This is a genomic window from Pseudomonas sp. TE50-2, from assembly GCF_040813665.1.
Taxonomy (GTDB): domain Bacteria; phylum Pseudomonadota; class Gammaproteobacteria; order Pseudomonadales; family Pseudomonadaceae; genus Aquipseudomonas; species Aquipseudomonas soli.
Window position 1 is genome coordinate 4,007,586 of the sequence record NZ_JBFNXN010000001.1, and the last position, 57,671, is coordinate 4,065,256.

Below are 57,671 nucleotides of genomic sequence, written 5' to 3' on the forward strand. Positions count from 1 at the left end.
ATCCGGCGCCACGCGGCCCAGAGGATCAAGCATGAGTCGCACCTGTCGAATGTCGTTCGAACTGCTGGCCACCGACGGCAAGGCCCGTCGCGGCCGGCTGACCTTCCCCCGTGGCACGGTCGAGACCCCGGCCTTCATGCCGGTGGGCACCTATGGCACGGTCAAGGGCATGCTGCCGCGTGACATCGAGGCCATCGGCGCCGAGATCATCCTCGGCAACACCTTCCACCTGTGGCTGCGCCCAGGTACCGAAGTCATCAAGAAACACAACGGCCTGCACGATTTCATGCAATGGAAAGGCCCTATCCTCACTGATTCCGGTGGTTTCCAGGTGTTCAGCCTGGGCGCCATGCGCAAGATCAAGGAGGAAGGCGTGACCTTCGCATCGCCAGTGGACGGATCCAAGGTGTTCATGGGGCCGGAAGAGTCCATGCAGGTCCAGCGCGACCTGGGCTCGGACATCGTGATGATCTTCGACGAGTGCACGCCGTACCCGGCCGAGCACGACGTGGCGCGCACCTCGATGGAGCTGTCGCTGCGCTGGGCACAGCGCTCGAAGAACGCCCACGGCGACAACACCGCGGCGCTGTTCGGTATCGTCCAGGGCGGCATGTACCAGGACCTGCGCATGCGCTCGCTGGAAGCGCTGGTCAACATCGACTTCGACGGCCTGGCCATCGGCGGCCTGTCGGTGGGCGAACCCAAGCACGAGATGATCAAGGTGCTGGACTACCTGCCCGCGCAGATGCCGGCTGACAAACCTCGTTACCTTATGGGGGTAGGCAAGCCGGAAGATCTTGTAGAGGGTGTGCGCCGCGGCGTCGACATGTTCGACTGCGTGATGCCCACGCGCAACGCGCGCAACGGCCATCTGTTCGTCGATACCGGGGTGATCAAGATCCGCAACGCGTTCCATCGCCACGATGAATCGCCGCTGGATCCGACCTGTGATTGCTACACCTGCACCAACTTCTCCCGCGCCTACCTGCACCACCTGGACAAGTGCGGCGAAATGTTGAGCAGCATGCTGAATACCATCCACAACTTGCGCCATTACCAGCGCTTGATGGCCGGTTTACGCGAGGCTATTCAACAGGGTAAATTGGCCGCCTTTGTCGACGCCTTCTACGCCAAGCGCGGGCTTCCCGTTCCGCCTTTGGACTGACTGTTCGCAATCATTATTAGAAAATTCCATTAGGAGAGCCCAATGAGCTTCTTTATCCCCGCCGCCTACGCGGACGCAGCAGCCCCCGCCGCCGGCCCAGCCGGTACCGGCTTCGAGTGGATCTTCCTGGTCGGCTTCCTGGTCATCTTCTACCTGATGATCTGGCGCCCGCAGGCCAAGCGTGCCAAAGAGCAGAAGAACCTGCTGAGCAACTTGCAAAAAGGTGACGAAGTTGTCACCAACGGCGGCATCGCCGGCAAGATCGTCAAGGTTGCCGATGACTTCGTGGTCCTGGAAGTGTCCGACAACGTCGAGCTGAAGTTCCAGAAGGGCGCCATTGCCGCGACCCTGCCAAAAGGTACGCTCAAGGCTATCTGAGTTACCGGTTTCATTTTTCCAGTCGGGGCGCGCAAAGCGCCCCGCGTCTTGAACGGGCGGCGTGATGCTGAACAAATACCCTCTGTGGAAATACCTGCTGATCGTGGTGGTACTGGCGGTCGGCTTCATTTATTCCGCACCCAACCTCTATCCGGATGATCCGGCGGTGCAGATCAGCGGCGCCAGTTCCGCCCTGCATGTCAGCCAGGCCGACCTCGATCGCGTCACCAGGGCGCTGACCGATGCCGGCATCACCGTCAAAGGCGGCAGCCTGGGCGAGAAGGGCAGCGCGCTGGTGCGCCTGACCAACCAGGAAGACCAGTTGCCGGCCAAGGATGTGGCGCGCAAGGCCCTCGGTGACGACTATGTCGTGGCCCTGAACCTGGCCCAGACCACCCCGCAGTGGCTGCGCAACCTGGGTGCCAGCCCGATGAAGCTCGGCCTGGACCTGTCCGGTGGTGTGCACTTCCTGCTGGAAGTGGACATGGACAAGGCCATGACCGCGCGCATGAAAGTCTACGAAGGCGAGGTCAAGACCTTGCTGCGCAAAGAGCGCATCCGCTACCGCAGCCTGCCGCAGCAGGACGGCGGGATCATGCTGGGCTTCGCCGACGATGCCACCCGCGAACAGGCTCGCAGCCTGATCCGCAAGAATTTCAGTGATTTCGACCTGACCACCACCGAGCGCAACGAGCTCGCCGTGCTGCGCCTGGCACTGACCCAGGCCAAGGTCGCCGAGATCCGCGAATACTCCATCAAGCAGAACCTGACCACCGTTCGCAACCGTGTGAACGAGCTGGGCGTGGCCGAGCCGCTGGTGCAGCGCCAGGGCGCCAACCGCATCGTGGTCGAGCTGCCGGGCGTGCAGGACACTGCCGAAGCCAAGCGTATCCTCGGCAAGACCGCCAACCTGGAGTTCCGCTTCGGTGCCGAGCCGGGCGCTTCCAAGGCCACCACCGAGGTGTTCGAGTTCCGCGAAGGTGGCCGCTCCGCTCCGGTCGAGCGCGGCCTGATCATCACCGGTGACCAGGTTACCGACGCCCAGGCCAGCTTCGACGAGCACGGTCGCCCGCAGGTGAACATTCGCCTCGACGGCCATGGTGGCGAGCTGATGAGCCGCGCCACGCGCACCAACGTCGGGCGCAGCATGGCGGTGATCTTCATCGAGCAGAAGCCGATCACCCGCTACGAGAAGCAGACCGTCGATGGCGTCGAGAAGGACGTTGCCGTACAGAGCTTCAAGGAAGAGAAGAAGATCATCAGCCTGGCGACCATCCAGTCGCCGTTGGGCAGCCAGTTCCGCATCACCGGCCTGAACGGCCAGGGCGAATCGTCCGAGCTGGCCCTGCTGCTGCGTGCCGGTGGTCTGGCCGCGCCTATGTACTTCGCCGAAGAACGTACCATTGGCCCGAGCCTGGGTGCCGACAACATCACCAAGGGTATCGACGCGTCCCTGTGGGGCATGCTGTTCGTCTCGCTGTTCATCATCGCCATCTACCGTGGCTTCGGCGTGATCGCCACCGTGGCCCTGGCGGGCAACATGGTCCTGCTGCTGGCGCTGATGTCGCTGCTGGGGGCCACGCTGACCCTGCCGGGTATCGCCGGTATCGTGCTGACCATGGGTATGGCGGTGGACGCCAACGTGCTGATCTTCTCGCGTATCCGCGAGGAGCTCAAAGCCGGCATGTCGGTGCAGCGCGCCATCCACGAAGGCTTCAACCGTGCGTACACCGCGATTATCGACGCCAACCTGACCAGCCTGCTGGTCGGCGGCATCCTGTTCGCCATGGGTACCGGCCCGGTCAAAGGCTTCGCGGTCACCATGTCCCTCGGGATTTTCACCTCGATGTTCACCGCCGTCATGGTGACCCGTGCCATGGTCAACCTGACCTGCGGCGGGCGTGACATCAAGAAGCTGTGGGTTTGAGGGAGCTGCGATGAAAACCATCAACTTCATGGGCGTGCGCAATGTCGCGTTCGCCATTACCGTGCTCCTCACCGTGCTGGCGCTGTTCAGCTGGTGGCAGAAGGGCCTGAACTTCGGCCTGGACTTCACTGGCGGCACGCTGATCGAGCTGACCTACGAGCGCCCGGCGGATCTGAAGGCCGTGCGTGCCGAGCTGGTCGATTCCGGCTTCCACGAGGCCGTGGTGCAGAGCTTCGGCGCTACCACCGACCTGCTGGTGCGCATGCCGGGCGACGACCCGCAACTGGGCAACAAGGTGGCCGCGGCGCTGCAGAAGGCCGGTGGCGACAACCCGGCCACGGTCAAGCGTGTCGAGTTCGTCGGCCCGCAGGTCGGTGAAGAACTGCGCGACCAGGGCGGCATGGGCATGCTCCTGGCCCTGGGCGGCATCCTCATCTACCTGGCCTTCCGCTTCCAGTGGAAGTTCGCCGTCGGTGCGATCATCTCGCTGGTCCACGACGTGGTGGTGACCCTGGGTATCCTGTCGTTCTTCCAGATCACCTTCGACCTGACGGTGCTGGCGGCGGTGCTGGCGATCATCGGTTACTCGCTCAACGACACCATCGTCGTATTCGACCGGGTGCGCGAGAACTTCCGGGTGATGCGCAAGGCCTCGCTGATCGAGAACATCAACGTCTCGACCACCCAGACCCTGCTGCGCACCATCGCCACTTCGGTATCGACCCTGCTGGCCATCGCCGCGCTGCTGTTCTTCGGCGGCGACAACCTGTTCGGCTTCTCCCTGGCGCTGTTCATCGGTGTCATGGCGGGTACCTACTCGTCGATCTACATCGCCAACGTGGTGCTGATCTGGCTGAACCTGAGCAGCGAAGACCTGATCCCGCCGGTCAAGACCGAGGGTGTGGACGAGCGCCCGTAAGGCTTCGTCCTGCGCCGTCTGGCGTAAAGAAAGGCGCGAGTGTTGAACTCGCGCCTTTTTTTTTGCTCCAAGGCTGGGAGAAGGCGGGCCATATGCCCGCGGGTACGATCAGGAGGTTCACGTGAACAAATCAATGCTGGTGGGTGCGGTTCTGGGTGCTGTCGGTGTGACTGCCGGAGGTGCTGTGGCGACCTACAGCTTGGTGAACAAGGGGCCTGAGTACGCCCAGGTCACCGACGTGCAGCCGATCAAGCAGCAGGTGAAGACGCCGCGCGAGGTCTGCAAGGATGTCACCGTGACGCGCCAGGCGCCGGTCAAGGACCAGCACCAGATCGCCGGTACGGTGGTCGGTGCCATCGCCGGTGGTCTGCTGGGTAACCAGATTGGCGGCGGTACCGGCAAGAAGATTGCCACCGTGGCCGGTGCGGTCGGTGGTGGCTATGCCGGCAACAAGGTGCAGGAAGGCATGCAGGAGCGTGACACCTACACCACCACGCAAACCCGGTGCAACACGGTCAATGACATCAGTGACAAGGTCGTGGGCTACAACGTGACCTATTCCATTGGTGATCAGGTCGGCAAGGTGAAGATGGATCACGAGCCGGGCTCGACCATCCCGCTGGACAAGAACGGCAAGCTGGTCCTGACTCAGAATCAGCCGGGGCAGTGAAGCTGCTTCAGTGCCAAAACGAAAAAAGCACCTCGAGAGGTGCTTTTTTTGTGCTCGCAATCGGCGCTTAGCGCTTCATGTGTTCCGGCAGGTGCGGCTGGATGGCAGTCAGCACGGCCTTGAAGCACTTGATGTTGCCCGCGACGATGTGGCCTTTCTCGAGGAATTCGTGGCCACCGTTGAAGTCGCTGACCAGGCCGCCCGCTTCCTGGATCAGCAGCACGCCCGCGGCCATGTCCCACTCGGACAGGCCCGACTCCCAGAAGGCGTCGAATCGGCCGGCGGCGACATAGGCCAGGTCCAGGCTGGCGGAGCCGGCGCGGCGGATGCCGGCGGTCTGGCCGGTCAGGGCGCGGAACATGCCCAGGTAGTTGTCCAGGTCGGCCATCTGGCTGTCACGGAACGGGAAGCCGGTACCCAGCAGGGCGCCTTCCAGGCTGGTGCGCGAGCTGACGCGCAGGCGACGGCCATTGATCTGGGCGCCACGGCCACGGCTGGCGGTGAATTCTTCCTGGCGAACCGGGTCGACGATCACGGCGTGCTCGAGGCGGCCACGGTATTTGCAGGCGATGCTGACAGCGAAGTGCGGCACGCCACGCAGGAAGTTGGTGGTGCCGTCCAGTGGGTCGATGATCCACAGGTAGTCCTTGCCTTCTTCGCCGGTGCCGGCGTGCAGGCCAGTTTCTTCGCCCTGGATGGAATGGTTCGGGTAGGCCTTGCGCAGGGCCTCGACGATGACCTTCTCGGCGGCGCGATCAACCTCGGACACGTAGTCCTTGGCCTGCTTTTCGTCGACTTTGATGCTGTCCAGGCGTTCGATGGAGCGGAAAATCAGTTCACTGGCGCTGCGAGCGGCGCGCAGGGCGATATTCAGCATAGGCTGCATGGGAAGGTCACCTGGAGATGTTAAAGAGGAAAGCCGGCCATTCTAGCAGAAATCTTTGACGACAGAAGTGTCACATTTGCTTTCATGGCGTTACGCTGGTCGGTTCTGTAAGATCGAACCCTCCTTTTTCTGCATCCGAGAGCACGACACCTTGCTGCAAAATATTCGTGTTGTCCTGGTCAATACCAGCCACCCCGGCAACATCGGCGGCGCTGCGCGTGCCATGAAGAACATGGGCTTGTCGCGCCTGGTGCTGGTGCAACCGAAAGAATTCCCGGCCGCCGATGCCTCGGCGCGCGCCTCGGGTGCCGACGATGTGCTGGCCGGCGCCCAGGTGGTCGACAGCCTCGAGCAGGCGCTGGTCGGCTGCAGCCTGGTCATGGGCACCAGCGCCCGCGAGCGCAGCATCCCCTGGCCGCTGATCGGCCCCCGTGAGTGCGGCACCAAGGCGGTGGAGCACGCCCTGGGCGGTGAGGAAATCGCCCTGGTGTTCGGTCGCGAGCACGCCGGCCTGACCAACGAAGAACTGCAGCGATGTCACTTCCACGTGCACATTCCCTCCAATCCCGACTTCAGCTCGCTGAATCTGGCCGCCGCGGTCCAGGTGCTTGCCTACGAGGTGCGCATGGCCTCGTTGGCGGTGCAGGACACGGCGCCAAAGGTCGAGAAGGCGGACGCCAATGAGCTGGCGACCATGGACGAAATGGAGCTGTTCTATGACCACCTGGAAAAGACCCTGGTGGACATCGGCTTCCTCGACCCTGCCAAGCCCAAGCACCTGATGCCGCGCATGCGCCGGCTGTACGGGCGCAGCTCGGTCGAGCGTACGGAAATGAGCATTTTGCGCGGCATCCTCACCGAGACCCAGAAAGTCGTCCGGGGCGAGCCGCATAAACGGAAGGACTGAACGATGTTCGAGCGTCTGCGTGAAGATATTCAAAGTGTTTTCCATCGTGACCCGGCGGCGCGCAACGCCTTCGAGGTGCTGACCTGCTACCCGGGCATGCACGCCATCTGGCTGCACCGCCTGGGCAATGCCCTGTGGAAGCGCGATTTCAAATGGCTGGCGCGCCTGGTGTCGAACTTCGGTCGCTGGATGACCGGCATCGAGATCCACCCGGGCGCGACCATCGGCCGGCGCTTCTTCATCGATCACGGCATGGGCATCGTCATTGGCGAAACCGCCGAGATCGGCGACGACGTGACCCTCTACCAGGGTGTCACCCTTGGTGGTACCAGCTGGAACAAGGGCAAGCGTCACCCGACCCTGGAAAACGGCGTCGTGGTTGGTGCCGGGGCCAAGGTTCTGGGCCCGTTCACCGTGGGGGCCGGGGCCAAGATCGGCTCCAACGCCGTGGTCACCAAGGCGGTGCCGGCCGGCGCCACGGCGGTGGGCATCCCGGGGCGGATCATCGTCAAGACCGAGGATGATGCCGTCGAGGCCAAGCGCAAGGCCATGGCCGAGAAGATCGGCTTCGACGCCTATGGCGTCAGTGGCGACATGCCAGACCCGGTGGCGCGCGCCATCGGCCAGATGCTCGACCACCTGCAGGCCGTCGACGAGCGCCTGGAGGGCATGTGTGGCGCGCTGACCCGGATGGGCAGTGACTACTGCGCCAAGGAACTGCCGGCGCTGCCCGACGACGACTTCGCCGAAGCCTGCGTCGAGCTGAAGCAGGGCGACACTCGGTCGCATTGATTGCGCCGGCCCGATACAAGGGGCGTGTGCTCGCGCCCCTTGTCTGCTACACTCGCGGCCGCCTCCCGCATGCATACCCGACTAAAGCACTAGGTCTTATAGTTGACTTAAATGCTCGGGAATCGCATACTCGCACACATCCTGTAACTCCCGTGGTACCCATACGCCATGCGACTGACTACCAAAGGCCGATACGCCGTGACCGCCATGCTTGACCTGGCGTTGCACGCGCAGCAGGGGCCGGTGTCTTTGGCCGATATTTCCGAGCGCCAGGGCATTTCCCTCTCTTATCTGGAACAGCTGTTCGCCAAGCTGCGCCGCAGCAGCCTGGTATCCAGCGTTCGCGGCCCAGGCGGCGGCTACCAGCTGTCGCGAGGCATGGAAACCATCCAGGTGGCCCAGGTCATCGACGCGGTCAACGAATCGGTCGATGCCACCCGTTGCCAGGGCCTGGGGGATTGCCACGCCGGTGATACCTGCCTGACTCACCACCTGTGGTGCGACCTGAGCCAGCAGATCCATGAATTCCTCAGTGGCATCAGCCTGGCCGACCTCGTCATGCGCCGCGAGGTGCAGGAAGTCGCCCAGCGCCAGGACCTGCGCCGCGTCGCAGGCCGAACCGCCCAGCTGGACAAGATTGAGACGTCCGCCGTCGACTGAAACTGCAGCGACGAGCGACGCCACCGCCTGATAGGAGATACTCAATGAAGTTGCCGATCTACCTCGATTACTCCGCGACCACGCCGGTCGATCCCCGTGTCGCCCAGAAGATGGCCGAGTGCCTGCTGGTTGACGGGAACTTCGGTAACCCGGCCTCGCGCTCCCACGTGTTCGGCTGGAAAGCCGAGGAAGCAGTCGAGAACGGCCGCCGCCAGGTCGCCGAGCTGATCAACGCCGATCCGCGCGAGATCGTCTGGACCAGCGGTGCCACCGAGTCCGACAACCTCGCCCTCAAAGGCGTGGCGCACTTCTATCAGACCAAGGGCAAGCACATCATCACCTCCAAGATCGAGCACAAGGCGGTCCTGGATACCGCTCGCCAGCTCGAGCGTGAAGGTTTCGAGGTCACCTACCTCGAGCCAGGTGAAGACGGCATCGTCACCCCGGCGATGGTCGAAGCCGTCCTGCGCGACGACACCATCCTGGTCTCGCTGATGCACGTGAACAACGAAGTCGGCTCGATCAACGACATCGCCGCCATCGGTGAACTGACCCGTTCGCGCGGCGTGTTGTTCCACGTCGACGCCGCCCAGTCGGCCGGCCGGGTCGAGATCGACCTGCAAAAGCTTAAAGTCGACCTGATGTCGTTCTCGGCGCACAAGGTCTACGGCCCCAAAGGCATCGGCGCGCTGTACGTCAGCCGCAAGCCGCGTGTGCGCCTGGAAGCCATCATCCACGGTGGTGGCCATGAGCGCGGCATGCGTTCGGGCACCCTGCCGACCCACCAGATCGTCGGCATGGGCGAAGCCTTCGCCATCGCCAAGCAGGAAATGGCGGCTGAAAACGTGCGCATCAAGGCCCTGAGCGACCGCTTCTTCAAGCAGGTCTCGGACCTCGAAGAGCTGTACGTCAACGGCAGCCAGACCCAGCGCGTGCCGCACAACCTGAACCTGAGCTTCAACTACGTCGAAGGCGAGTCGCTGCTGATGTCGCTCAAGGACATCGCTGTTTCGTCCGGTTCGGCCTGCACCTCCGCTTCGCTCGAGCCGTCCTACGTCCTGCGCGCCCTGGGCCGCAACGACGAGCTGGCGCACAGCTCGATCCGCTTCTCCTTCGGTCGCTTCACCACCGAGGAAGAAGTCGACTACGCCGCGCAGAAAGTCTGCGAGGCCGTGAACAAGCTGCGCGAATTGTCGCCGCTGTGGGACATGTACAAAGACGGCGTCGACATCTCCAAGATCGAGTGGGCCGCCCACTAAGCAGTCGCCGGCAAGAGCGGCTCCCTGATGAGGAAGGAATTGCACCATGGCATACAGTGAAAAGGTCATCGACCACTACGAAAACCCGCGCAACGTCGGCAAGATGAACGCCGACGATCCGGACGTCGGTACCGGCATGGTCGGCGCCCCGGCCTGCGGTGACGTGATGCGCCTGCAGATCAAGGTCAACGAGCAGGGCGTCATCGAAGACGCCAAGTTCAAGACCTACGGTTGCGGTTCGGCCATCGCCTCCAGCTCCCTCGCCACCGAGTGGATGAAGGGCAAGACCCTGGACGAGGCCGAGACCATCAAGAACACCCAGCTGGCTGAAGAGCTGGCATTGCCGCCGGTCAAGATCCACTGCTCCGTGCTCGCCGAAGATGCCATCAAGGCCGCTGTTCGCGACTACAAGCAGAAGAAAGGCTTGGTCTGAGTCGACTGCGAGGTAAGGAGTTCCGATGGCTATCAGCATGACAGAAGCCGCCGCCAACCACATTCGCCGCTCCCTTGACGGGCGCGGCAAGGGTGAGGGCATTCGCCTGGGCGTGCGCACCACCGGCTGCTCGGGCCTGGCCTACGTGCTGGAGTTCGTCGACGAGCTCGCCGCCGAAGACCAGGTGTTCGAGAACCACGGCGTGAAGGTCATCATCGACCCGAAAAGCCTGGTGTACCTCGACGGCACCGAGCTGGACTTCGTCAAGGAAGGGTTGAACGAAGGTTTCAAGTTCAACAACCCCAACGTGCGCGGTGAGTGTGGCTGCGGCGAAAGCTTCAACGTTTGAGGCTGGCCGTGGGTACTCTTTGCCATTTCGCCCTGTTCGACCTGCAACCGGCTTTCCGCCTGGACCTCGACAAACTGGCCGTTCGCTATCGCGAGTTGGCCCGTGAGGTCCACCCCGACCGCTTCGCCGACGCTTCCGAGCGTGAGCAGCGTGTCGCCCTGGAAAAGTCTGCGGCGCTGAACGACGCCTACCAGACCTTGCGCAGCGCGCCGCGTCGCGCCCGTTACCTGCTGGCCATCGGTGGCCACGAAGTGCCCCAGGAAGTCACGGTGCATGATCCGGACTTCCTGCTGCAGCAGATGCAGTGGCGCGAAGAGCTCGAAGAGTTGCAGGACGAAGCCGACCTTGACGGTGTCGGTGTGTTCAAGAAGCGCCTCAAGGGTGCCCAGGACGCACTGAACAATGACTTCGCCGACTGTTGGGACGATGCAATCCAGCGCGACAAGGCCGAGCGCCTGATGCGCCGCATGCAGTTCCTCGACAAGCTCGCCCAAGAAGTGCGCCAACTCGAAGAGCGCCTCGACGATTAACCCCGGCGTCGCCCGTGATGACGCCTAAGGTACTCAGATAAGCATGGCCCTACTGCAGATCGCCGAACCCGGTCAGAGCCCTCAACCGCACCAGCGCCGCCTGGCGGTGGGTATCGACCTGGGCACCACCAATTCTCTCGTCGCCGCCGTGCGCAGCGGGCGCAGCGAGCCGCTGCCCGACGACCAGGGCCAGGTGATCCTGCCCTCGGCCGTGCGTTATCTCGAAGGTCGCAGCGAAGTGGGCCAGGTCGCCCGTGATGCCGCCTCCAGCGACCCGTTGAACACCATCCTGTCGGTCAAGCGCCTGATGGGGCGCGGTCTGGCCGACGTCAAGCAATTGGGCGAGCAACTGCCGTACCGCTTCGTCGGTGGCGAGTCGCACATGCCGTTCATCGACACCGTCCAGGGCCCGAAGAGCCCGGTGGAAGTGTCGGCCGATATCCTCAAGGTACTGCGCCATCGCGCTGAGCAAACCCTCGGCGGCGAGCTGGTGGGTGCGGTGATCACCGTGCCGGCATACTTCGACGATGCCCAGCGCCAGGCAACCAAGGACGCCGCCAAACTGGCCGGTCTCAACGTCCTGCGCCTGCTCAACGAGCCTACCGCGGCGGCCGTGGCCTATGGCCTGGACCAGAATGCCGAAGGCCTGGTGGCGATCTACGACCTGGGCGGCGGTACCTTCGATATTTCCATCTTGCGCCTGACCGGCGGTGTCTTCGAGGTGCTGGCCACCGGTGGCGATACCGCCCTGGGCGGCGATGATTTCGACCACGCCATCGCTGGCTGGATCATCGAGCAGGCGGGGCTTTCCTCCGACCTCGACCCAGCCACCCAGCGCCAGCTGCTGCAGGCTGCCTGCGCGGCCAAGGAAGCCCTGACCGACGCCGACGTGGTCGGTGTCAGCCACGGCGCCTGGCAGGGCGAGCTGAGCCGGGTGGCGTTCGACGCCATGATCGAGCCATTGGTCGCCCGCAGCCTCAAGGCTTGCCGTCGTGCCGTGCGTGACAGCGGCGTCGAGCTCGAAGAAGTCGGCGCGGTGGTCATGGTCGGCGGTTCGACCCGCGTGCCGCGCGTACGCGAGACGGTCGGCGCACTGTTTGGCCGTACCCCGCTGACCTCGATCGACCCCGACCAGGTGGTGGCCATCGGTGCCGCGATCCAGGCCGACACCCTGGCTGGCAATCGTCGCGAAGGCGGCGAGCTGTTGCTGCTGGACGTCATCCCGCTGTCGCTCGGCCTCGAGACCATGGGCGGGCTGATGGAGAAGGTGATCCCGCGCAACACCACCATCCCGGTGGCCCGCGCCCAGGAGTTCACCACTTACAAGGATGGCCAGTCGGCCATGATGATCCACGTCCTGCAGGGTGAGCGCGAGCTGATCAGCGATTGCCGCTCGCTGGCACGCTTCGAGCTGCGCGGCATCCCAGCGATGGTGGCCGGTGCGGCGAAGATCCGCGTGACCTTCCAGGTCGACGCCGATGGCCTGCTCAGCGTCGCGGCCCGCGAGCTGGGTTCGGGCGTGGAATCGAGCATCCAGGTCAAGCCATCCTATGGCCTGACCGATGGCGAGATCGCCCGCATGCTCAAGGATTCGTTCGAGCATGCCGGCTCCGACAAGCACGCGCGCCAGTTGCGCGAGCACCAGGTCGACGCCGAGCGCCTGCTCGAAGCGGTGCAGGGCGCCCTGGACGCCGATGGCGAACGCCTGCTCAGCAGTGACGAGCGCGACGCGATCGAATTCCAGATGCAGGAACTACGTGATTTGCTGAGCGGCACCGATGGCGCCGCCATCGAGCAACAGACCAAGCGTCTGTCGCAAGTGACCGATGCATTTGCCGCCCGTCGCCTTGATTCGACGGTCAAAGCCGCACTGGCCGGGCGCAACCTGAATGAGATCGAGGAGTAATCGATGCCGCTGGTGACATTCCTGCCGCATGAGAAGTTCTGCCCCGAAGGGCTGACCGTGGAAGTGCCGTCCGGGACCAATATCCTGGAGCTGGCCCACGACCATCACATCGAGATGGAAAGCGCCTGCGGCGGCGTCAAGGCCTGCACCACCTGCCACTGCATCATCCGCAAGGGCTTCGACTCCCTTGAGGAGGCCGATGAGCTGGAGGAAGACATGCTGGACAAGGCCTGGGGCCTGGAGGCGCAGTCGCGCCTGGGTTGCCAGGTGGTCGTCGGCGATGAGGACCTCACCATCGAGATCCCCAAATACTCGCTCAACCACGCCGCCGAAGCGCCGCACTGAGGTTTTGTACATGAGTCTGAAATGGGTTGATGTACTTGAGATCGCCATCCAGCTTGCGGAAAGCAAGCCTGAGGTCGATCCTCATTACGTGAATTTCGTCGATCTGCGCGCCTGGGTGATGGCGCTGCCTGAATTCGATGACGATCCGTCGCGTTGCGGTGAGAAGGTTCTCGAGGCCATCCAGGCGGCCTGGATCGACGAAGCCGACTGAACGCACGCTGCAGGTTAGGCAATCCCCCGGAACCCGCGTATAATTCGCGGGTTTAATTTTTCGCAACACTCATATTTCTGGAGTTTTCCATGGCTGTTCAACGTACTTTCTCCATCATCAAGCCTGACGCCGTTGCCAAAAACGTCATCGGCAAGATCACCACTCGCTTCGAAGAAGCCGGCCTGAAAATCGTCGCTTCGAAAATCAAGCAACTGTCCAAGGCAGAAGCCGAAGGCTTCTACGCCGAGCACAGCGCTCGTGGCTTCTTCGGTGACCTGGTTGCCTTCATGACTTCCGGCCCGGTCGTTGTTCAGGTTCTGGAAGGCGAGAACGCCATCGCTCTGAACCGTGAGCTGATGGGCGCCACCAACCCTAAAGAAGCTGCTGCCGGCACCATCCGCGCCGACTTCGCCGAGTCGATCGACGCCAACGCCGTTCACGGTTCGGACTCCGAAGCCGCTGCCGCTCGCGAAATCGCTTACTTCTTCGCTGCTACCGAGGTAACCACTCGCTAAGCGAAGGCTTACGAGTGAGGGTGAATCCATGACGACATCGACTGACAAGATCAACCTGCTGGGGCTTACCCTGGCGGAAATGGAACAGTTCTTCGACTCAATCGGGGAGAAGCGCTTCCGTGCCGGTCAGGTGATGAAATGGATTCACCACTTTGGCGTCGATGATTTCGCCGCCATGACGAACGTCGGCAAGGTCTTGCGCGAAAAGCTCGAGGCCGTTGCCGAAATTCGGGGCCCGGAAGTGGTCAGCGAAGACATTTCCGCCGACGGCACCCGCAAGTGGGTGGTCCGCGTTGCCTCCGGCAGCTGCGTCGAGACCGTCTACATCCCCACCGACGATCGCGGCACCCTGTGCGTGTCGTCGCAAGCCGGCTGCGCCCTGGACTGCAGTTTCTGCTCCACTGGCAAGCAAGGCTTCAACAGCAACCTCACCGCCGCCGAAGTGATCGGCCAGGTGTGGCTTGCCAACAAATCCTTCGGGACCGTCCCGGCCAAGATCGACCGCGCGATTACCAACGTGGTCATGATGGGCATGGGCGAGCCCTTGCTGAATTTCGACAATGTCATCGCCGCCATGAAGATCATGATGGAAGATCTGGGCTATGGCATTTCCAAGCGTCGCGTGACCCTGTCCACCTCGGGCGTGGTGCCGATGATCGACGAGCTGGCCAAGCACATCGACGTGTCCCTGGCCCTGTCGCTGCACGCGCCGAACGACGAGCTGCGCAACAAGCTGGTGCCGATCAACAAGAAGTACCCGTTGAAGATGCTGCTGGAGTCGTGCATGGGCTATATGTCCACCCTCGGCGGCAAGCGTGTGCTGACCATCGAGTACACCCTGCTCAAGGACGTCAACGACCAGCCCGAGCACGCCGCGCAGATGATCGAGCTGCTGCGTGATGTGCCGTGCAAGATCAACCTGATCCCGTTCAACCCGTTCCCGCACTCCGGCTACGAGCGGCCGAGCAACAATGCCATCCGCCGCTTCCAGGACCTGCTGCACCACGGCGGCTTCAACGTGACCACGCGCACCACCCGTGGTGACGACATCGACGCCGCCTGCGGTCAGCTGGTAGGCCAGGTCAATGACCGCACCCGCCGCAGCGAGCGCTACATCGCCGTGCGTCAGCTGGCCGCCGACGAGCCGCAAGACAGCGCCGCGCGCCCCTGACGAGCACCTGCCCCATGAGCCTGCGCACCGCGCTGTCGATCCTGACGCTTTCGCTGCTGGCCGGCTGCGTGTCCGGCGGCGCGGGTGACCCCCTGGCCAACCGCCAGGGGCGTGAGGCGGCGGGGCAGGCCTATGTGCAGTTGGGGCTGGGGTATTTGCAACAAGGTTTGACCGAGCGCGCCAAGGCCCCTCTGGCCAAAGCGCTCGCCCTCGACGCCCGCGACGCCGATGCCCACGCGGCGCTCGCCCTGGTGTTCCAGGCCGAGGATGAGCCCGCCCTGGCTGGCGAGCATTTCGACAAAGCCCTGGCCATCCGCCCGGATGACACGCGAATCCGTAACAACTACGGCAGTTTCCTATATGCTCAGGGCCGTTTCGACGAAGCCCACGCGATGTTCCTCCAGGCCGCCGCCGATACCCTGTATCCTGAGCGTTCGCGCGTCCACGAGAACCTCGGGCTCACCGCCTTGAAGCGGGGGCAGGGCGCTCAGGCCCGCGAATATCTGGAAAAGGCCCTTCGGCTCAATCAGCGGCAACCGAAGGCTTTGCTCGAAATGGCTGAGTTGTCCTACGAAAACAGGCATTATGTGCCGGCCCGGGATTACTACGATCGTTTCAGCCAGCTGAGCGACCAGAATGCCCGCAGCCTGCTGCTGGGCCATCGCCTGGCACTTGCCCTTGACGAGCAGGGCACCGCGGCCCGCTTGGGCCAGCAATTACAACGACTTTATCCCGGTACGCCGGAATATCAGCAATACCTGTCGGAGCAACGATGAAAGCCGCGCACACTGAAGTAGCAGCAGCGACTCGCCAGAACCCCGGTGACGTCTTGCGCCAGGCCCGCGAAAAACGCGAATGGAGCCAGGCCGAGGTCGCTCGCAAGCTCAACCTCACGGTATCTTCGCTGAACAACCTGGAAAACGGCACCTTCGACAAGCTGCCCGGGCATACCTTCGCCCGTGGCTACATCCGCGCCTACGCCAAGCTGATGGACATGGACCAGGCGCCCCTGGTCGAGGCCTTCGACCAGATCACCGGGACCCACGCCAAAGGCAGTGAGGTGCACGCGCTGGGCCGCATCGAAGAGCCGGTGCGCCTGTCGCACAACATCCTGCGCGTGGTCAGCCTGTTGCTGCTGGTCGCCGTGGTCGGTGGCGGCTTCTTCTGGTGGCAGGACCAGAGCAGCCTGCGCGGCAAGGACCTGGCCAAGATCGCCCTGGAGCACGTCGAGGTCGAGAGCGCCGACGGCACCACGCAGATTCACCCGCTGGACGAACCGGAAGACCAGGCTGTGAGCGAGGGCCAGCAGGCCGAAGGCCAGGCCCTGCCGCTGGAACCGAGCAGTGCCGAGCAGGCGCCGGTCGCTGAGGCCCAGGCGCCAGTCGTCTCCGTTGCGCCTGCCACGCCAGCCACCAGCGCCGCGCCGACTGCCGCCGCGCCTGTGGCACCGGTTGTCGCGCCAACCGCGCCTGCCGTGGTCACCCCCGCCGTGCCTGCCGCCACCGCGCCAGCCGCAGCCGTCGCGGCCACCGCTGCGGTCGCACCGACTGCGCCCGCTGAAGCTGCACCGGCCCCGGCCGGCAGCGCCAAGGTTCATATCCAATTCACCGCCGATTGCTGGACCCAGGTCTCTGACGGCAACGGCAAGGTGCTGTTCAGCGCCATCAAGCGCAAGGGCGACAGCCTGGAACTGACCGGCAAGCCACCGTTCGCGGTGCGCCTGGGCTTCGCCCGCGGCGCCCAGGTGAGCTACAACGGCCAGGCGGTCGATGTCGCCCCGTTCACCAGTGGCGAAACCGCTCGCCTGAAGTTGGGACAGTAAGTCATGCACGGCGAATCTCCGATCAAACGTCGCGAATCCCGCAAGATCTGGGTCGGCAATGTGCCGGTGGGTGGTGATGCGCCCATCGCGGTGCAGAGCATGACCAACACCGACACCAACGACGTCGCCGCCACCGTGGCGCAGATCCAGCGCCTGGTCGATGCCGGCGTGGACATCGTCCGTGTCTCGGTACCGGACATGGACGCCGCCGAGGCGTTCGGCAAAATCAAGAAACTGGTCAGCGTGCCGCTGGTCGCCGACATCCACTTCGACTACAAGATCGCCCTGCGCGTGGCCGAGCTGGGTGTCGACTGCCTGCGCATCAACCCGGGCAACATCGGCCGTGAAGACCGTGTGCGCGCCGTGGTCGATGCCGCCCGCGACCGTGGTATCCCGATCCGCATCGGCGTCAACGCAGGCTCCCTGGAAAAGGACCTGCAGAAGAAGTACGGCGAGCCGACCCCGGCGGCGCTGGTCGAATCGGCCCTGCGCCATGTCGAGCACCTCGACCGCCTGGATTTCCAGGACTTCAAGGTCAGCGTCAAGGCCTCAGACGTGTTCATGGCCGTCGAAGCCTACCGCCTGCTGGCCAAACAGATCATCCAGCCGCTGCACTTGGGCATCACCGAAGCCGGTGGCCTGCGCTCGGGGACGGTGAAATCCGCCGTCGGCCTAGGTATGCTGCTGGCCGAAGGCATCGGTGACACCATTCGCATTTCCCTGGCCGCCGATCCGGTCGAGGAAGTGAAGGTCGGCTACGACATCCTCAAGTCGCTGCACCTGCGTTCCCGTGGCATCAACTTCATCGCCTGCCCGAGCTGCTCGCGGCAGAATTTCGATGTGGTCAAGACCATGAACGAACTGGAAGGGCGCCTGGAGGACCTGCTGGTGCCGCTGGACGTGGCGGTGATCGGTTGCGTGGTCAACGGCCCTGGCGAAGCCAAGGAGTCGCATGTGGGCCTGACCGGCGGCACGCCGAACCTGGTGTACATCGACGGCAAGCCATCGCAGAAGCTGAACAACGACAACCTGGTCGACGAGCTGGAAAAGCTCATCCGCCAGAAAGCGGCCGAGAAGGCCGAGGCCGACGCGGCGCTGATCGCCCGCGGCTGAGACACAGATTCGTAAGGACTATTCGTGAGCAAATCGCTGCAAGCCATCCGTGGCATGAACGACATCCTGCCCGACCAGTCGCCGCTGTGGCGCTACTTCGAGGGCACCGTGGCCGGCTTGCTGGACAGCTACGGCTACAGCCAGATCCGCACGCCGATCGTCGAGTTCACCGAGCTGTTCAAGCGCTCGATCGGTGAAGTCACCGATATCGTCGAGAAGGAGATGTACACCTTCCAGGACAACAAGGACTCGCTTACCTTGCGCCCGGAAGGCACCGCCGCTTGCGTGCGCGCAGTGCTCGAGCACGGCATCATCGGTAATGGCCAGGTGCAGAAGCTCTGGTACGTGGGCCCGATGTTCCGCCACGAGCGCCCGCAACTGGGACGCTACCGGCAGTTCCACCAGATCGGTGTCGAGGTGTTCAACCTGGCCGGCCCGGATATCGACGCCGAACTGATCATGCTCACCTGGCGCCTCTGGGCGTTGCTGGGTATCCAGGACGCAGTGACCCTGGAGCTCAACAGCCTTGGCACCAGCGAAGCCCGCGCGCGCTATCGCGATGCACTGGTGGAGTTCCTGTCCCAGCGCATCGATCAGCTGGACGAAGACAGCCAGCGCCGCCTGAAGAGCAATCCGCTGCGTATCCTCGACAGCAAGAACGCAGGCACCCAGGCCGCCCTGGTGGGCGCGCCGAAGCTCGAAGAGTACCTGGACGAAGAGTCCCGCGTGCATTTCGAGGGTGTGAAGGCGCGTCTTGACGCTGCTGGCATCCCGTTCGTGATCAACACCAAGCTGGTACGCGGCCTGGATTATTACAGCAAGACCGTGTTCGAGTGGGTCACCGACAAACTCGGAGCCCAGGGCACGGTCTGCGCCGGTGGGCGCTACGACGGCCTGGTCGAGCAGATGGGCGGCAAGCCGACCGCTGGCGTTGGCTTTGCCATGGGTATCGAGCGCCTGCTGCTGCTGATCGAAACCCTCGGCCAGGTGCCAGAGTCGATCAGCCGTACCATCGACGTCTACCTGTGCGCCTTTGGTGAGCAGGCCGAGCTTGCCGGCCTGAAGATCAGCGAGCAACTGCGTGATCGTCTGCCGAACCTGCGCCTGGCGGTCAACGCCGGTGGCGGCAACTTCAAGAACCAGTTCAAGAAGGCCGACAAGAGCGGCGCGCTGTTCGCCCTGATCCTCGGCGACGACGAGCTGGCCAAGCAAGAGATAGGCGTGAAGCCCCTGCGCGGCCAGGGCGAACAACAGAACATTGCCTGGGATGCGCTTGCTGCGCACCTGGAAACCGCGATCGCCCAGGCGTGATGCGGTCCGACAACGAATAGGCGAATAGGAGTATTGGGGTGTCGAGTACCGATGATGAAGGCCTGGCAGCGGCCAAGGACTGGTGGAACCGCAACGGCAAGCCACTGCTGACCGGCGCCCTGCTGGCCGGTGTGGTGGTGATGGGCTGGCAGACCTGGCACAAGTACCAGGCCAACCAGTCGCAAGGCGCTTCGGCGCTGTACCAGGCCCTGCTGGAAACCTCGCTGACGCCGGATGGCAAGCCTGACGCGAGCAAGGTGGCGGAGCTTTCCGGCAAGCTCAAGAGCGAGTTCGGCGGCACCGCCTACGCCCAGTACGGCAGCCTGTTCGTCGCCAAGGTGGCGGTCGAGAGCGGCAAGCTGGACGACGCGGCGAGCGAACTCAAAAGCGTGATGGACAAGCCGGCCGACGCCACCCTGAGCGAGATTTCGCGCCAGCGCCTGGCACGCGTGCTCGCGGCCCAGGACAAGGCCGAGGACGCCCTCAAGCTGCTCGACGGCGACACCGACAAGGCCTTCCTGGCCAGCCGTGAAGAACTCAAGGGCGACCTGCTGGTGCAGCTGGGCCGTGCCGACGACGCCCACGGCGCCTACGAAAAAGCCAAGGCCGCGCTGTCCGACGACGCCGCGATCGGTGGCCTGCAACTGAAGCTGGATGACCTGGCCAAAGGGGACGCCTGAAGTGAAGGGTTGGAAACAAGCAGCAGTGCTCACCCTCGCCGTCCTGGCGGCGGGTTGCAGCAGCAACAGCAAGAAGGAACTGCCCCCGGCCGAGCTGACCAAGTTCACCGAGGAAGTGGTGCTGAAGAAGCAGTGGAGCCGTTCGATCGGTGACGGCCAGGGTGAGACCTACAACACCCTGGTGCCGGCCATCGAGAACGACCGCATCTACGCTTCCGACGTCAACGGCGAGGTCTTCGCGCTGAACCGCATCACCGGTGACGTGGTGTGGAAGAAGGACCTCGAGCTGCCGGTTTCCGGTGCCGTGGGCGTGGGTTATGGCCTGGTCATGCTGGGGACCCTGAAGGGCGAGGTCATTGCCCTGGACTCCAGCACCGGCGAGGAGCGCTGGCGCTCCCGCGTCTCCAGTGAAGTGCTTGCACCGCCCGCCAACAATGGCGACGTGGTGGTGGTGCAGACCCAGGACGACCGCCTGGTCGGCTTCGACGCCGCCACGGGTGACCGTCGCTGGATCTACGAGAACAGCCCGGCCGTGCTGACCCTGCGTGGTACCGGTGCGCCGGTGGTGACCAACCGCCTGGCCGTTGCCGGCCTGTCCACCGGCAAGGTGGTGGCGGTCGACATCAGCAACGGCGTGCCAGTGTGGGAAAGCCGCGTGGCCGTTCCACAGGGCCGCTCCGAGCTGGACCGCGTGGTGGACATCGACGGCGGCCTGCTGCTGTCCGGTGGCACCCTGTACGTCAGCACCTACCAGGGCCGCGTCGCCGGCCTGGACCTGGAAAGCGGCCGCGTGCAGTGGCAGCGTGATGCCTCCAGCTACGTGGGTGTCGCCCAGGGCTTCGGCAACGTCTATGTCAGCGAAGCGTCGGGTACCGTGCAGAGCGTCGACGAGCGTTCTTCCAGCTCGCTGTGGAGCAACGACTCCATGGCCCGCCGTCAGCTGTCGGCGCCGGAAGTGTTCTCCAGCTATGTGGCGGTGGGTGACTTCGAGGGTTACCTGCACCTGCTCAGCCAGGTCGATGGCCGCTTCGTCGGCCGTGAGCGTATCGACAGCGATGGCCTGCGCGCCCGCCCACTTGTGGTCGGCGACACCATCTACGTCTTCGGCAACAGCGGCAAGCTCGAGGCACTGACCATCCGCTGAAGCTATGCTTGGGCCCGTTCGCGGGCTCAGGTTGCGGCGTAGGAAACGCCGCCCGAACTCCGGCCGCTGCCTTGCAGCGGCCTTTGCATTTTCAAGAATTCAAGAGTGGAGAGCCGCATGGTTCCCGTAATCGCCCTGGTGGGCCGCCCCAACGTCGGCAAATCCACCATGTTCAACCGCCTGACCAAGACCCGCGATGCCATCGTCGGTGACCTGTCGGGCCTGACCCGTGACCGCCAGTATGGTGATGCCAGCTGGCAGGGTCGCTCGTTCATCCTGATCGACACCGGTGGTATCACCGGCGACGAAGTAGGCATGGACGAGAAGATGGCCGAGCAGTCGCTGATGGCCATCGAGGAAGCCGACTACGTATTGTTTCTGGTCGACGCCCGTGCCGGCATGACCGCCGCCGACCAGATGATCGCCGACCACCTGCGCAAGCGGAACAAGTCGGCCATCCTGGTGGCCAACAAGATCGACAACATCGACCCCGATATCGCCCGCGCCGAGTTCTCGCCGCTGGGCATGGGCAACGCGATTCCGGTGGCCGGCTCCCAGGGCCGTGGCATCAACGCCCTGATGGAATCGGTGCTCGGCCACATTCCGCGTGACGCCGAAGAAGAAGCCCTCGATCTGGAAGTCGCCGAAGGCGAAGAGGCCGTGCGCATCCCCGGCCCGAGCGAAAAGGACGGCATCAAGATCGCCATCATCGGCCGCCCGAACGTGGGCAAGTCGACGCTGGTCAACCGCATGCTCGGTGAAGAGCGGGTGGTGGTGTACGACGAGCCCGGCACTACCCGCGACAGTATCTACATCCCGTTCGAGCGCGATGGCGAGAAGTACACCTTCATCGACACCGCCGGCGTGCGCAAGCGCGGCAAGATCCACGAGGAAGTCGAAAAGTTCTCGGTGGTGAAGACCCTGCAGGCGATCAAGGACGCCAACGTGGTGATCTTCGTCATGGACGCCCGTGAAGGCGTGGTCGACCACGACCTCAACCTGCTGGGCTTCGCCCTCGACGCTGGCCGGGCGATCGTCATCGCACTGAACAAGTGGGACGGCATGGAGCCGGGCGAGCGCGACTATGTGAAGACTGAGCTCGAGCGCCGGCTGTTCTTCGTCGACTTCTGCGACATCCACTTCATCTCTGCCTTGCACGGTACCGGCGTTGGCCACCTGTACAAGTCGGTGCAGGCCGCGTTCAAGTCGGCGGTCACTCGCTGGCCGACCAGCCGCCTGACGCAGATCCTCGAAGACGCCATCAGCGAGCACCAACCACCGCTGGTCAACGGCCGTCGCATCAAGCTGCGCTATGCCCACCTCGGTGGCGCCAACCCGCCGCTGATCGTGATCCACGGCAACCAGACCGAGAAGGTGCCCAAGTCCTACTCGCGTTATCTGGAGAACACCTACCGCCGCGTGCTCAAGCTGGTCGGCACGCCGATCCGCATCGAGTACAAGGGCGGTGAGAACCCGTACGAGGGCAACAAGAACACCCTCACCGACCGTCAGGTCAACAAGAAGCGCCGCCTGATGTCGCACCACAAGAAGGCCGAGAAGAAGCGCCGCGACAAGCGCTGATTCCGTGCTGGCTTCATCGCCGGCTAGCCGGCTCCCACAGCGTATGCGCAAGCGACAATACCTGTGGGAGCCGGCTTGCCGGCGATAGGGCCCTTTGATCCACCGCAATCCCCCTATTGTTTCAACCTTTTTCCTGACCGCTCGTTCCGCTATGCTCGGATCCACCCCCGTGCCGGACAAACCCCAGGAAAGAGGGCTCCATGATCCGCAGCAAACTGCCGAACGTCGGCACGACCATCTTTACCACCATGTCGCAACTGGCCATGCAGACCGGTGCGCTCAACCTGTCCCAGGGCTTCCCTGACTTCAACGGCCCCCAGGCCCTGCTCGATGCCGTTGGCCGCCATGTGGCCGCCGGGCATAACCAGTATTCGCCGATGACCGGCCTGCCAGCCCTGCGCCAGCAGGTTGCGGCCAAGATCGCCCGGCTGTATGGCGTGGCGGTGGATGCCGACCAGGAAGTAACCATCACCCCGGGCGCCACCGAGGCGATCTTCTGCGCCATCCAGGCGGTGATCCACCCCGGTGACGAGGTGATCGTCTTCGACCCCAGCTACGACAGCTACGAGCCGTCGGTGGAACTGGCCGGTGGCCGCTGCGTGCATGTGCCGCTGCGCGATGGCAGCTTCAGCATCGACTGGCAGAAGTTCAGCGACGCCCTGAGCCCGCGCACGCGCATGGTCATCCTCAATTCGCCGCACAACCCCAGCGGCGCCTTGATCAGCCGCGACGACCTGGACCAGCTGGCCGCGTTGATCGGCAACCGCGATATCTACCTGGTCAGCGACGAAGTCTACGAGCACCTGATCTACGACGGTGTGCGCCACGCCAGCGTGCTGGCCCACGCGCAGCTGTACAGCAAAGCCTTCGTCATCAGCTCGTTCGGCAAGACCTATCACGTCACCGGCTGGAAAACCGGCTACGTGGTCGCGCCACCGGCCCTCAGTGCCGAATTGCGCAAGGTGCACCAGTACGTCAACTTCTGCGGCGTCACGCCCTTGCAGTGCGCCCTGGCCGACTTCATGGCCGAGCACCCTGAGCACATCGACGAGCTGCCGGCCTTCTACCAAGCCAAGCGTGACCTGTTCTGCGACCTGCTGCAGGCCTCGCGTTTCACCTTCACCCGCACCCCGGGCACCTATTTCCAACTGGTGGACTATTCGCAGATCCGCCCCGACCTGAACGATGTCGACATGGCCCTGTGGCTGACCCGTGAGCATGGCGTGGCCAGCATCCCGGTGTCGGTGTTCTACCAGCAACCCATCCCCGAGCAACGCCTGGTACGCCTGTGCTTTGCCAAACGCGAGGAGACGCTGCGCCAGGCAGCGGAGAGACTATGCGCGATCTGAGCCAACTGCCGAACCTGAAAATCGCCCTGGTGCAGACCACCCTGGCCTGGCACGACCGCGAGGCGAACTACGCGCACTTCGAGGAACTGATCACCCAGGCCGGTGAAGTGGACCTGGTGGTCCTGCCGGAAATGTTCACCACCGGGTTTTCGATGGAGTCCGAAAGCCTGGCCGAGCCGGAAAACGGCCCGACCTACAAATGGCTCAAGGCCCAGGCGAAGAAAGCCAACGCCGTGATCACCGGCAGCGTGATCATCCAGGCCGCCGATGGCAGCCATCGCAACCGGCTGCTGTGGGCGCGGCCCGATGGCGAGATTCTGCACTACGACAAGCGCCACCTGTTCCGCATGGCCGGCGAGCACAAGCACTACACCCCGGGCGAGCGCCAGGTGCAGTTCGAACTCAAGGGCTGGCGGATTCGTCCGCTGATCTGCTACGACCTGCGTTTCCCGGTGTGGAGCCGCGATGCCCAGGACACCGACCTGCTGCTGTACACCGCCAACTGGCCGGCGGCGCGGCGCCTGCACTGGAACCGGTTGCTGCCGGCACGGGGCATCGAGAACCTGTGCTTTGTGGCGGCGGTGAACCGGGTGGGGACCGATGGCAAGGGTTTCGCCTATTCCGGCGACAGCCAGGTGCTGGACTTCCAGGGTGAGAGCCTGCTCAGCGCGGGCGAGGCCGACGGGGTGTTCACTGTGGTGCTGCGGGCGGCGGAGTTGGCCGCGTACCGGGCGCGGTTCCCGGCCAATATGGATGCCGATACCTTCGAATTGCATTGACTCCATCGCGGGGCAAGCCGGGACACCGCTCCGACTTGCCCCGCGATGCTTTATCAGTCAGTACACATCCCGCCGATAGCGCCCATCCTCGATCAGCTGCTGCACCCGCGCCTCACCGAGCATGCCCTGCAGCGCCGCATCAACGCCGGCAGCCATGCCGTGCAAACTACCGCAGACATACACGCAAGCTCCTTCATCGACCCAGCGCTTGAACTCGTCGGCCTGCTGCAACAGCACATCCTGCACGTAGATCTTCTCTGCCTGGTCCCGTGAGAAAGCCAGGTCCAGCCGTTGCAGGTCGCCGCTTGCCACCCAACCCTGTAGTTCCTCACCGCACAGCAGGTCGTGCGCCCGGTTGCGCTCACCGAACAGCAGCCAGTTGCGCTGCTCGCCCGCCGCGATGCGCGCCTTGAGCAGGCTGCGCAGGCCAGCCAGGCCGGTGCCGTTACCGATCAGCACCAGAGGGACCGATCCGCCGGGCAGGTGGAAGCCGCTGTTGCGACGCAGGCGTGCGCTGACGCTGCCATCGAGTGGCAGATACTCGGTCAGCCAGCCGGAACCGAGGCCCAGGCTGCCATCGGCGTGGCGCTCCTGGCGCACGATCAGCTCCAGCGCGCCGTCGCTGGCGATGGATGCAATCGAGTACTCGCGGGCGGCCAGCGGGATCAGGGCATCGACCAGCGCCTGTGCATGCAGGCCCACCAGGTGTTCGCGGCCGACCGGCAACTGGCGGCTGGCCAGGGCCTGCGCCAGGTTTTCCTGCAGGCCGTCGAGTTGCACCGGGCAACGAGGATCGAGGCCCAGGCCTGCCAGGAAGGCATCGACACGAGGCTGGCCATTGCGCGGCACGATCTCGATCAGGTCGCCTGCTTCCCAGGTCGCGGGCATTTGCGCCTGCAGGCCCAGCAGGTAGACCGGCGCGCCCTGGCTGCCCGGGTTGAGCAGTTCACGGCGCAGCAGATGCCAGTTGCCGAAGCTCGGTGCTTGCCAGGCGGCGACCGGACGAGCGCCGGTCAGTTGCGTCAGTTCCTGTTGCCACAGCGCAAGCGCGGCGGGGTCGGCATTGTCCACTTCCACCGGGCTGAAGGCGCAGGTGGCGCCGCGCTCGCCGAGCCAGGCCTGGAGGCGGCGGGCGAAGCCGCAGAAGTGCGGGTACTGGCGGTCACCCAGGGCGAGCAGGGCGTAGTCCAGGTGCTCCAGCGCCCACGGCTGGCCGAGCACCTTGCGTTCGAAGCCGCGGGCACTGTCCGGGGCTTCGCCGTCGCCGAAGGTGCTGACCACGAACAGTGCGCGGTTGGCATTGCGTAACTGGGCTTCGCCCAGCTCGGCCAGCGGACGGACCTGCACCGGCAAGCCGGCAGCCTGCAACTGGCCGGCGCTCTGCCAGGCCAGCTGTTCGGCGAAACCGCTCTGGCTGGCGAAACCGATCAGCCAGCTGTCGCCGGCGTTGCCCTGATCACCCACCGCGCCACGGGCGACACGTACCTGGCGTTTCTTGCGGCGGCGGTCGAGGTACAGCAACCAGCCGGTGACGAAGAACAGCGGCATGGTCAGGCTGGCGAGGGTGACGATGATGCGCCCGGGCAGGCCGAAGTACTCGCCGACGTGCAGGGCATAGACGCTTTGCAGCAGTTGCGCCTTGAACGACTTGTCGGCATAGCGTTCGTGACGCTTGACCTGGCCGCTGGCCGGGTCGAGGGTGAGGGTGTTGAAGGCCCGCTCGTGCTCGGCGCCCTGTAGCAGGTAGAACAGTGTCGCGGGCTGGCCGCCGGCCGGCGGCAGGCGCAGGTTGTAGGTGGCCAGGTCCGGGCCTGCGGCTGCCTTGAGGTTGGCCCAGATGGCGTCATAGTCCACCACCCGTGGCGGGGCATTCTTGTCCACTTTGGACGGACCATGACGACCGCCACGGCCTTCGCCGCGTTTCTGCTCGCCCGCCGCGGGCTGGTCGGCCAGCAGGCGGTTGAGGCCCTCGCGGTACCACTCGTAGGACCAGAACAGCCCGGTCAGGGCGAACAGCAGATAGAACAACAGGCACCAGGTGCCGAACACCGCGTGCAGGTCCCAGTTGAAGGCGCGGCCTTTCTTAGCCCAGTCCAGCGTCAGCCAGGTGCGCCAGTTCAGGGCCTTGCGCGGCCAGCGCAGGTACAGCCCGGAGAGGCAGAAGAAGATCAGCATCAGGGTGCAGGCGCCAGTGATCTGCCGGCCGGTGTCGCCCATGGCCAGGAACCGGTGCAGGTTGAGCATGAGGTTGAAGAAGCCAAGGCCTGCGACTTCACCCTTGAGCTCGCCGGTGTACGGGTCGGCGTAGCGCAGCGCACCGCGGCGCTCGCCGGGGGCCGGGGTGAAGAAGATCCGCGCCGCGTTGCCGTCGCGGGTATCGACCCAGAGCATGGAGACCTGGTCGCCTTGCGCGGCTTCGACCCGGCGCACCAGCTCGGCCGGCGGCAGCACGCCTTCCTGGCGTACCTCGACCTTAAGCACCTCGGCGTTGAACGCGCGCAGCAGTTCCTCCTGGAACGACCAGATCGCGCCGGTGATGCCCATCAGCGCCAGCACCAGGCCGGCGGTGATGCCAAAGAACCAGTGCAATTGGAACAGCGTCTTCTTCACCACATCGATCACCTTGTCTTGCCGCCAGCAACTGCGCGGCGTGCATTATGCCTTGATACGCAAAAGCCCCGTTCAATCGATTGAACGGGGCCTGGAGTGCGGCTTTTAGAAGTGGACGCTGGTGGTCAGCAATGCCGTGCGTCCCGCTGCCTGGTTGGCGAAGTGGGTGGAGTAGGCCTTGTCGTAGTAGACCTCGTTGGTGAGGTTCTGCACGTTCAACTGCAGGTCGATGTTCTTGGTCAGCTTGTAGGCCGCCATGGCGTCGTAGCGCACGTAGCTGTCGACCATGGTGGTGTTGGCCACGCTGCCGTAGACGTCGTCGACATAGAAGGCGCCGCCACCGACCGTCAACTTCGGCGTCAGCTGGTAGGTGGTCCACAGGCTGGCGCTGTTGTTCGGCGTGTTGGGCAACTGGTTGCCGTCGTTGGCCTTGCCCAGCGGGCCACCGTCGATCTGGCGGGCCTGCATGTAGGTGTAGCCGGCGAACACCTGCCACTTGTCGGTCAGCTTGCCGCTGGCCGACAGCTCGATGCCTTGCACACGGGTTTCGCCGACGTTCTCGTAGGTGTTGGTATTGACCTGGACCCGCGCGTTTTCCTTCTCGGTGCGGAACAGCGCCGCTGCCAGGGACAGGCGCTGGTCGAGCAGGTCCCACTTGGTGCCGAGCTCGTAGTTGGTGGTTTCTTCCGGCTCCATGTCACTGTTGAGCAGGTTGCCGGAGCGGTCGGTGGCATTGCCCAGAGGGTTGCCTTCGGTACCCTCGCCGAGCATGGCGCCAGGCGGCGTGGCGGAAGTGGCGTAGGACACATAGATGCTGCCGTTGTCGGCCGGCTTCCACACCAGGCCCAGCTGGCCGGTGATGAACTCGCTGGTGTCCTGGCCCTTGGCGGGTACGCCCTTGGCGCTCACCGCAGTGCTGCCATTGGCATTGTAGCCACGGTAGTCGGTGTCGAAGTGGTCATAGCGCAGGCCCATGTTGAGCAGCCACTGCGGGGTCAGCTCCAGGGTGTCGAACACGTAGAGTGCGCGGGTCTTGCTGCTGGTCTTGGTGCCGGCGTAGTTGCGCGCGACGGTGCCGACCCAGGCATCGTCCGGGTTCGGGTTGTCCAGCGAGGTGCAGCTGCCGCCGCTGCCAGGCCCGGTGCAGGTGAGCTTGCTGTTGGGGGTGACGGTGTAGCTCTGGCGGTCGGACTCTTCCTTGGTGAACTCGACGCCGGTGGAGAAGCTGTTCTTCAGGCCGCCCAGGTAGAACTCGCCGAACAGGTCGGTCTGGTTGGTGGTGGTGGCGGTGTTGCCCACACGGGTGTTGGCGCGACGCCAGACGCCGTTGTTGTTGACGTTGCCGGCGCTGTCGTCAGGCTGGGTCAGCACGTAGTCCTGCATGCTGTTGCCGTGGCGCAGGGTGTTCTTGATGGTCAGCGTGTCGGACAGGTCGTGCTCGATGGCGAAGGTCGCGATATCGACACGGGTCTTGCGGAAGTCGCGGCCGGTCAGGCCGTAGAAGTTGTCGCTGTCGCCGCCGTCCACCGGTTTGTCCGGATGGGCAGAGGTGCGTGCGGTGCTGCCAGCCCGTGGCACGCTGTAGGGAATGCCGGAGTCCGGCAGGTCGTCGCTTTCCAGGTGGTAGTAGTCGAGGTTGACGCGGGTCGGCGTGCCCAGGCCGAACGCCAGCGACGGGGCGATGCCCCAGCGGTCGTAGTTGACCTTGTCGCGGCCGGCGACGTTGCTCTCGTGGGTCATCAGGTTCAGGCGCCCGGCGACGCTGTCGCTGAACTGGTAGTTGCCGTCGAAGGTGTAACGCTGGGTCTGGTCGCTGCCCCAGGTCCAGGCGCCATCCAGCGAGTTGCCCAGGTGTGCGCGCTTGCTCACCAGGTTGATGGTGCCGCCAGCGGCACCACGGCCACCAATGGCCGAGTTCGGCCCCTTGGCCACTTCGACAGACTCGATGGCGAAGATTTCGCGGGTCTGGGCGCCGGTGTCCCGCACGCCGTCCAGGTAGGTGTCGCCCTGGGCGTCGAAGCCACGGATGAAGGGGCGGTCGCCCTGCGGGTTGCCGCCTTCGCCGGCGCCGAAGGTGATCCCGGGCACGGTGCGCAGGGCGTCCTGCAGGGACATGGCGTTGGTGTCCTTGATCACCTGCTGGGGAATCACCGTGATCGAGCGCGGCGTGTCCACCAATGGCGCGGTGTACTTCTGCGACGAGGCCTTGTCGACCTTGTACTCGGTGCTTGCCTGTTCGGCCTTGCCATTGACGCTGGTGGCGTCGAGGGTGATGGCGTTGCTGGCGGCCGGGTCGGCGGCATAGGCCGAGGTGGCGGTGATCGCCATGCCGATGGCGGAGGCGAGCAGACGTGGTGAACTCACAGCAGATGGCACGTGACGCATTGTTGTAGACCTTCCCCAAGGTATGAAGGCCGCGGATGTTAATGTAAGCGAATGTAAGGAACAATTGAGAAGCGTTACCATTCGCCAGGAATTTACATTCTTTACAATTTGGCCTTACGGTTTTAACGGTCTCGTGCGTCTTGCCGTGGTGAAAGGGACTTGTGGTGAGTAAAAGGTAATCAATATCATTGACGCCCCTATCGCTCTCGGTGCCGTCGCCATGCTGCTTCACATCCCAGGCCTGTTCGAGGCCGACGAAATCCTGCGCATTCGCGAGGCCCTGGAGCAGGCCGACTGGGCCGACGGCAAGATCACCGCCGGATACCAGTCGGCCAAGGCCAAGCACAACCTGCAGTTGCCCGAGGGCCATGCGCTGGCCAAGGAAATCGGCAGTGCGTTGATCGAGCGGCTGTGGCGCAACCCGTTGTTCATGTCGGCGGCGCTGCCACACAAGGTGTTCCCGCCGCTGATCAACTGCTATCGCGAGGGCGGCAGTTTCGATTTCCATATCGACAATGCCCTGCGCCAGCCCAAGGGCAGCCCGGAGCGCGTGCGTACCGACCTGTCCTCGACGCTGTTTCTCAGCGACCCGGACAGCTACGACGGCGGCGAACTGGTGATCCAGGACACCTATGGCGTGCGGCAGGTCAAGCTGGCCGCCGGCGACCTGGTGCTGTACCCCGGCACCAGCCTGCACAAGGTCAACCCGGTCACCCGCGGGGCGCGCTATGCGGCGTTCTTCTGGACGCAGAGCCTGGTGCGCGAGGACAGCCAGCGCACCTTGCTGTTCGAGATGGACAATGCCATCCGCCAGCTCGGCGCAGATGTGCCAGAGCACCCGTCGCTGCTGCAACTGACGGGCACCTACCACAACCTGCTGCGCCGCTGGGCCGAGGTCTGAGCCGTGTCTTATCAATTGCGTCGTGAGGAAGTGGTGGATGTGGCCGGGCTGAAGGCGATGCTCGAGCACAGCCCGGGGCAGGCCGCGCAGGCGATCCTCACGGCGGCGGGGCAGGGGGCGGTCGAGGCGCAGCTGTTGCTCGGGCAGATCCTGCTCGATGGGCGCGGTATCGAAGAGGATGCCACCGTAGCCCGCCGTTGGTTCGCCATTGCCGCCCAGGGCGGCAGCGCCATGGCCCACAACATGCTTGGCCGTTGCCTCGAGCACGGCTGGGGTGGCGAGGTGGATCTCGCCCAGGCCGCCATTCACTATGCCCGTGCGGCCGACGCCGGGCTGGACTGGGGGATGTACAACCTGGCCAATCTGCTGGCCACCGGTCGTGGGGTGGCGGCCAACCAGTCCCAGGCGTTGATGTGCTACGAGAAAGCCGCGCAGTTGGGGCATGCCAAGTCGATGAACCTGTATGGGCGGTATCTGGAGCAGGGCATTGCCACCGCCGCGAGCCCGGTGCGGGCCATGCGCTGGTACCGGCGTTCGGCCGAGGCGGGGGATTTCCGCGGGATGTTCAGCCTGGCGCTGGTGCTGGTCGAGCGAGGGCAGATAGCCGAGGCCGGGCCGTGGCTGGACCGGGCCAGGGTCGAGGGCAACCTGAATTTCCTGCGCAGTGCGCTGGTGACGTTGCAGGGGGCGGGGCCGGCATTGATGGCCTTTGCGGCGCGTTATGCCGAAGAGATCGAACGGCGGGAAGACTGAGCCTGATCGTGCGGGCTTCTGCGCGAGACCGCTGCCTCCAGCAAGTAGGGCCGCTTTGCGGCCCATCGCCGGCAAGCCGGCTCCCACAGGGATCGCGCAGTTCTGAGACTTGCGCTGAACCTGTGGGAGCCGGCTTGCCGGCGATGGGCTGCGTAGCAGCCCCAAGTGACGCCTCGAGTTACAGGTAGTAAGCCTTCAGCGGCGGGAAGCCGTTGAACTCCACCGCGCTGTAGCTGGTGGTGTAGGCGCCGGTGGACAGCCAGTACAGGCGGTCGCCGATGGCCAGGTTCAGCGGCAGGCCATACTTGTAGTTCTCGTACATGATGTCGGCGCTGTCGCAGGTCGGGCCGGCGATCACCACTTCCTCGGCCTCGCCTTTCTTCTCGGTCCAGATCGGGAACTTGATCGCCTCGTCCATGGTTTCGATCAGGCCGGAGAACTTGCCCACGTCGGTGTAGATCCAGCGCTCGACGGCAGTGCGCGACTTGCGCGCCACCAGTACCACTTCACTGACCAGGATACCGGCGTTGGCGATCAGCGAACGGCCAGGCTCGAGGATGATTTCCGGCAGGTCGTCGCCGAAGTCTTCCTTGAGGAAGCGGATGATCTCTTCGGCGTAGGTCTCGAGGCTGTTGGTGCGGGTGATGTAGTTGGCCGGGAAGCCGCCGCCCATGTTGATCAGCTTCAGCTCGATGCCGTCTTCTTCCTTGAGGCGCTCGAAGATCACCTTGACCTTGGCGATGGCTGCGTCCCACACGCTGATGTCGCGCTGTTGCGAGCCGACGTGGAAGGAGATGCCGTAAGGCACCAGGCCCAGGTCGCGGGCGAGGATCAGCAGGTCCATGGCCATGTCGGTCTGGCAGCCGAACTTGCGCGACAGTGGCCAGTCGGCGGTGGTGGAGCCTTCGGTGAGAATGCGCACATAGACTTTCGAGCCCGGCGCGGCCTTGGCGATGTTGCGCAGGTCGGCCTCGGAGTCGGTGGCGTACAGGCGCACGCCTTTCTCGTAGAAGTAGCGGATGTCCTTGGACTTCTTGATGGTGTTGCCGTAGCTGATGCGGTCGGCGCTGACGCCGCGGCCGAGCACCTTGTCCAGTTCATAGATCGAGGCGATGTCGAAGCTCGAGCCCTTTTCCTTCAGCAGGTCGATGATCTCGACCGCAGGGTTGGCCTTGACCGCGTAGTAGACCTTGGCGAATTCGAACCCGGCGCGCAGGTCGTCATAGGCCTGGCTGATCATCTGGGTATCGATGAGAACGAACGGGGTTTCCTGCTTGTCGGCGAACGCCTTCATTTTCTGGAAGGTGTCACGCGCAAAGTAGTCTTCGACCTGGATCGACATGCTCAGGGGCTCCATGGGCAAACTGAAAAGATAAGTGGCAGCAACTGAACGTCCTCCGTATCCCCACTTTGGTTCGCCTACTTCCCAAGGCATGTCGCCGAAAGCAAAAAGGTCAGCCGTGCTTGGAAAAGGCGGATGACCTTGCTGTCTCGTCGTCAGTACTTGAGCCGGATGGATCGTTTCCAGCATGGACGTTCGGCGCGCACTTTAGGACGTGAAAACGGCAATATCAACAGGCAATCCCGGGGTACTCGTCGCCTGTCGCGGAGCTGCCGCTGTGATAACCGACTGATGTGCGCCCGGTAGGTTCCTGAAAAGGCCACCAGCGTAAAAAATTGTGGAATAGGTGGCGATCTGGCCGCGATCGGCTGACAGCTTCATTCTTTGCATGATGGCTCTGGTTTCGCCGCGAAAGGGCGGAGGAAACCGTAGGTGACCGTTTGTCGGGGGTTGAGGCAGGGCGGCGAATGGTTACGGAGTGTTCAAATTTATGGCCACATGCTCAACCCGATTTTTACCGCGAAATTGGCCATAAATTTTTTGTTACGCAGAGCCCGTCGTGGCCATTGGTCGTGCAAGGGACATGTCGATTGCCGTCCTTGATGAGAAACATTACTATTCGCGACCTCATCTGCCTCCCTGACGACCCCGACCGTGTCCGGACCCAAAGGCTTCCTCGACCATTACCAAGAGCTGATCGGCACCTGGACGCGCAAACTGCGCAGTCGACAGCAGGCCGAGGACCTCACCCACGATGCCTTTGTGCGGGTGCTGGAAAACCCGCGCGAGCAGGTCGAACAGCCACGCGCCTACCTGCACCAGACTGCCCGTAACATCGCCGTCGACGGCTTTCGCCGCGAGGACCGGCGCCAGGCCCTGGAGCTTGAGGCCTTCGCAGGGGACATGGCCGCAGGGGACGATCCGGAAGCGTATGTACATGCCCTGGAACTGGCCGACAGCGTCGAGCGGGCGCTGGCCGAGCTGCCGCTGAACTGCCGCAGGGTGTTCATCTGGCAGAAGCTCGAAGGCCTGACCCAGGCCGAGATCGCCGAGCGCATGGGTTTGACCAAGAACATGGTCGAAAAGTATATGATCCGCACGCTCCGACATCTGCGTGAGCACCTGGATGTGTCGGCCAGATGAGTCAGGAGACCCCTTCGATGAAACAGCACGCGCCCGATCCCGTGGGCGAGCAGGCGGCCAGCTGGTTCGCCCGGGCCCAGGACGCGCCGCACGACAAAGTCGTGCACGCGGCGTTGCAGGCGTGGTTGGCGCAGCATCCCTCAAATCGGCAAGAGTACGAGCGCCTGGCGCAGCTGTGGCGCGCCGCCGACTTCATCCCCCGGCAACGCCTCGAGGCGCTGTGCCAGCCCGAGCCGGTACGCCAGTTGCCGCGCCGACGCTTGTTGCGCCAGGCATTGGCGGCCGGGGTGGCGGTGGTCGCGCTGGGGCTGGGCTGGACAGGTTGGCAGTATCAGCAGCTCAACCATCAGGACACGTTGACTACGGCCTTGGGCGAGCGGCGTCAGGTCGAACTGCCGGACGGTTCACGGCTGGAGCTCAACAGTGCCACCCAGGTGCAGGTGATGTTCTCTGCGGGGCAGCGCCATGTGCGCCTGGGTGCGGGCGAGGCGATGTTCATCGTCGCCCATGACAGCGATCGCCCCTTCGTGGTGAGCACTGCCCAGGGCGATGTCACCGTCACCGGCACCCGCTTCGATGTACGACAGGATCCGAACAGCACCCGCGTGGCGGTGGAGCAAGGTTCGGTGAAGGTACAGGGCGCGGGCGAGTCGCTGGCGCTGCTCACTGCCGGCCAGGGTTCGCATATCGATGGGCAGGGCAAGGTCGCCGCACCCTATGCCATCGATGCCAGCGCGGTGACCGCCTGGCGCCAGGGCAAGCTGGTATTCGACAACGCGCCGCTGAGCGATGTCGTGGCGGAAGTCTCGCGCTACCGTGTCCGGCCACTGCATGTGGCGCCCGGCAAGGCCGCCGCGCTGCGCCTGTCGAGCACCTTCAGCACTGACGACCCGGACGCCCTGTTGCGGGCCTTGCCGAGCATCCTGCCGGTGCGGGTGAAGACCCTTGCGGACGGCTCCAGCGAAATTGTTCTGAAATAGATTCAGGTTTTTTTCCGTTCGTTCGTCTTCCCCGCCAGCTGCAACTGCCAAGCATTTCCATTTGCATGCGGTTGGCGTTTATCCCGACTCTCAGGACCCATCGAAGACGTGAACAACAATAATCCCCTTCTCCAGCTGCGCCGCCTGGCGCTGGCCCTGGCGGTCAGCGCCGCCGCCGGCAACAGCTACGCCGACAGCATCCAGATCCAGGCCCAGCCATTGGCGGGCGCGCTCAAGCAATTGGGCCAGCAGACCAACCTGCAACTGTTCTTCAGCCCCGAGCTGGTGGATGGCAAGCAGGCCCCGGCCGTGTCCGGCAACCTGGCGCCGGAGCAGGCCCTACAGCAACTGCTGCAAGGCAGCGGGCTGACCTTTGAGCAGTCCGCCGACACCGTGGTGGTCAAGCCGGCGCAGGCCGCTGGCACCCTGACCACCGGCAGCCTGGAGCTGGCGCCCACCGATATCAAGGTGGTCGGGGACTGGCTGGGCGACGCCGAGCAGAGCGTGGTGCAGAACCACCCGGGCGCGCGCACCGTGGTGCGCCGCGAAGCGATGGTGGAGAAGGGCACGATGAACGTGCGTGACGCCCTGCGCGGTATCCCGGGCGTGCAGGTGCAGGACTCCAACGGCACCGGTGGCAGCGACCTGTCGCTGAACGTCGGCGTGCGTGGCCTGACGTCGCGCCTGTCGCCGCGTTCGACGGTGTTGATCGATGGCATCCCGGCAGCCTTCGCCCCCTACGGTCAGCCACAGCTGTCGATGGCGCCGATCTCCTCGGGCAACCTCGACAGCATCGACGTGGTCCGTGGTGCAGGCTCGGTACGCTATGGCCCGCAGAACGTCGGTGGGGTGATCAACTTCGTCACCCGGGCGATCCCCGAGAAGGCCAGCGGCGAGCTGTCCACCACCCTCGAGACTTCGCGCGATGGCGGCTGGAAGCACACCGAGTCGGCCTTCGTCGGCGGCACCGCCGACAACGGCATGGGCGTGGCGTTGCTGTATACCGGGGTGAATGGCGATGGCTATCGCGAAAGCAACAACGACAACGATATCGACGACGTGATGCTCAAGACCCACTGGGCACCGACCGATGTCGACGAGTTCTGGCTCAATTTTCACTACTACGATGGCCGCGCCGACATGCCGGGCGGCCTGACCCAGGCCCAGTACGATCACAACCCCTACCAGTCGGTGCGCGACTACGACTACTTCAGCGGCCGGCGCAAGGACGTGTCCTTCAAGTGGCAGCGACAGATCGACGATGCCACCCAGTTCGAGGTGCTGACTTACTACACCGACAGCTTCCGTGGCAGCGCCATCGCCGCCCGCGACCAGAAGACCCTGTCGTCGTACCCGCGCAACTACCACACCTTTGCCATCGAGCCACGCCTGTCGCGGATCTTCTTCGTCGGCCCGACCACCCAGGAAGTCAGCGTCGGCTATCGCTACCTGAAGGAAGCGATGCGCGAGCAGTCCACCCGCCTGGCGCTGGTCGACAACGTGCCGACCGTGACCCCGACCTCCGACGGCCATGTGTTCCAGGACCGCAGCGGTGGCACCGAGGCCAGCGCCTACTACATCGACGACAAGATCGACGTCGGCAACTGGACCATCACCCCGGGCATCCGCTTCGAGCACATCAACACCGACTGGCGCGACCGACCGGTGCTGGACGCCAACTACCGTCCGGTGCCGGAGAAGAACCGCAGCATCACCAGCAACGAACCGCTGCCAGCACTTAGCGTGATGTACCACATGTCCGACGCCTGGAAGCTGTTCGCCAACTACGAGACCTCGTTCGGCAGCCTGCAGTACTTCCAGCTGGGCCAGGGCGGCGTCGGCGACAGCACGGCAAACGGCCTGGAGCCGGAGAAGGCCAAGACCTACGAAATCGGCACGCGCTATGACAACGGCAACTGGGCCGGTGAGCTGACAGCCTTCTACATCGACTTCGACGATGAGCTGCAGTACATCAGCAACGATGTCGGCTGGACCAACCTCGGGGCGACCAAGCACCAGGGCATCGAGGCCTCGGCGCGCTACGACCTGTCCGGCCTGGACCCACGCCTGCAGGGGCTGTCGGTGAATGCCGGCTACACCTACACCCGTGCCACCTACGAGGGTGAGATCCCTGGTTTCAAGGGCCGTGACCTGCCGTTCTATTCGCGCCAGGTGGCCACCGCCGGTGTGCGCTACGAGGTCAACCGCTGGACCTGGAACCTGGATGCCTACGCCCAGTCGAAGCAGCGCGCGCCGGGTACCGGGATGAACGCCAATGGCAGTTTCAACGGCAACTACATCACCGAGCCAAGCGCCGATGGGCAATATGGCGACATTCCGGGCTATGTCACCTGGCATGCCCGGGGTGGCTATGCGTTCGGGCCGCAGCTGTCGAACCTGAAGCTGGCCGCCGGGGTGAAGAACCTGTTCGACAAGCAGTATTTCACCCGCTCCAGCGACAACAACGCGGGGATCTATGTGGGTGAGCCGCGCACGTTCTATGTGCAGGCCAGTGTAGGGTTCTGATCCAAGATTGCCGGGGCGCAAAGCGCCCCCGGCTTTCTATCAGGAGGTCACTGCCTCTGCCGGCGACACGATCGAGGTCTTCGCCCCGCGCGAGCGCCCAGAACTCAGGTACGCCGCAATCGACTCCTGCGTCACCTCGCCCAGGAACACCTGCTCGGCATCCAGCACCGGCAACCACGCCCGATTGAACTCGTACATGCGCGACAGCAGGATGCGCAGGTGCTCATCGTGCGCCGCCGTGGCATTGAACGGACGCAGGAAATCCCCGCACGTGCCCTGCTGGCGGTGCATGTCGCGCCGGCGCACATAACCCAGCGCGCGATTTTGCGCATCGGTCACCACCACGTAACGGCGGTCATGCTCGTCCAGCAGCTCCAGCGCATCGCCCACCGGTGTTTCCGGGCTCAGCGACGGCGCGTTGTCCGCCGCATCCTCGGCGCGCACCAGCAGCAGGCGTTTCAGGGTGCTGTCCTGGCCGACGAAGTTGCTGACAAAATCGTCCACCGGGTGTGCCAGCAGGGTGTCCGGGTGATCCAGCTGCAACAGCTTGCCGGCGCGGAAGATGGCGATCTTGTCGCCCAGCTTGATGGCCTCGTCGATGTCATGGCTGACCATGATCACCGTCTTGTTCAGGGCCCGCTGCATCTCGAAGAACTCGTTCTGGATCATCTCGCGGTTGATCGGGTCGACCGCGCCGAATGGTTCGTCCATCAGCAGCACCGGGGCCTCGGCGGCCAGGGCGCGGATCACGCCGATGCGTTGCTGCTGGCCTCCGGACAGTTCGCGTGGGTAGCGCTGCAGGTACTGCTTGGGCTCGAGCTTGATCATGTGCATCAGCTCGCGGGCACGATCGTGGCATTTCTGCTTGTCCCAGCCGAGCAGGCGCGGCACCACGGTGATGTTCTCCTCGATGGTCATGTTGGGGAACAGGCCGATCTGCTGGATCACGTAGCCGATATGCCGGCGCAGGGTCACCTCGTCCAGGCCGGTTGTGTCCTCGCCATTGATGAACACTTGCCCTGAGGTCGGGGTGATCAGGCGGTTGATCATCTTCAGCGTGGTGCTCTTGCCGCAGCCGGAGGGGCCGAGGAACACGCAGATTTCGCCTTCGTTGACGGTGAGGCTTACCGCGTCGACGGCTTTGACGTCCTTGCCGTTGACGTTGAAGGTCTTGCTGAGGTTCTTCAGTTCGATCATGAGCGCAGTCCTTCTGGAGTCAGGGCACGTTGCAGGGCTTGCAGGAGCAGGTCGGCGATGATCGCCAGCAGGCTGACCAGCACCGCGCCGACCAGCAGCATCGACATGTCGCTGCGGCTGATGGAGGTGAGAATGAGCACGCCCAGGCCGCCGGCACCGATGGTCGCGGCGATGGTCATCACGCCGATGTTCATCACCACGGCGGTGCGCACGCCGGCGAGGATCACCGGCACGGCAATGGGCAGCTCGACCATGCGCAGGCGCTGGCCGAAGGTCATGCCGATGCCGCGGGCGGCTTCACGAATACCGGGCTCGACGTTGGTCAGGGCCAGGTAGGTGTTGCGCAGGATCGGCAGCAGTGAATAAAGGAACACCGCGGTGATCGCCGGCAGCGGCCCCAGGCCCTGGCCGAACTTCGAGTAGAACGGCAGCAGCAAGCCGAACAGGGCGATCGAGGGGATGGTCAGCAGCACGGTGGCGCTGGCCTGCAGGGGGCCGGCGAACACCGGGAAGCGGGTCATCAGGATGCCCAGCGGCACGCCGACAAGGATCGCCAGGCTTACCGCGATGCCGACCAGCATGATGTGCTGCCAGGTCAGTTGCAGGACCTGTGCCCAGTCGAGGTGGGCGAAGGTGTCGAGCAGGCTCATGGCTGTACCTCGCTGAGTGGGTGCTCACGCAGGAACGCGGCGGCTACCACCGTCGGGCTCTGGTGCTCGACATCGACCTTGGCGTTGAGCTGGCGCATGGTCTCGTCGTCCAGTTGCTCGGCCAGCGGCTTGAGCAGGGTGGCCAGGCGAGGGTGGGCGTCGAGCACGGCCTGGCGCAGTACCGGGGCGGCGGTGTAGTCGGGGAAGTAGTGCTTGTCGTCTTCCAGCAGCTTGAGGTCGAACGCGCTCAGGCGCCCGTCGGTGGTGTAGACCAGGCCGGCGAACACCTGGTTGTTGCGCATGGCGGTGTACACCAGGCCGCCGTCCATCTGGCGGATGTTGCGCCGGTCCAGCGGCAGCTCGTACAGCTCGCGCAGGCCGACCAGGCCATCCGGGCGGTTGGCGAACTCGGTGTCCAGCGCCACCAGGTGGTTGCGGTCGGGCTCCTCACGCAGCACTTGGTTGAGGTCGCTGATCGAGTTGATCTGCGGATAGGACTTGGCGACTGCCTTTGGCAGGCCCAGGGCGTAGGTGTTGCTGAACTTCGACGGAGTCAGCCAGACCAGGCCCTTCTTCGCGTCGAGTTCTTTCACTCGCGCATAGGTGGCTGCGGCGTCGGGCATGCGCTCGTCGATATGGTTGTACGAGACCAGCGATACGCCGGTGTATTCCCACATCAGGTCGAGCTGGCCGGTTTCCTGGGCCTGGCGGGCGATATTGCTGCCCAGGCCGGTGGTCACCCGCACATCGAAGCCGTTGGCGCGCAGATACTGGGCGGTGATCTCGGCGAGCACGGTCTGTTCGGTGAACACCCGGGCGCCGATGCGGATCTGTGGTTTTTCCGCTGCCTGGGCAACGCCTGCGCAAAACAGGGCCGCGCCCAGGAACAAGGCGATTGTTTTCTTCATGCTTTGCCTCTTGTTATTGGGCCAGGCCACGTTCCAGCCAGCGCTTGCTGGAGAAACTCACCAACGCATCGAGCGCCAGGGCCAGCAGCGCCGTGCAGGCGGCGCCGAGCAGCAGCTGCGGTTGGTTGTTCAGGGCGATGCCGGGGAAAATCAGGCTGCCCAGGCTGTTGGCGCCGATCAGGAACGCCAGGGGCGCGGTGCCCACGTTCAAGGCCAGGGCCACGCGCACGCCGCCGACGATGATCGGCACGGCATTGGGCAGCTCTACCTGCCACAACTGCTGGCGCGCGGTCATGCCGATGCCGGTGGCGGCTTCCTTGAGCGAGGCAGGGACGTTTTTCAGGCCCTCGTAGGTGTTGCGCACGATGGGCAGGAGGGAGGCGAGGAACAGTGCGAAGATCGCAGGACCTGCGCCGATGCCCAGGATACTCAGGGCAATGGCCAGGACGGCCAGGGGAGGGATGGTGTTGCCAACGTTGAACAGCTGCATGAAGCGCTCGGCCTTGTCGACCCGGTGCGGTCGACTCAAGGCAATGCCGGCGGGGATGCCCACGGCCAGCGCCGCCGCCATCGAAGCCAGCACCAGGACCAGGTGCGCTTGCAGGTAGAACCCAAGATCGTCGCGGTAGCGGGCGATCGTGTCGATGCCGATCCAGTGGACCAGCAGGGCCAGGATGACGAGCACGGCGGCCCATCCCAACAGCCCTTTTCCGTAGCGTGCAGCCACAGGCGGACTCCTTTTTTATAGTCGGCGATCACACCCCCGTGCGGCCGGCCATTCCTGGCGGCGGGTGGTGTGCTCGCGAGTAGCAGCCGATGCGCGGCATCAGGCCATGAGCCGAACCCCGTCGGGCTCGTGAAGCAGGTGAAACCAGCCCTGAAGCGAAGCGGCTTGCAGGGGAGTGGACGTCTCCGTGGGCGTAAAGGTTCCCATCTGGGGCGGCATTTGGCCAGTGCTAATCACTGGGGTGTAGGAAATTTCGCGCGATAAAACAGCGTAAATATTACGTGGAGGCGTTGAAATTCCTGCTATCGAGGCGTTTGTCGGCACGATCAAGATCGCGCAGGGAAATTCGGTCAAAGAGGAGAGAATCGTGAAGACACTCGAAGAAGTCATGGCCAGTCTGTCGCCGGAATGCAGAGCGAAAGCGGAAGCGCGAGGCCGCGAGCTGATACAGGAGGAGTTAATGCTAGATGCGCTTCGCAGGTATTTGCTTACAGGCGAAGAAGGCCTCGGCGTTGAGCATCGTGCAGCGCTTGAACAATGTCCGGACATACTGATCTCTACACTGCGTGGGCATGTTGAATCGCTCGGTGGGAAACTCGAAGTGTTGGCATTTTTCCCTGGCGAAAAAAGCATTTCGCTTTCAGATTTTGAGTAATCAAATCGTGATTTCCGCTTCGACACGCTCGCAAGTGTGTGATGGCCATAAGGTGCATTTTTGAAATTGGGTACGGGCGGCCAGGTGTAGGGCGAGAAATTAGCGGTGTTCTCAAGATCGAGCGCCGCCCGCGCGGCGCTCGATCTCAAAGGCGCCACAGGATTTCCGCCATGCACCAGCAGATTTTGGCCCCTGCCCCGACTTCAGGTATGATATCGCCCCTTTTTGAATCCCCAGTCAGGCGATTTCCCATGACCAACCAGGCCGCCGAAGTCGCGAAGCGCCGCACTTTCGCAATCATTTCCCACCCCGACGCCGGTAAGACCACCATCACCGAGAAGCTCCTGCTGATGGGCAAGGCCATTGCCGTCGCCGGTACCGTGAAGTCGCGCAAGTCCGACCGCCACGCCACCTCCGACTGGATGGAAATGGAGAAACAGCGCGGCATCTCCATCACCACCTCGGTGATGCAGTTCCCCTACCGCGAGCACATGATCAACCTGCTCGACACCCCCGGCCACGAAGACTTCTCGGAAGACACCTACCGCACCCTGACCGCGGTGGACTCGGCGCTGATGGTGCTCGACGGCGGTAAGGGCGTCGAGCCGCGCACCATTGCCCTGATGGATGTGTGCCGCCTGCGCGACACGCCGATCGTCAGCTTCATCAACAAACTCGACCGTGACATCCGCGACCCGATCGAACTGCTCGACGAAATCGAGGCGGTGCTGAAGATCAAGGCCGCGCCGATCACCTGGCCGATCGGTTGCTACCGCGACTTCAAGGGCGTGTATCACCTGGCCGGCGACTACATCATCGTCTACACCCCGGGGCATGGCCACGAGCGCACCGAAGCGAAGATCATCGAGAAGCTCGACTCCGATGAAGCCCGCGCCCACCTGGGTGACGAGTACGACCGCTTCCTCGAACAACTCGAGCTGGTGCAGGGCGCCTGCCACGAGTTCGACCAGGACGCGTTCATCAATGGCCAGCTGACCCCGGTGTTCTTCGGTACCGCATTGGGCAACTTCGGTGTCGACCATGTGCTCGACGCGGTTGTCGACTGGGCGCCGCGCCCATTGGCCCGCGTCGCCCACGAGCGCACCGTGGAACCGGTGGAAGAGAAGTTCACCGGCTTCGTGTTCAAGATCCAGGCGAACATGGACCCGAAACACCGTGACCGTATCGCTTTCATGCGTATCTGCTCGGGCAAGTACGAGAAAGGCATGAAGATGCGCCACGTGCGCACTGGCAAGGACGTGCGCATCGGCGATGCCCTGACCTTCTTCTCCTCCGAGCGCGAGCAGCTGGAAGAGGCCTATGCCGGTGACATCATCGGACTGCACAACCACGGCACCATCCAGATCGGCGACACCTTCACCGAAGGCGAGGCGCTGGGCTTCACCGGCATCCCGCACTTCGCCCCGGAGCTGTTCCGCCGCGTGCGCCTGAAGGACCCGCTGAAATCCAAGCAGCTGCGCCAGGGCCTGCAGCAGCTGGCCGAAGAGGGCGCGACCCAGGTGTTCTTCCCCGAGCGCAGCAACGACATCATCCTCGGCGCGGTCGGTGTGCTGCAGTTCGACGTGGTCGCCAGCCGCCTGAAGGAAGAGTACAAGGTCGAGTGCGCCTATGAGCCGATCACCGTCTGGTCGGCGCGCTGGATCAGCTGCGACGACAAGAAGAAGCTCGAGGAATTCCAGAACAAGGCGGTGGAGAACCTGGCCATCGACGGCGGTGGTCACCTGACCTACCTGGCCCCGACCCGGGTCAACCTGGCGCTGATGGAAGAGCGCTGGCCGGATGTGAAATTCCGCGCGACTCGCGAGCACCACTAAGAGCAGTTGCAAACTGCGAGCTTCAAGAAGAGGCGGGCCCGGAAAGGCCCGCCTTTTTCTTGTCGCTTGCGGCTTCAAGCTTGTAACTGACGAATGTCAGTTGCCTGCTTTTATGCTGGTCCAGATCCGCGTCCTGATGCGGTCGATCTTCGCCGGCATCGCTTCCAGCGCATACAACTTGCCCATCACGTCGTCACTCGGGTAGATCATCGTGTTGCCCTTCAGCGCCGGGTCCACCAGCGCATCCGCCTGCTGGTTGCCATTGGCGTACTGCACGAAGTTGCTGATGTTGGCCATCACCTCCGGCTGCAATAGGTAGTTCATGTACGCATACCCGGCCTTCTCGTCTGGTGCATCGGCCGGCATGGCCACCATGTCGAACCACATCGGCGCGCCTTCCTTCGGGATCGAGTAGCCCACCTTCACCCCGTTCTTCGCTTCCTCGGCACGGTTCTTCGCCTGCAGCACATCGCCCGAGAAACCCACCACCAGGCACACATCGCCGTTGGCCAGGTCGCCGGTGTACTTCGAGGAATGGAAGTAGCTGATATACGGGCGCACCTGCATCAGCAACGCCTTGGCCTTGTCGTAGTCCGCCGGGTTCTGGCTGTGGTGGGGCAGGCCCAGGTAGTGCAGGGCGATCGGCAGCAGCTCGGGGCCGTTGTCCAGCACCGCCACGCCGCAGCTCTTGAGCTTGGCGAGGTATTCGGGCTTGAAGAACAGGTCCCACGAATCGATGGGCGCATTGTCGCCGAGCACCGCCTTGACCTTGTCGATGTTGTAGCCGATGCCGGTGCTGCCCCACAGGTACGGGAAGCCGTACTGGTTGCCCGGGTCGTTGACCTCCAGGGCCTTGAGCAGCACTGGGTTGAGGTTCTTCCAGTTGGGCAGTTGCGACTTGTCCAGCTGCTTCAGGGCCTTGCCCTGGATCTGCCGGGCCATGAAGTGGTTGGAGGGGAACACCACGTCGTAGCCGGAGTTGCCGGTCATCAGCTTGCCGTCGAGGGTCTCGTTGCTGTCGAACACGTCGTAGGTGGGATTGATGCCGGTGGTTTGCTGGAAGTGCTTCAGGGTGTCCGGGGCGATGTAGCTCGACCAGTTGTAGATCTTCACCGAGTCGGCGGCACTGGCCACGCTGGCGGCCAGCATCAGGGGAGCGAGAAGGAGGGTGCGCATGTCGGGGTTACCTTGCTTTGTCTGTTGTTATCGAAGGCAGGCGATCAGCGGATCAGAAAATGAGGACGTAGGTCTTGCGCACGGTCTCCTGGATATCCCAGGTGCCGAGGCTGTTGGCCGGTAGCATCAGTGCGTCTCCGGCTTCTATGACCAGGGGCTCTCCACCGTCGGGAGTGAAGGTGCAGCGGCCCTTGATGAAATGGCAGAACTCCTGCTGCACGATCTGCCGCCGCCAGCGCCCCGGGGTGCATTCCCAGATACCGGTCTCGACGCCGTCGTTGCGTTCGACGCAGGTGACCGAAGTGACCGCGACCGGCTCGCCGAGGGGTACGGCGACCGGGGTGCTGCTGTCCAGGATGGCGCTGTCGGTGTGCTTGAACTGGGTGATGCTCATGACCGGTGGATCCTGTGTGGTGGTGAGGGGAAGTCAGTGCATGAAGCCTTCCATGAAGTCGGCCAGCCCACTGGCCAGGCGTCGCCGCCAGGGCGCGCTGGCGGGGTTGGCGAGGGTCCGGTCCTCGTGGACGAAACTCTGGATGATCGCGTTGTAGCCCAGCCAGCGGCACGGCTCGGGTGGCCAGCTGGCTAGGCTCGACAGCGGGCGGTTGTCGTGCACCCAGGGCTGCGCGGTCAGTTCGTTGTGCTGGCCGAGGATCAGCGCGGCCAGGGTGCGTCCACCGAGGTTGGTGGCGCCGACACCCTCGCCGCCATAACCGCCGGCCAGGGCGATGCCGCGCTGGCGGTCGCAGAGCATGTGCGGGCGGAAACGCCGGGCCATGCCGAGGTTGCCGCCCCAGGAGTGGGTGATGCGTACGTGCTTGAGCTGTGGGAACAGTTCGCCGAACAGGTAGCGGCGCAGCTCCACCTCGTCGGTGGTCAGGGTGAAGTCCTCGCGCAGACGGCCTCCAAAGCGGTAGCCGCCGCGGGCACCGAACACCAGGCGGTTGTCGGCGCTGCGCTGGCCATAGGTGACCTGGCGGCTGTTTTCGCTGAAGGCCTGGCCCTGGCTCAGGCCGATCTGCTCCCAGGTCGACTCCGGCAGCGGCTCGGTGGCCACCAGCAGGCTCTGTACCGGCAGCTGGTGCCGTCCAAGCGGTGGCAGGCTGGCGGCGTAGCCTTCCACGGCCGGCACCACCCAGTGGCTGCGGATGCGTGCCAACGGGGTGCGCACTTCACCGGTCTGCCAGTCTATGGCTGGGGTGTTCTCGTAGATCGGCACGCCCATGGCCTCGACCGTCCGTGCCAGGCCACGCACCAGCCTGGCCGGTTGAATCGTGGCGACGTGCGGGCTGTAGAGGGCGCCGTAGGGGTTGCTCACCTTCAGCTGGGCATCCAGCTGTTCCGGGCGCAGCCAGCGGTAGTCGTCTTCATTCATGCCCTGGCGGTAGAGGTCGTCGAGCCAGGCGCGCAGGCTGCGTTCCTGTTCCGGGTAGCGGGCGGCGCAGTAGAGCACGCCGCCTTTGCGGTAGTCGCAGGCGATGCCTTCGCGCAGGAGCACGTCGTGGACTTCGTCGGGGATGCCGTGCAGCAGGTCGATGCTTTCACGCCGTTGCTGCGGCGAGAGCGTGGCCAGCAGGCGGTCCTCGCCCAGCAGGTTGCCCATCAGCCAGCCGCCATTGCGTCCGGAGGCGCCGAAGCCGGCGATGTTGGCCTCGATCACCGCGATATTCAGCTGCGGCGCCTGGCGCTTGAGGTAGTAGGCGGTCCACAGGCCGGTGTAGCCGGCGCCGATGATGCACACGTCGAGGTCCAGGTCCTGGTGCAGGGCCGGGCGCGCGCACAGCGGCTCGTCGAGCTGGTCCATCCACAGGCTGATCGTGCGCAGGGGTTGCATCGCGTCGGGCTCCACATCCGTTCAAGGTATGTGGACGATCCTAGTGAAGCGCGGGGAGGGCTGTCTTACGTGCGTGCACGCAGGGAAATTTGCTTGAGGTAGGCCTTGGGCGACAGGCCGGTGTGCTCACGGAAGCACTTGTAGAACGCCGACAGCGAATTGAAACCGGCGTTGAACGCCAGTTCATCGACGGGCGCCGTAGCGCAATTATTGTCCAACCGGCTCAGCAGGTGTTGCAGGCGGGCCTGGTTGACGTAGCGGTAGAAGCTCTGGCCAAGCACCTGGTTGAGCAGATAGGAAATCTGGTTGCGGCTGTAGCCGCTTTCGTCGGCGACCTGCTGCAGGTCCAGTTCAGGGTCAAGGTAGGGGCGTTGGGCCAGGAAGTAATGTTCCAGGTCCTGGGCCATGGTCGACAGCTGGCGTGGCGACAGGCCGAGCCGGCTGGTGGCCGGGCGCGGACCACCAGCGGGGCTGCCCTTGGCATCGCCGCGCACCAGCGTGGCGTATTCGTTGATCCGCCAGATCAGCCCGTCCTTGACCGTGATCGCCTCGCTGGACTGGAACGCCACCAGGCCGTCGCCGCCTTGTACGGTGACCTGGTACTGGATGAACGCGGTGCAGCCATCGACGCGGATGCGGTCGCTGTGGACGATGTCTTCACCGGCCTCATGGGGCAGGCTGGCGCGCACGTAGTCGCGCAGCTGGCTGAAACCGAGCACGCGGTTCTGGAAGAAGTCGTGGTACTGGATATCCGGGTGGTACAGGGCCATCACCCCGTCCAGGTCGCGATGCTTCCAGCACAGGTGGTAGCGCATGACGGTGGTGGCGGTGAGCGGGGTCTGCTCAGGGCCGTCGGAGAGGGGAGTGGTGGTCATGGGCCCGATAGTGCATTGCAGAAAACCCAGGCGCAAGGCCACGGATCCGGCATTTTGCACGGTTTTTCCGAGCGGTTGCCGGCTAAGTTTTTGATTTGTATGTATGTAATTTTTTGATACAGCTGGCATGGGGGCTGCACCTCTTTTGATCAACACCAAACGAGGAGAACAGCCATGCGCTCGATACTGCTGTGGATGATTGGGGTGCCGATTCCGGTGATCATCCTGATCTGGTTCTTCATGCATTGAAACAATCGCGGGGCAAGCCCGCTCCCACGAGGCCGAACTGGCTTCGTGGGAGCGAGCTTGCCCCGCGATGAAGGCTACCCGGACCTACAGGAACTGCTCGGCGTAGTGGCACGCCACCTGCCGCGTGCTCACTTGGCGCAACGCCGGTACTTCCTTGGCGCAGCGTTCGGTGGCATACGGGCAACGCTTGTGGAACGCGCAACCGTCCGGTGGATTCAGCGGGTTGGGCAATTCACCGGCAATGCGGATCTTCGGCTTCAGCGGGTCCGGGTGGATCGCCGGGGTGGCCGACAGCAGCGCCTGGGTATACGGGTGCAGCGGCTTGTCGTAGATGTCCTGCTTGGGCCCCATCTCCGCCGGCCGGCCGAGGTACATCACCAACACCTGGTCCGCCACATGGCGCACCACTGCGAGGTTGTGGGAGATGAACACGTAGGCGGTGTTGAACTCCTTCTGCAGGTCCATGAACAGGTTCAGCACCTGGGCCTGGATCGACACGTCCAGCGCCGAGGTGGGTTCGTCGGCCACCAGTACCTTGGGTTGCAGCATCATCGCCCGGGCCAGGGCGATGCGCTGGCGCTGACCACCGGAGAACATGTGCGGATAGCGCTGGTAGTGCTCGGGGCGCAGGCCCACCTGCTCCATCATCTTCTGCACTTTCTCGCGGCGTTCGGCCTTGCTCAGCGAGGTGTTGATCAGCAGCGGCTCGGCGAGCTGGTCGCCGATCTTCTGCCGTGGGTTGAGCGAGGCGTAGGGGCTCTGGAACACCATCTGCACATCACGGCGCAGCTGTTTGCGCTGGTCCTTGCTGGCGCCCTTGACCTCGTGACCGGCGATCTGCAGCGAACCGGAGGATGGCTCCTCGATCAGGGTCAGGGCACGCGCCAGGGTCGACTTGCCGCAGCCGGATTCACCGACCACGGCCAGGGTCTTGCCGGCCTCCAGTTCGAACGACACGCCGTTGAGCGCCCGCACCAGCGCATGGCCCTTGAACAGGCCGCGGGAGACTTCGTAGTGGCGGGTCAGCTCACGAGCGGAAAGTACGACGGCCATCACGCCACCTCCTGGTTCAGCGGATAGAAGCAACGCACCAGGCTATGGGCCTGGGGATCGAGGGCCGGGCGCTGCCGGCGGCAGTTTTCCTGCACATAGGGGCAGCGCGGCGACAGCAGGCAGCCTTGCGGGCGGTCATAGCGGCCGGGGACGATGCCGGGCAGGGTGGCCAGGCGTTCGGCGCCGATGCTGTGCTCGGGAATGGCCGCCAGCAGCGCTTCGCTGTACGGATGGGCGGGAATGTCGAACAGCTCCGGCACCTGGCCGACTTCGACCGCTTGCCCTGCGTACATCACGCACACGCGCTTGGCGGTTTCGGCGACCACGGCCAGGTCGTGGGTGATCAGGATGAGCGCCATGTTGCGCTCTTTCTGCAGGTTGACCAGCAGCTCCATGATCTGCGCCTGGATGGTCACGTCCAGCGCGGTGGTGGGTTCGTCGGCGATCAGCAGTTTCGGCTCGCCGGCGATGGCCATGGCGATGGCCACGCGCTGGCTCATGCCGCCGGACAGCTGGTGCGGGTAGGCGTCCAGGCGGCTTTCGGCGGCCGGGATCTCGACCTTCTTCAGCAGCTCCAGGGCGCGCTGGCGCGCTGCCTTACCCTTGAGACCGAGGTGCTGACGCAGCACTTCCTCGATCTGGTAGCCCACGGTGTAGCTGGGGTTGAGCGCGGTCATCGGGTCCTGGAAGACCATGGCGATGTCCTTGCCCACCACCTTGCGACGCTGGCGGCCGCTGAGCTTGAGCATGTTGGTGCCGGCGAAGTCGAGCACGTCCGCGGTGATGCGCCCGGGGGCTTCGATCAGCCCCATCAGCGCCATCATGGTCACCGACTTGCCCGAGCCCGACTCGCCGACGATGGCGAGGATCTCGCCGGCATCCACGCTCAGGTCGAGGCCGTCCACCACGGGCACGGCATTGGCGTCGCCGAAGCGCACGTTCAGGTTGTTGATCTGCAACAGTGACATGGCGATCTCCTCAGGCGGCGTTCTTGAGTTTCGGATCCAGCGCGTCGCGCAGGCCGTCGCCCATCAGGTTGATTGCCAGCACACTGAGCAAAATGGTCAGGCCGGGCAGGCTCACCACCCACCAGGCGCGTTCGATGTAGTCGCGGGCCGAGGCCAGCATGGTGCCCCACTCGGGGGTTGGCGGCTGCACGCCGAGACCGAGGAAGCCCAGGGCGGCGGCGTCGAGGATCGCCGAGGAGAAGCTCAGGGTGGCCTGCACGATCAGCGGCGCCATGCAGTTGGGCAGCACGGTGACGAACATAAGCCGCGGCAGGCCGGCACCGGCCAGGCGCGCGGCGGTGACGTAGTCACGGTTCAGTTCGCCCATCACCGCGGCGCGGGTCAGGCGCACGTAGGACGGCAGCGAGACGATGGCGATGGCGATCACGGTGTTGATCAGGCCTGGGCCGAGGATGGCGACGATGGCCACGGCCAGCAGCAGCGAGGGCAGGGCCAGCATCACGTCCATCAGGCGCATGATCGAGGGGCCGAGGATCTGCGGGAAGAAGCCGGCCAGCAGGCCCAGCAGGATGCCCGGGATCAGCGACATCACCACCGACGACAGGCCGATCAGCAGCGACAGTCGGGCGCCCTGGATCAGCCGCGAGAGCAGGTCGCGGCCCAGTTCGTCGGTACCGAGGATGAACTGCCAGGTACCGCCTTCGAGCCATACCGGCGGCGTGAGCAGGAAGTCGCGGTATTGCTCGCTGGGGTTGTGCGGCGCCACCCAGGGGGCGAACAGGGCGCAGAACACCACCAGGCACATGAAGGCCAGGCCGGCCACCGCGCCTTTGTTGCGCGAGAAGGCCTGCCAGAATTCTTTATACGGCGAGGGGTAGAGCAAGCTTTGGTCGACCACGCTGGGCGGGGTGACGGATTTTGGAATCGGGCTGGTCATGGCGTAGTCCTCAGCGCTGATGACGGATGCGTGGGTTGGCCAGGCCGTAGAGGATATCCACGACGAAGTTGACCAGGATCACCAGGCAGGCGATCAACAGGATGCCGTTCTGGACCACGGGGTAGTCACGGGCACCGATGGCTTCGATCAGCCATTTGCCGATGCCCGGCCAGGAGAAGATGGTTTCGGTGAGCACGGCGCCGGCCAGCAACGTGCCGACCTGCAGGCCGAACACGGTGAGTACCGGGATCAACGCGTTGCGCAGGCCGTGGATGAACACCACGCGCGACGGCGACAGGCCCTTGGCGCGGGCGGTACGGATGTAATCCTCGCGCAGCACTTCGAGCATCGACGAACGGGTCATGCGGGCGATGACCGCCAGCGGGATGGTGCCCAGCACGATGGCCGGCAGGATCAGGTGCATCAGCGCATCCTTGAACGCGCCTTCCTCGTCGCTGAGCAGGGTGTCGATAAGCATGAAGCCGGTTTTCGGCTCGATGTCATAGAGCAGGTCGATGCGCCCGGAGACTGGTGTCCAGCCCAGGCTTACCGAGAAGAACATGATCAGGATCAGGCCCCACCAGAAGATCGGCATCGAGTAGCCGGCCAGGGAGATGCCCATCACCCCGTGGTCGAACAGCGAGCCGCGCTTGAGCGCGGCGATCACCCCGGCCAGCAGGCCGATGACCCCGGCGAACAGCAGGGCGGCCATGGCCAGCTCCAGGGTTGCCGGGAACAGGGTGAGGAATTCGTTCCATACGCTTTCACGGGTGCGCAGGGATTCGCCCAGGTCGCCCTGGGCGAGCTTGCCGACATAGTCCAGGTACTGGGCCGGCAGCGGCTTGTTCAGGCCCAGGCGCTCCATGGCCTGGGCATGCATTTCGGGGTCGACCCGGCGTTCGCCCATCATCACTTCGACGGGGTCGCCGGGGATCAGGCGTATGAGCGCGAAGGTCAGCAGGGTGATACCGAAGAAGGTCGGAATCAGCAGACCCAGGCGTCGGGCAATAAAACTCAACATTGTCAGGGGTACCTCATCAGCCGGAAACGGCGTGCCGCCGGGGCCTCTTGCACAAGGTCCGGCGGCTGTTGTTGTTCTACTTCACCTTGGTGGTGGCGAAGTTGTTGTTGGTCAGTGGGTTGATCACATAGCCTTCGACGTTCTCGCGCATGGCGGTGAACATTTTCGGGTGGGCCATGCTGATCCACGGCTGGTCTTCATCGTACACCGCCAAGGCCTCGTTATAGAGCCTGGCGCGTTCGTCGTTGTCGATCACTTCACGGGCGCGGGTGATCAGGTCCTGGAATTTCTGGTTGCACCAGCGCGCATAGTTCTCGCCGCTTTTCACCGCGTCACAGCTGAGCATCGGCGTGAGGAAGTTGTCCGGGTCGCCGTTGTCGCCGGCCCAGCCCGCCGACACCAGGTCGGCCTCGCCCTTCTTGGCGCGACGCAGCATCTCGGCCCACTCCATCACGCGGATGTCCAGCTTGATGCCGATCTTGGCCAGGTCCGACTGCAGCATTTCGGCGGACAGGCGCGGGTTGGGGTTGGTCGGGCCACCGCCGTTGCGGGTGAACAGGGTGATCACCGTGCCCTCCGGCACGCCGGCTTCCTTGAGCAGGGCGCGGGCCTTGTCGAGGTCGTGGGGCGGGTTCTTGTTGTCGGTGTTGTAGCCGATCATGGTCGGTGGATACGGGTTGACCCCAACCAGGGCGTTGCCCTTGCCGAACAGCTGGTCGACGTGGGTCTGGCGGTCGAAGGCCATGTCGATCGCCTTGCGCACGCGCACATCGCTCAGGTACTTGTGCTGGGTGTTCATCGAGATGTAGCCGGTAACCAGCGCCTCGATCTCGGCGACCTTGAGTTTCGGGTCGGTCTTGATCCCCGGCACGTCGTCAGGCTTGGGATACAGGGCGATCTGGCATTCGTTGGCGCGCAGTTTCTGCAGGCGCACATTGCTGTCGGTGGCGATGGCGAAGATCAGCGCGTCGGCGGGTGGCTTGCCACGGAAGTAGTCCGGGTTGGCCTTGTAGCGGACGTTGGCGTCCTTGTTGTAGCGCTGGAACACGAACGGGCCGGTGCCGACCGGCTTGCTGTTGAGGTCGCCGGTCTTGCCGGCCTTGAGCAACTGGTCGCCGTACTCGGCGGAGTAGATCGAGGTGAAGGCCATGGCCAGGTCGCGCAGGAAAGGCGCTTCCGGGCGGGTCAGGGTGATCACCACGGTGTGATCGTCGGTCTTCTCGACCGACTTGAGCAGGTCCTTGAAGGCCATGCTCTCGAAGTAGGGGTAGCCGACGCTGGTCTTGTCGTGCCACGGATGGTCTTTCTTCAGCTGACGGTTCAGGCTCCACAGCACGTCATCGGCATTGAAGTCGCGGGTGGGCTTGAAGTAGTCGGTGGTGTGAAACTTGACACCTTCGCGCAGGTGGAAGGTGTAGACCAGGCCGTCGGCGCTGACGTCCCAGCTGGTGGCCAGGGCCGGCTGGATCTCGGTGGTGCCAGGCTTGAAGTCGACCAGGCGGTTGAAGATGGCCTCGGCCGTGGCGTCGGCGGTGACGGCGGTGGTGTACTGGACGATGTCGAAGCCTTCCGGGCTGGCTTCGGTGCACACCACCAGCGGCTTGGCCGCCAGATTCGATGCGGCGCCCAGGATGACGGCTGCCAGGGCAGCACGTAGCGGTAGCAATTTCATGGAACCTCCCTGCAGTGCTAGTTCCAGCGTAGCCGCCACGGCCCGTGGGGAGGCGGGCCGTGGCGCCAACGGTCAGAGGATGTTGAACGGAATGGTGGTGACGACGCGGAACTCGTCGAGACTGCCGTCGCTCTGCGCCTTGCTGGCACGGTGGGCGGTATAGGTGGCGCGGATGGTGGTGTCCTTCAGCATGCCGCTCTGCACCGCATAGCTGGTGCCGATGCCCCACTCGTAGTGGTTCTCGCCGTCCTGGCCGCGGACGTCATAGGCGGTGCCCTTGTAGTGGGTACCGTCGATATCCCAGCCGCGGGCGTTGTAGACGTTGAACTTCAGGCCTGGCACGCCATAGGGCGCCATGTTCAGCACATAGCTGATCTGCAGCGATTTCTCGTTCGGGCCGTTGAAGTCCGACAGCAGGGAGTTGGCCAGGTAGATGCCGTTGGTCTCGTGCAGGTAGTCGAAGTACTCGTTACCGTTGACCTGCTGCCAGGAGGCGGTGAGGGTGTGGGCCTGGTGGGTCAGGCCGAACGACAGGCTGTAGGTGTCGTTGTCGATCTCGCCCATCTTCTTGCTGCCTTCGTCCACGGTCTTGTAGTAGTTCAGACCGGTGGTCAGGCTCAGCACCGCGCTGTCGCCCAGCACGTGGTTGGCGCCGAAGTAGTACTGGTTCCAGAAGTCGTCGACCTTGGTTGCGTAGAGGCTGGTGGTCAGGCTCTTGAGCGGCTGGTAGTTGATGCCGACGGTGCTGGCGCGGTCGGTCTCGACCCCGGCGGCGCCGTATTCGCTGCGGAACTTGCTCAGGCTCTGCTCGGTACGCGGCGAAACGCGGTCGAAGGTACCTACGTCGAACGACAGGTTCTCGAACTCGGCGCTGTGCAGGAACGCGCCCTGGAAGCTCGATGGCAAGGCACGGTTGCCGATGTAGGCGATCATCGGGGTGTCGACCGACTGACGACCGACGGTCAGCGTGGTGTTGGAGATGCGCGCCTTGACGTTGCCCAGGCCCATCTTGCTCCACTGGCCGATCGGGTCGCCGTCGCTGTGGGTCAGGGTACGGTTGTTCGGGCCGGCCACGGCGGCGCGACCTTGCTCGAGGGCGATGGCATTGTAGGCTGCGGCCTCGACGGCAAAGCCGACGGTGCCTTCGGTGAAGCCCGAGCTGTAGTTGAGGATGGTGCCCTGCACCCAGTTGTCGCGGCTGTGGGTGTCGTGGCGGGTGCCATCGCTCTTGGTGTATTTCCACAGCGGCGCGCGGGTGGCGCGTTCGCGGGCATACCAGTTGCGGGTGCTGCCGGACAGGCTCTGGCCATCGATGAAACCTTTGGCTTCGGCCTGTTCGCTGCTGGACTTGAGCGCAAACGGCACGAAGTCCTGGCTTGCGGGTTCGGCCTGGGCGAGGGCGCAGAAGGCGCCGACGGACAAGGCCAGTGCGGTGGTTGTGGTACGAATCAACATGAAAGCTCCCTGATATTTTTCTAGTTATCACCCGACCTTGTGGGCCGGGCTTGTCACGGTGACGCGGTACTGCAGTGTCTGCCTGGGGGTTGCCAGGCAAATCCGGGCTGCACGCCGTCGCGGGAGTGGGTCGCACTCCCGGCCGGGCGTTGCAGGGTCAATCGATGCTGACGCCGGAGAAAACGTTGCGTCCGAAGGGGCTGACCTTGAAGTCTTTCACGCTGATGCTCAGCGGCTGGTTGACCGTGGAGTGCGCGACCGGGGTGATCGGCACCTGTTGCTTGAGACGTTGCTGGGCTTGTTCGTAGAGGCTGGTGCGCTGCTCGCGGTCGGTGACCTGCTTGGCTTTTTTCACCAGCGCGTCGTATTGCGAATCGCACCACAAGGAGTAGTTGTTGCTGCCGATGGCGTCGCAGCTGAACAGGGTGCCGAGCCAGTTGTCCGGATCACCGTTGTCGCCGGTCCAGCCGATCAGGGCGATGTCATGCTCGCCGCTCTTCATGCGCTTGAGGTACTCACCCCATTCATAGCTGACGATGCGCACCTTGAAACCGAGCTTGCTCCAGTCGGACTGGAGCATTTCGGCCATGAGCTTGGCGTTGGGGTTGTAGGGCCGCTGTACCGGCATGGCCCACAGGGTGATCTCGGTGCCTTCCTTGACCCCGGCCTGCTTGAGCAGCTGCTTGGCCTTTTCCGGGTCGAAGGGGGCGTCCTTGATCGATTTGTCGTAGGACCATTGGGTTGGCGGCATGGCGTTGACGGCGGTCTGGCCGGCATCCTGGTAGACCGCCTGGATGATCGCCTGCTTGTTCACCGCCATGTCCATGGCCTGGCGCACCTCCAGCCGGTCGAAGGGTGGGTGCTGGGTGTTGTAGGCGATGTAGCCAAGGTTGAAACCGGGTTGCGTCATCACCTGCAGCTTGCCGTCTCCCTTGAGCGCGGGCAGGTCGGCCGGGCGCGGGTGCAGGGTGATCTGGCATTCGTTGCGGCGTAGCTTCTGGATGCGCACCGAGGGGTCGACGTTGATCGAGAACACCAGGTTGTCGATCTTCACTAGGTCAGGTGCCCAGTAGTCCTTGTTGCCCTTGAAGCGGATCTGCGAATCCTTCTGGTAGCGCTGGAACACGAACGGGCCGGTGCCGATCGGCTTCTGGTTGATATCGCTGGCCTTGCCGCTGGCCAGCAGGTGGTCGGCGTATTCGGCGGAGAGGATCGAGGCGAAGGCCATGGCGATGTTCTGCAGGAACGCGGCGTCGACCTTGTTGAGGGTGAAGACCACGGTCAGCGGGTCGGTCTTCTCGACCTTGGCGATGTTCTTGTCCAGCCCCATGCTGATGAAGTACGGGAACTCGGTGGGGTAGGCCTTGCGGAAGGGGTGGTCCTTGTCGAGCATGCGGTTGAAGGTGAACAGCACGTCGTCGGCGTTGAAGTCGCGGCTGGGCTTGAAGTCCTTGTTGCCATGGAACTTCACCCCGGGGCGCAGGTGGAAGGTGTACTTCAGGCCGTCCTCGGACACCTGCCAGTCGGTGGCCAGGCCCGGCTGCACGGCGGTGCCGCCACGCTCGAACTCGACCAGGCGGTTGTAGATCGGTTCGGCGGCGTCGTTGTCGGTGGCCGCAGTGTACTGGGCGGTGTCGAAGCCCGCCGGGCTGCCTTCGGAGCAGAACACCAGGTTGTTGGCGAGGCTCGCGGGAGCCTGGCTCAGCAGGCCGAGGGCAAGCAGGGTGGAACTCAGTGTGGTCAGGCGCATGGCAGATCCTTTGTCCGTGTTTTCAGGCCGCGACAGGCAAAACGCGGCTGCTGCATCCCGGTCCTGACGATAGGCGCGCCAGAATGCGGGAACCAGGGTTCGCTACTGATTTGGGTGCGGGAGCGTTCCGGCGAGCGTGAGGGAATTACCCTACGTATCGCCCGGTCGTGTCATCGTCCCGCCGGAAAACCCGGCGGGCCGATCACGGCCGTTACTTGTCCACGCTGACCCCGTAGAAGGAGTTCAGGCCGAACGGGCTGATCTTGAAGTCCTTCACTTTCGCGCTCATGGGCTGATACACGGTGGAGTGGGCGATCGGGGTGATCGGCACCTGCTCCTTGAGGATATGTTGCGCCTGCTTGTACAGCTCGGTGCGTTTGGCCTGGTCGGGGGTCGCCTTGGCTTGCTTGATCAGGTCGTCGTAGGGCTTGTAGCACCACTTGGAGAAGTTGTTGCCATCCATGGCATCGCAGCCATAGAGCGTGCCCAGCCAGTTGTCCGGGTCACCATTGTCGCCGCTCCAGCCAATCAGCATGGCGCCCTGCTCGCCGCCCTTGGAGCGCTTGATGTACTCGCCCCATTCGTAGCTGACGATCTTGGCCTTGATGCCGATCTTGGCCCAGTCGGACTGGAGCATCTCGGCCATCAGCTTGGCGTTGGGGTTGTAGGGGCGTTGCACCGGCATGGCCCACAGGGTGATCTCGGTGCCTTCCTTGATGCCGGCTTCCTTGAGCAGCTGCTTGGCCTTCTCGGGATCGTACTTGGCATCCTTGATGGTGGTGTCGTAGGACCACTGCGTTGGTGGCATGGCGTTGACCGCCAGCTGGCCGGCACCCTGATACACCGATTCGATGATCTGCTGCTTGTTGACCGCCATGTCCAGGGCCTGGCGGACCTTGAGTTGGGACAGGGGGTTCGCTTCATTGCTGCCCTTGACCTTGTCCATCACGTTGTAGGCGATGTAGCCGAGGTTGAAGCCGGCCTGGTCTGGCATCTGCAGCTTCTTGTCTTCCTGCAGCGGCTTGATATCGGCCGGACGCGGGAAGAGCGTCACCTGGCACTCGTTCTTCTTGAGTTTCTGCATGCGCACAGAGGCGTCGGTGCTGATGGCGAAGATCAGGTTGTCGATCTTCACGTCCTCAGGATTCCAGTAGCTCTTGTTGCCGGTGAAGCGGATGTTCGAGTCTTTCTGGTAGCTCTTGAACACGAACGGCCCGGTACCGATCGGCTTCTGGTTGATGTCGGCGGGCTTGCCCTGCTTGAGCAG

General features: G+C 64.0%; 54 protein-coding genes (2 of these 54 cut by a window edge). 34 read left to right on the plus strand and 20 right to left on the minus strand.

All coding sequences use genetic code 11. From position 1 onward, the window contains the following. The 6 genes from queA to AAHK21_RS18400 form a co-directional block, all read left to right on the plus strand. A protein-coding gene (gene queA / locus AAHK21_RS18375; RefSeq protein WP_046854244.1) for a tRNA preQ1(34) S-adenosylmethionine ribosyltransferase-isomerase QueA crosses the window boundary here: on the plus strand, positions 1-35 show its end. It extends 1,015 nt beyond the left edge of the window; only the last 35 of its 1,050 coding nucleotides appear in the window; its start codon lies off the left edge, out of view; the stop codon is at positions 33-35. Between the two features lie 14 nt (positions 36-49). After that, entirely contained in the window at positions 50-1,165 is a 1,116-nt protein-coding gene (gene tgt, locus AAHK21_RS18380; protein WP_023629281.1) for a tRNA guanosine(34) transglycosylase Tgt, read from the plus strand. 42 nt (positions 1,166-1,207) lie between these two features. Beyond that, on the plus strand, positions 1,208-1,543 hold the full coding sequence (yajC, locus tag AAHK21_RS18385; RefSeq protein ID WP_023629280.1) for a preprotein translocase subunit YajC: 336 nt from the start codon (positions 1,208-1,210) through the stop codon (positions 1,541-1,543). 64 nt (positions 1,544-1,607) lie between these two features. Beyond that, the gene (gene secD, locus AAHK21_RS18390) at positions 1,608-3,470 is read left to right on the plus strand and encodes a protein translocase subunit SecD (protein ID WP_367857981.1); all 1,863 of its coding nucleotides are present in this window, start codon (positions 1,608-1,610) and stop codon (positions 3,468-3,470) included. A gap of 10 nt (positions 3,471-3,480) precedes the next feature. Then, positions 3,481-4,389: a protein translocase subunit SecF gene (gene secF / locus AAHK21_RS18395; RefSeq protein WP_046854246.1), complete on the plus strand. Its 909-nt coding sequence runs from the start codon at positions 3,481-3,483 to the stop codon at positions 4,387-4,389. A gap of 121 nt (positions 4,390-4,510) precedes the next feature. Further along, complete coding sequence (locus AAHK21_RS18400) at positions 4,511-5,059, plus strand: glycine zipper 2TM domain-containing protein (protein ID WP_367857982.1); 549 nt, start codon at positions 4,511-4,513, stop codon at positions 5,057-5,059. A gap of 67 nt (positions 5,060-5,126) precedes the next feature. Here the strand turns inward: AAHK21_RS18400 and suhB are convergent, their stop codons facing one another. Next, positions 5,127-5,945 (minus strand): inositol-phosphate phosphatase, encoded by an 819-nt coding sequence (gene suhB, locus AAHK21_RS18405; RefSeq protein WP_046854248.1) that lies wholly within the window; start codon positions 5,943-5,945, stop codon positions 5,127-5,129. Between the two features lie 151 nt (positions 5,946-6,096). Between suhB and trmJ the strand changes: the two genes are divergently transcribed. The 21 genes from trmJ (at position 6,097) to AAHK21_RS18510 (ending at position 24,802) form a co-directional block, all read left to right on the plus strand. After that, complete coding sequence (gene trmJ / locus AAHK21_RS18410; RefSeq protein WP_038706772.1) at positions 6,097-6,852, plus strand: tRNA (cytosine(32)/uridine(32)-2'-O)-methyltransferase TrmJ; 756 nt, start codon at positions 6,097-6,099, stop codon at positions 6,850-6,852. A gap of 3 nt (positions 6,853-6,855) precedes the next feature. Further along, positions 6,856-7,644, plus strand: a complete 789-nt coding sequence (cysE, locus tag AAHK21_RS18415; protein ID WP_046854250.1) for a serine O-acetyltransferase — start codon at positions 6,856-6,858, stop codon at positions 7,642-7,644. Between the two features lie 168 nt (positions 7,645-7,812). Next, positions 7,813-8,304, plus strand: a complete 492-nt coding sequence (gene iscR, locus AAHK21_RS18420; RefSeq protein ID WP_023630639.1) for a Fe-S cluster assembly transcriptional regulator IscR — start codon at positions 7,813-7,815, stop codon at positions 8,302-8,304. 44 nt (positions 8,305-8,348) lie between these two features. Further along, positions 8,349-9,563 carry an IscS subfamily cysteine desulfurase gene (locus AAHK21_RS18425; RefSeq protein ID WP_046854251.1) on the plus strand — a complete coding sequence of 405 codons (1,215 nt, stop codon included), beginning with the start codon at positions 8,349-8,351 and terminating at the stop codon, positions 9,561-9,563. A gap of 46 nt (positions 9,564-9,609) precedes the next feature. After that, a complete protein-coding gene (iscU, locus tag AAHK21_RS18430) occupies positions 9,610-9,996 on the plus strand; it encodes a Fe-S cluster assembly scaffold IscU (protein ID WP_023630637.1) in 387 nt (128 codons plus the stop codon). Between the two features lie 25 nt (positions 9,997-10,021). After that, positions 10,022-10,345, plus strand: coding sequence for an iron-sulfur cluster assembly protein IscA (gene iscA / locus AAHK21_RS18435; protein WP_023630636.1), 324 nt, complete (start codon positions 10,022-10,024; stop codon positions 10,343-10,345). An 8-nt stretch (positions 10,346-10,353) separates the two neighbouring features. Then, positions 10,354-10,875 carry a co-chaperone HscB gene (gene hscB / locus AAHK21_RS18440; protein WP_367857983.1) on the plus strand — a complete coding sequence of 174 codons (522 nt, stop codon included), beginning with the start codon at positions 10,354-10,356 and terminating at the stop codon, positions 10,873-10,875. Between the two features lie 43 nt (positions 10,876-10,918). After that, complete coding sequence (gene hscA / locus AAHK21_RS18445) at positions 10,919-12,781, plus strand: Fe-S protein assembly chaperone HscA (protein WP_367857984.1); 1,863 nt, start codon at positions 10,919-10,921, stop codon at positions 12,779-12,781. Positions 12,782-12,784: 3 nt separating this feature from the next. Beyond that, the gene (gene fdx / locus AAHK21_RS18450) at positions 12,785-13,126 is read left to right on the plus strand and encodes an ISC system 2Fe-2S type ferredoxin (protein WP_046854253.1); all 342 of its coding nucleotides are present in this window, start codon (positions 12,785-12,787) and stop codon (positions 13,124-13,126) included. 10 nt (positions 13,127-13,136) lie between these two features. Then, the gene (gene iscX / locus AAHK21_RS18455) at positions 13,137-13,337 is read left to right on the plus strand and encodes a Fe-S cluster assembly protein IscX (protein ID WP_023630071.1); all 201 of its coding nucleotides are present in this window, start codon (positions 13,137-13,139) and stop codon (positions 13,335-13,337) included. Positions 13,338-13,426: 89 nt separating this feature from the next. Further along, a complete protein-coding gene (gene ndk, locus AAHK21_RS18460; RefSeq protein ID WP_008092560.1) occupies positions 13,427-13,852 on the plus strand; it encodes a nucleoside-diphosphate kinase in 426 nt (141 codons plus the stop codon). Between the two features lie 28 nt (positions 13,853-13,880). Beyond that, positions 13,881-15,023: a 23S rRNA (adenine(2503)-C(2))-methyltransferase RlmN gene (gene rlmN / locus AAHK21_RS18465; RefSeq protein ID WP_028689594.1), complete on the plus strand. Its 1,143-nt coding sequence runs from the start codon at positions 13,881-13,883 to the stop codon at positions 15,021-15,023. Positions 15,024-15,037: 14 nt separating this feature from the next. After that, the gene (gene pilW / locus AAHK21_RS18470; protein ID WP_367857985.1) at positions 15,038-15,799 is read left to right on the plus strand and encodes a type IV pilus biogenesis/stability protein PilW; all 762 of its coding nucleotides are present in this window, start codon (positions 15,038-15,040) and stop codon (positions 15,797-15,799) included. Beyond that, positions 15,796-16,845: a RodZ domain-containing protein gene (locus tag AAHK21_RS18475; RefSeq protein WP_367857986.1), complete on the plus strand. Its 1,050-nt coding sequence runs from the start codon at positions 15,796-15,798 to the stop codon at positions 16,843-16,845. The genes pilW and AAHK21_RS18475 overlap by 4 nt, the downstream gene beginning before the upstream one ends. 3 nt (positions 16,846-16,848) lie before the next feature. Further along, the gene (gene ispG / locus AAHK21_RS18480) at positions 16,849-17,958 is read left to right on the plus strand and encodes a flavodoxin-dependent (E)-4-hydroxy-3-methylbut-2-enyl-diphosphate synthase (RefSeq protein ID WP_011532347.1); all 1,110 of its coding nucleotides are present in this window, start codon (positions 16,849-16,851) and stop codon (positions 17,956-17,958) included. 24 nt (positions 17,959-17,982) lie between these two features. After that, positions 17,983-19,269: a histidine--tRNA ligase gene (hisS, locus tag AAHK21_RS18485; RefSeq protein WP_217868438.1), complete on the plus strand. Its 1,287-nt coding sequence runs from the start codon at positions 17,983-17,985 to the stop codon at positions 19,267-19,269. Between the two features lie 38 nt (positions 19,270-19,307). Continuing rightward, positions 19,308-19,949: a tetratricopeptide repeat protein gene (locus AAHK21_RS18490; protein ID WP_038706767.1), complete on the plus strand. Its 642-nt coding sequence runs from the start codon at positions 19,308-19,310 to the stop codon at positions 19,947-19,949. 1 nt (position 19,950) lies between these two features. Next, complete coding sequence (gene bamB / locus AAHK21_RS18495) at positions 19,951-21,093, plus strand: outer membrane protein assembly factor BamB (RefSeq protein ID WP_046854257.1); 1,143 nt, start codon at positions 19,951-19,953, stop codon at positions 21,091-21,093. A gap of 117 nt (positions 21,094-21,210) precedes the next feature. Next, complete coding sequence (der, locus tag AAHK21_RS18500; RefSeq protein ID WP_046854258.1) at positions 21,211-22,674, plus strand: ribosome biogenesis GTPase Der; 1,464 nt, start codon at positions 21,211-21,213, stop codon at positions 22,672-22,674. Positions 22,675-22,874: 200 nt separating this feature from the next. After that, positions 22,875-24,023 carry a pyridoxal phosphate-dependent aminotransferase gene (locus tag AAHK21_RS18505; RefSeq protein ID WP_367857987.1) on the plus strand — a complete coding sequence of 383 codons (1,149 nt, stop codon included), beginning with the start codon at positions 22,875-22,877 and terminating at the stop codon, positions 24,021-24,023. Further along, positions 24,011-24,802, plus strand: a complete 792-nt coding sequence (locus AAHK21_RS18510; protein WP_046854260.1) for an amidohydrolase — start codon at positions 24,011-24,013, stop codon at positions 24,800-24,802. Before AAHK21_RS18505 ends, AAHK21_RS18510 begins: the two co-directional genes overlap by 13 nt. Positions 24,803-24,859: 57 nt before the next feature. On the opposite strand, the gene AAHK21_RS18515 is transcribed toward AAHK21_RS18510, so the two are convergent. Continuing rightward, positions 24,860-27,415, minus strand: coding sequence for a PepSY domain-containing protein (locus tag AAHK21_RS18515; protein WP_367857988.1), 2,556 nt, complete (start codon positions 27,413-27,415; stop codon positions 24,860-24,862). A gap of 102 nt (positions 27,416-27,517) precedes the next feature. Then, positions 27,518-29,797, minus strand: coding sequence for a TonB-dependent receptor (locus AAHK21_RS18520; RefSeq protein ID WP_367857989.1), 2,280 nt, complete (start codon positions 29,795-29,797; stop codon positions 27,518-27,520). 220 nt (positions 29,798-30,017) lie between these two features. Here AAHK21_RS18520 and AAHK21_RS18525 point away from each other — a divergent pair, with 220 nt between their 5' ends. Both AAHK21_RS18525 and AAHK21_RS18530 read left to right on the plus strand, forming a co-directional pair. Continuing rightward, entirely contained in the window at positions 30,018-30,698 is a 681-nt protein-coding gene (locus AAHK21_RS18525) for a Fe2+-dependent dioxygenase (protein WP_046854262.1), read from the plus strand. A 3-nt stretch (positions 30,699-30,701) separates the two neighbouring features. Further along, a complete protein-coding gene (locus AAHK21_RS18530; RefSeq protein ID WP_367857990.1) occupies positions 30,702-31,451 on the plus strand; it encodes a tetratricopeptide repeat protein in 750 nt (249 codons plus the stop codon). A 178-nt stretch (positions 31,452-31,629) separates the two neighbouring features. Here the strand turns inward: AAHK21_RS18530 and AAHK21_RS18535 are convergent, their stop codons facing one another. Continuing rightward, positions 31,630-32,793, minus strand: coding sequence for a type III PLP-dependent enzyme (locus AAHK21_RS18535; RefSeq protein WP_025337787.1), 1,164 nt, complete (start codon positions 32,791-32,793; stop codon positions 31,630-31,632). 654 nt (positions 32,794-33,447) lie between these two features. On the opposite strand from AAHK21_RS18535, the gene AAHK21_RS18540 reads away from it, so the two are divergent. From AAHK21_RS18540 to AAHK21_RS18550, 3 genes are all read left to right on the plus strand, one after another. Next, complete coding sequence (locus AAHK21_RS18540) at positions 33,448-33,936, plus strand: sigma-70 family RNA polymerase sigma factor (protein ID WP_046854264.1); 489 nt, start codon at positions 33,448-33,450, stop codon at positions 33,934-33,936. Between the two features lie 17 nt (positions 33,937-33,953). Beyond that, positions 33,954-34,916, plus strand: a complete 963-nt coding sequence (locus tag AAHK21_RS18545; RefSeq protein ID WP_367857991.1) for a FecR domain-containing protein — start codon at positions 33,954-33,956, stop codon at positions 34,914-34,916. A 108-nt stretch (positions 34,917-35,024) separates the two neighbouring features. After that, entirely contained in the window at positions 35,025-37,442 is a 2,418-nt protein-coding gene (locus AAHK21_RS18550) for a TonB-dependent siderophore receptor (protein WP_367857992.1), read from the plus strand. 39 nt (positions 37,443-37,481) lie between these two features. Here the strand turns inward: AAHK21_RS18550 and AAHK21_RS18555 are convergent, their stop codons facing one another. From AAHK21_RS18555 to AAHK21_RS18570, 4 genes are read right to left on the minus strand one after another with little or no spacing between them, the layout of a single operon-like run. Continuing rightward, a complete protein-coding gene (locus AAHK21_RS18555; protein ID WP_367857993.1) occupies positions 37,482-38,639 on the minus strand; it encodes a betaine/proline/choline family ABC transporter ATP-binding protein in 1,158 nt (385 codons plus the stop codon). Further along, a complete protein-coding gene (locus tag AAHK21_RS18560; protein ID WP_263160170.1) occupies positions 38,636-39,289 on the minus strand; it encodes an ABC transporter permease in 654 nt (217 codons plus the stop codon). Before AAHK21_RS18560 ends, AAHK21_RS18555 begins: the two co-directional genes overlap by 4 nt. Continuing rightward, positions 39,286-40,197, minus strand: a complete 912-nt coding sequence (locus AAHK21_RS18565; RefSeq protein WP_367857994.1) for a glycine betaine ABC transporter substrate-binding protein — start codon at positions 40,195-40,197, stop codon at positions 39,286-39,288. Before AAHK21_RS18565 ends, AAHK21_RS18560 begins: the two co-directional genes overlap by 4 nt. Positions 40,198-40,210: 13 nt before the next feature. After that, positions 40,211-40,924, minus strand: a complete 714-nt coding sequence (locus AAHK21_RS18570; protein ID WP_110699920.1) for an ABC transporter permease — start codon at positions 40,922-40,924, stop codon at positions 40,211-40,213. Positions 40,925-41,291: 367 nt separating this feature from the next. Between AAHK21_RS18570 and AAHK21_RS18575 the strand changes: the two genes are divergently transcribed. Then, positions 41,292-41,579 carry a transcriptional regulator gene (locus tag AAHK21_RS18575; RefSeq protein WP_367857995.1) on the plus strand — a complete coding sequence of 96 codons (288 nt, stop codon included), beginning with the start codon at positions 41,292-41,294 and terminating at the stop codon, positions 41,577-41,579. Positions 41,580-41,830: 251 nt separating this feature from the next. Continuing rightward, a complete protein-coding gene (locus AAHK21_RS18580; protein ID WP_023629783.1) occupies positions 41,831-43,414 on the plus strand; it encodes a peptide chain release factor 3 in 1,584 nt (527 codons plus the stop codon). A 96-nt stretch (positions 43,415-43,510) separates the two neighbouring features. Here the strand turns inward: AAHK21_RS18580 and AAHK21_RS18585 are convergent, their stop codons facing one another. The 12 genes from AAHK21_RS18585 to AAHK21_RS18640 form a co-directional block, all read right to left on the minus strand. Continuing rightward, on the minus strand, positions 43,511-44,590 hold the full coding sequence (locus AAHK21_RS18585; protein WP_023629782.1) for a polyamine ABC transporter substrate-binding protein: 1,080 nt from the start codon (positions 44,588-44,590) through the stop codon (positions 43,511-43,513). A 52-nt stretch (positions 44,591-44,642) separates the two neighbouring features. Next, entirely contained in the window at positions 44,643-44,984 is a 342-nt protein-coding gene (locus AAHK21_RS18590; protein ID WP_367857996.1) for a cupin domain-containing protein, read from the minus strand. Positions 44,985-45,017: 33 nt separating this feature from the next. Next, on the minus strand, positions 45,018-46,424 hold the full coding sequence (locus tag AAHK21_RS18595) for an NAD(P)/FAD-dependent oxidoreductase (RefSeq protein WP_367857997.1): 1,407 nt from the start codon (positions 46,422-46,424) through the stop codon (positions 45,018-45,020). Positions 46,425-46,489: 65 nt separating this feature from the next. Continuing rightward, entirely contained in the window at positions 46,490-47,299 is an 810-nt protein-coding gene (locus AAHK21_RS18600) for a helix-turn-helix domain-containing protein (protein ID WP_367857998.1), read from the minus strand. 333 nt (positions 47,300-47,632) lie between these two features. After that, a complete protein-coding gene (locus AAHK21_RS18605; RefSeq protein WP_046854274.1) occupies positions 47,633-48,601 on the minus strand; it encodes a peptide ABC transporter ATP-binding protein in 969 nt (322 codons plus the stop codon). After that, positions 48,601-49,569 (minus strand): ABC transporter ATP-binding protein, encoded by a 969-nt coding sequence (locus tag AAHK21_RS18610; RefSeq protein ID WP_046854275.1) that lies wholly within the window; start codon positions 49,567-49,569, stop codon positions 48,601-48,603. Before AAHK21_RS18610 ends, AAHK21_RS18605 begins: the two co-directional genes overlap by 1 nt. 10 nt (positions 49,570-49,579) lie before the next feature. After that, complete coding sequence (locus AAHK21_RS18615; RefSeq protein ID WP_046854276.1) at positions 49,580-50,506, minus strand: ABC transporter permease subunit; 927 nt, start codon at positions 50,504-50,506, stop codon at positions 49,580-49,582. Between the two features lie 10 nt (positions 50,507-50,516). Beyond that, positions 50,517-51,527, minus strand: coding sequence for an ABC transporter permease subunit (locus AAHK21_RS18620; RefSeq protein WP_023630501.1), 1,011 nt, complete (start codon positions 51,525-51,527; stop codon positions 50,517-50,519). Positions 51,528-51,603: 76 nt separating this feature from the next. Beyond that, positions 51,604-53,199 carry an ABC transporter substrate-binding protein gene (locus AAHK21_RS18625; protein WP_367857999.1) on the minus strand — a complete coding sequence of 532 codons (1,596 nt, stop codon included), beginning with the start codon at positions 53,197-53,199 and terminating at the stop codon, positions 51,604-51,606. A gap of 72 nt (positions 53,200-53,271) precedes the next feature. Then, positions 53,272-54,651 (minus strand): OprD family porin, encoded by a 1,380-nt coding sequence (locus AAHK21_RS18630; protein ID WP_367859005.1) that lies wholly within the window; start codon positions 54,649-54,651, stop codon positions 53,272-53,274. A 160-nt stretch (positions 54,652-54,811) separates the two neighbouring features. Then, positions 54,812-56,404: an ABC transporter substrate-binding protein gene (locus AAHK21_RS18635; protein ID WP_367858000.1), complete on the minus strand. Its 1,593-nt coding sequence runs from the start codon at positions 56,402-56,404 to the stop codon at positions 54,812-54,814. A 211-nt stretch (positions 56,405-56,615) separates the two neighbouring features. Continuing rightward, positions 56,616-57,671: the 3' portion of an ABC transporter substrate-binding protein gene (locus tag AAHK21_RS18640; RefSeq protein ID WP_367858001.1), read on the minus strand. It continues 570 nt past the right edge of the window; 1,056 of the gene's 1,626 nt are visible here — the last part of the coding sequence; the start codon falls outside the window, past its right edge — the gene reads right to left on this strand; the stop codon is at positions 56,616-56,618.

Coding starts and splice junctions, on each gene's coding strand:
- tgt (WP_023629281.1), top strand. CDS start 50: ATGTCGTTCGAACTGCTGGCCACCGACGGCAAGGCCCGTCGCGGCCGG.
- yajC (WP_023629280.1), top strand. CDS start 1,208: ATGAGCTTCTTTATCCCCGCCGCCTACGCGGACGCAGCAGCCCCCGCC.
- secD (WP_367857981.1), top strand. CDS start 1,608: ATGCTGAACAAATACCCTCTGTGGAAATACCTGCTGATCGTGGTGGTA.
- secF (WP_046854246.1), top strand. CDS start 3,481: ATGAAAACCATCAACTTCATGGGCGTGCGCAATGTCGCGTTCGCCATT.
- suhB (WP_046854248.1), bottom strand. CDS start 5,945: ATGCAGCCTATGCTGAATATCGCCCTGCGCGCCGCTCGCAGCGCCAGT.
- cysE (WP_046854250.1), top strand. CDS start 6,856: ATGTTCGAGCGTCTGCGTGAAGATATTCAAAGTGTTTTCCATCGTGAC.
- iscR (WP_023630639.1), top strand. CDS start 7,813: ATGCGACTGACTACCAAAGGCCGATACGCCGTGACCGCCATGCTTGAC.
- AAHK21_RS18425 (WP_046854251.1), top strand. CDS start 8,349: ATGAAGTTGCCGATCTACCTCGATTACTCCGCGACCACGCCGGTCGAT.
- iscU (WP_023630637.1), top strand. CDS start 9,610: ATGGCATACAGTGAAAAGGTCATCGACCACTACGAAAACCCGCGCAAC.
- iscA (WP_023630636.1), top strand. CDS start 10,022: ATGGCTATCAGCATGACAGAAGCCGCCGCCAACCACATTCGCCGCTCC.
- hscA (WP_367857984.1), top strand. CDS start 10,919: ATGGCCCTACTGCAGATCGCCGAACCCGGTCAGAGCCCTCAACCGCAC.
- fdx (WP_046854253.1), top strand. CDS start 12,785: ATGCCGCTGGTGACATTCCTGCCGCATGAGAAGTTCTGCCCCGAAGGG.
- iscX (WP_023630071.1), top strand. CDS start 13,137: ATGAGTCTGAAATGGGTTGATGTACTTGAGATCGCCATCCAGCTTGCG.
- ndk (WP_008092560.1), top strand. CDS start 13,427: ATGGCTGTTCAACGTACTTTCTCCATCATCAAGCCTGACGCCGTTGCC.
- rlmN (WP_028689594.1), top strand. CDS start 13,881: ATGACGACATCGACTGACAAGATCAACCTGCTGGGGCTTACCCTGGCG.
- pilW (WP_367857985.1), top strand. CDS start 15,038: ATGAGCCTGCGCACCGCGCTGTCGATCCTGACGCTTTCGCTGCTGGCC.
- AAHK21_RS18475 (WP_367857986.1), top strand. CDS start 15,796: ATGAAAGCCGCGCACACTGAAGTAGCAGCAGCGACTCGCCAGAACCCC.
- ispG (WP_011532347.1), top strand. CDS start 16,849: ATGCACGGCGAATCTCCGATCAAACGTCGCGAATCCCGCAAGATCTGG.
- der (WP_046854258.1), top strand. CDS start 21,211: ATGGTTCCCGTAATCGCCCTGGTGGGCCGCCCCAACGTCGGCAAATCC.
- AAHK21_RS18505 (WP_367857987.1), top strand. CDS start 22,875: ATGATCCGCAGCAAACTGCCGAACGTCGGCACGACCATCTTTACCACC.
- AAHK21_RS18510 (WP_046854260.1), top strand. CDS start 24,011: ATGCGCGATCTGAGCCAACTGCCGAACCTGAAAATCGCCCTGGTGCAG.
- AAHK21_RS18520 (WP_367857989.1), bottom strand. CDS start 29,797: ATGCGTCACGTGCCATCTGCTGTGAGTTCACCACGTCTGCTCGCCTCC.
- AAHK21_RS18525 (WP_046854262.1), top strand. CDS start 30,018: ATGCTGCTTCACATCCCAGGCCTGTTCGAGGCCGACGAAATCCTGCGC.
- AAHK21_RS18535 (WP_025337787.1), bottom strand. CDS start 32,793: ATGTCGATCCAGGTCGAAGACTACTTTGCGCGTGACACCTTCCAGAAA.
- AAHK21_RS18545 (WP_367857991.1), top strand. CDS start 33,954: ATGAAACAGCACGCGCCCGATCCCGTGGGCGAGCAGGCGGCCAGCTGG.
- AAHK21_RS18555 (WP_367857993.1), bottom strand. CDS start 38,639: ATGATCGAACTGAAGAACCTCAGCAAGACCTTCAACGTCAACGGCAAG.
- AAHK21_RS18560 (WP_263160170.1), bottom strand. CDS start 39,289: ATGAGCCTGCTCGACACCTTCGCCCACCTCGACTGGGCACAGGTCCTG.
- AAHK21_RS18565 (WP_367857994.1), bottom strand. CDS start 40,197: ATGAAGAAAACAATCGCCTTGTTCCTGGGCGCGGCCCTGTTTTGCGCA.
- AAHK21_RS18580 (WP_023629783.1), top strand. CDS start 41,831: ATGACCAACCAGGCCGCCGAAGTCGCGAAGCGCCGCACTTTCGCAATC.
- AAHK21_RS18585 (WP_023629782.1), bottom strand. CDS start 44,590: ATGCGCACCCTCCTTCTCGCTCCCCTGATGCTGGCCGCCAGCGTGGCC.
- AAHK21_RS18590 (WP_367857996.1), bottom strand. CDS start 44,984: ATGAGCATCACCCAGTTCAAGCACACCGACAGCGCCATCCTGGACAGC.
- AAHK21_RS18595 (WP_367857997.1), bottom strand. CDS start 46,424: ATGCAACCCCTGCGCACGATCAGCCTGTGGATGGACCAGCTCGACGAG.
- AAHK21_RS18600 (WP_367857998.1), bottom strand. CDS start 47,299: ATGACCACCACTCCCCTCTCCGACGGCCCTGAGCAGACCCCGCTCACC.
- AAHK21_RS18605 (WP_046854274.1), bottom strand. CDS start 48,601: ATGGCCGTCGTACTTTCCGCTCGTGAGCTGACCCGCCACTACGAAGTC.
- AAHK21_RS18610 (WP_046854275.1), bottom strand. CDS start 49,569: ATGTCACTGTTGCAGATCAACAACCTGAACGTGCGCTTCGGCGACGCC.
- AAHK21_RS18615 (WP_046854276.1), bottom strand. CDS start 50,506: ATGACCAGCCCGATTCCAAAATCCGTCACCCCGCCCAGCGTGGTCGAC.
- AAHK21_RS18620 (WP_023630501.1), bottom strand. CDS start 51,527: ATGTTGAGTTTTATTGCCCGACGCCTGGGTCTGCTGATTCCGACCTTC.
- AAHK21_RS18625 (WP_367857999.1), bottom strand. CDS start 53,199: ATGAAATTGCTACCGCTACGTGCTGCCCTGGCAGCCGTCATCCTGGGC.
- AAHK21_RS18635 (WP_367858000.1), bottom strand. CDS start 56,404: ATGCGCCTGACCACACTGAGTTCCACCCTGCTTGCCCTCGGCCTGCTG.